Origin of the sequence: Streptomyces sp. NPDC047525 (assembly GCF_040643025.1) — a bacterium.
GTDB classification, from domain to species: Bacteria; Actinomycetota; Actinomycetes; order Streptomycetales; family Streptomycetaceae; genus Streptomyces; species Streptomyces durmitorensis.
Map to the genome: position 1 here is coordinate 115343 of NZ_JBEYTL010000005.1, position 57671 is coordinate 173013.

At 70.6% G+C, this 57671-nt stretch carries 47 protein-coding genes and 2 tRNA genes (2 of these 49 running past the window's edge); 19 read left to right on the top strand and 30 right to left on the bottom strand.

The features are described from left to right. The 4 genes from ABZ833_RS16070 to ABZ833_RS16085 form a co-directional block, all read right to left on the bottom strand. Window positions 1-359, bottom strand: partial view of an ATP-dependent Clp protease proteolytic subunit gene (locus ABZ833_RS16070; protein WP_249589922.1) — the 5' portion only. The gene continues 322 nt to the left of window position 1, outside the view; only the first 359 of its 681 coding nucleotides appear in the window; its start codon is at window positions 357-359; its stop codon lies off the left edge, out of view. A gap of 62 nt (window positions 360-421) precedes the next feature. After that, window positions 422-1027 carry an ATP-dependent Clp protease proteolytic subunit gene (locus tag ABZ833_RS16075; RefSeq protein ID WP_249593023.1) on the bottom strand — a complete coding sequence of 202 codons (606 nt, stop codon included), beginning with the start codon at window positions 1025-1027 and terminating at the stop codon, window positions 422-424. A 418-nt stretch (window positions 1028-1445) separates the two neighbouring features. Further along, window positions 1446-2840: a trigger factor gene (gene tig, locus ABZ833_RS16080; protein ID WP_361046609.1), complete on the bottom strand. Its 1395-nt coding sequence runs from the start codon at window positions 2838-2840 to the stop codon at window positions 1446-1448. A gap of 126 nt (window positions 2841-2966) precedes the next feature. After that, window positions 2967-3043 (bottom strand) — tRNA-Pro (locus ABZ833_RS16085). A gap of 150 nt (window positions 3044-3193) precedes the next feature. On the opposite strand from ABZ833_RS16085, the gene ABZ833_RS16090 reads away from it, so the two are divergent. Beyond that, window positions 3194-3264: transfer RNA gene (locus tag ABZ833_RS16090), tRNA-Gly, on the top strand. A 136-nt stretch (window positions 3265-3400) separates the two neighbouring features. Here ABZ833_RS16090 and ABZ833_RS16095 read toward each other — a convergent pair. Next, a complete protein-coding gene (locus ABZ833_RS16095) occupies window positions 3401-3595 on the bottom strand; it encodes a hypothetical protein (protein WP_160505028.1) in 195 nt (64 codons plus the stop codon). 630 nt (window positions 3596-4225) lie between these two features. On the opposite strand from ABZ833_RS16095, the gene ABZ833_RS16100 reads away from it, so the two are divergent. Continuing rightward, entirely contained in the window at window positions 4226-5488 is a 1263-nt protein-coding gene (locus ABZ833_RS16100) for an acyltransferase family protein (RefSeq protein ID WP_361046613.1), read from the top strand. A 9-nt stretch (window positions 5489-5497) separates the two neighbouring features. Here the strand turns inward: ABZ833_RS16100 and ABZ833_RS16105 are convergent, their stop codons facing one another. From ABZ833_RS16105 to ABZ833_RS16115, 3 genes are all read right to left on the bottom strand, one after another. Further along, window positions 5498-5947: an HD domain-containing protein gene (locus ABZ833_RS16105; RefSeq protein WP_361046616.1), complete on the bottom strand. Its 450-nt coding sequence runs from the start codon at window positions 5945-5947 to the stop codon at window positions 5498-5500. Window positions 5948-5961: 14 nt separating this feature from the next. Then, window positions 5962-8427 (bottom strand): ABC transporter permease, encoded by a 2466-nt coding sequence (locus ABZ833_RS16110; RefSeq protein WP_361047474.1) that lies wholly within the window; start codon window positions 8425-8427, stop codon window positions 5962-5964. Between the two features lie 70 nt (window positions 8428-8497). Continuing rightward, the gene (locus tag ABZ833_RS16115; protein ID WP_361046619.1) at window positions 8498-9355 is read right to left on the bottom strand and encodes an ABC transporter ATP-binding protein; all 858 of its coding nucleotides are present in this window, start codon (window positions 9353-9355) and stop codon (window positions 8498-8500) included. Window positions 9356-9615: 260 nt separating this feature from the next. Between ABZ833_RS16115 and ABZ833_RS16120 the strand changes: the two genes are divergently transcribed. Next, window positions 9616-10797, top strand: coding sequence for a cation:proton antiporter (locus ABZ833_RS16120; RefSeq protein ID WP_361046621.1), 1182 nt, complete (start codon window positions 9616-9618; stop codon window positions 10795-10797). Here ABZ833_RS16120 and ABZ833_RS16125 read toward each other — a convergent pair. Further along, window positions 10783-11943, bottom strand: coding sequence for a PP2C family protein-serine/threonine phosphatase (locus tag ABZ833_RS16125; RefSeq protein WP_361046624.1), 1161 nt, complete (start codon window positions 11941-11943; stop codon window positions 10783-10785). The genes ABZ833_RS16120 and ABZ833_RS16125 overlap by 15 nt on opposite strands. A gap of 129 nt (window positions 11944-12072) precedes the next feature. On the opposite strand from ABZ833_RS16125, the gene ABZ833_RS16130 reads away from it, so the two are divergent. Continuing rightward, window positions 12073-13302 (top strand): GNAT family N-acetyltransferase, encoded by a 1230-nt coding sequence (locus tag ABZ833_RS16130; RefSeq protein ID WP_361046626.1) that lies wholly within the window; start codon window positions 12073-12075, stop codon window positions 13300-13302. Window positions 13303-13350: 48 nt separating this feature from the next. On the opposite strand, the gene ABZ833_RS16135 is transcribed toward ABZ833_RS16130, so the two are convergent. Together ABZ833_RS16135 and ABZ833_RS16140 are read right to left on the bottom strand one after the other, a co-directional pair. Continuing rightward, the gene (locus ABZ833_RS16135; RefSeq protein ID WP_361046629.1) at window positions 13351-14190 is read right to left on the bottom strand and encodes a DNA-formamidopyrimidine glycosylase family protein; all 840 of its coding nucleotides are present in this window, start codon (window positions 14188-14190) and stop codon (window positions 13351-13353) included. A 128-nt stretch (window positions 14191-14318) separates the two neighbouring features. Continuing rightward, on the bottom strand, window positions 14319-14804 hold the full coding sequence (locus ABZ833_RS16140; RefSeq protein WP_361046631.1) for a ribose-5-phosphate isomerase: 486 nt from the start codon (window positions 14802-14804) through the stop codon (window positions 14319-14321). 174 nt (window positions 14805-14978) lie between these two features. On the opposite strand from ABZ833_RS16140, the gene ABZ833_RS16145 reads away from it, so the two are divergent. Next, a complete protein-coding gene (locus ABZ833_RS16145) occupies window positions 14979-16463 on the top strand; it encodes an amino acid permease (protein WP_361046634.1) in 1485 nt (494 codons plus the stop codon). On the opposite strand, the gene ABZ833_RS16150 is transcribed toward ABZ833_RS16145, so the two are convergent. Next, entirely contained in the window at window positions 16460-17509 is a 1050-nt protein-coding gene (locus tag ABZ833_RS16150; protein WP_361046636.1) for a serine/threonine-protein kinase, read from the bottom strand. The two genes, ABZ833_RS16145 and ABZ833_RS16150, sit on opposite strands and share 4 nt — an antisense overlap. A 143-nt stretch (window positions 17510-17652) precedes the next feature. Here ABZ833_RS16150 and ABZ833_RS16155 point away from each other — a divergent pair, with 143 nt between their 5' ends. Then, on the top strand, window positions 17653-19011 hold the full coding sequence (locus tag ABZ833_RS16155) for an FAD-binding oxidoreductase (protein ID WP_361046639.1): 1359 nt from the start codon (window positions 17653-17655) through the stop codon (window positions 19009-19011). Between the two features lie 4 nt (window positions 19012-19015). On the opposite strand, the gene ABZ833_RS16160 is transcribed toward ABZ833_RS16155, so the two are convergent. After that, entirely contained in the window at window positions 19016-19594 is a 579-nt protein-coding gene (locus ABZ833_RS16160; RefSeq protein WP_344519968.1) for a biotin transporter BioY, read from the bottom strand. A 366-nt stretch (window positions 19595-19960) separates the two neighbouring features. Here ABZ833_RS16160 and ABZ833_RS16165 point away from each other — a divergent pair, with 366 nt between their 5' ends. The 4 genes from ABZ833_RS16165 (at window position 19961) to ABZ833_RS16180 (ending at window position 24035) form a co-directional block, all read left to right on the top strand. After that, on the top strand, window positions 19961-21277 hold the full coding sequence (locus ABZ833_RS16165; RefSeq protein ID WP_361047477.1) for an amino acid permease: 1317 nt from the start codon (window positions 19961-19963) through the stop codon (window positions 21275-21277). Window positions 21278-21411: 134 nt separating this feature from the next. Then, the gene (locus ABZ833_RS16170) at window positions 21412-22848 is read left to right on the top strand and encodes an amino acid permease (protein WP_361046645.1); all 1437 of its coding nucleotides are present in this window, start codon (window positions 21412-21414) and stop codon (window positions 22846-22848) included. Between the two features lie 185 nt (window positions 22849-23033). Continuing rightward, window positions 23034-23684 (top strand): superoxide dismutase, encoded by a 651-nt coding sequence (locus tag ABZ833_RS16175; RefSeq protein WP_249589905.1) that lies wholly within the window; start codon window positions 23034-23036, stop codon window positions 23682-23684. A 150-nt stretch (window positions 23685-23834) separates the two neighbouring features. Further along, window positions 23835-24035: a hypothetical protein gene (locus ABZ833_RS16180; RefSeq protein ID WP_361046647.1), complete on the top strand. Its 201-nt coding sequence runs from the start codon at window positions 23835-23837 to the stop codon at window positions 24033-24035. Between the two features lie 9 nt (window positions 24036-24044). On the opposite strand, the gene ABZ833_RS16185 is transcribed toward ABZ833_RS16180, so the two are convergent. Then, on the bottom strand, window positions 24045-24683 hold the full coding sequence (locus ABZ833_RS16185; RefSeq protein ID WP_249589903.1) for a DsbA family protein: 639 nt from the start codon (window positions 24681-24683) through the stop codon (window positions 24045-24047). A gap of 163 nt (window positions 24684-24846) precedes the next feature. Between ABZ833_RS16185 and pepN (ABZ833_RS16190) the strand changes: the two genes are divergently transcribed. Further along, entirely contained in the window at window positions 24847-27423 is a 2577-nt protein-coding gene (gene pepN, locus ABZ833_RS16190; RefSeq protein WP_361046650.1) for an aminopeptidase N, read from the top strand. A gap of 191 nt (window positions 27424-27614) precedes the next feature. Further along, window positions 27615-28670: a hypothetical protein gene (locus tag ABZ833_RS16195; protein ID WP_361046652.1), complete on the top strand. Its 1056-nt coding sequence runs from the start codon at window positions 27615-27617 to the stop codon at window positions 28668-28670. Window positions 28671-28720: 50 nt separating this feature from the next. Here the strand turns inward: ABZ833_RS16195 and ABZ833_RS16200 are convergent, their stop codons facing one another. The 3 genes from ABZ833_RS16200 to ABZ833_RS16210 form a co-directional block, all read right to left on the bottom strand. Next, window positions 28721-29884, bottom strand: coding sequence for a serine hydrolase domain-containing protein (locus ABZ833_RS16200; RefSeq protein ID WP_361046654.1), 1164 nt, complete (start codon window positions 29882-29884; stop codon window positions 28721-28723). 90 nt (window positions 29885-29974) lie between these two features. Then, entirely contained in the window at window positions 29975-31777 is a 1803-nt protein-coding gene (locus ABZ833_RS16205) for a TIGR03767 family metallophosphoesterase (protein WP_361046656.1), read from the bottom strand. 248 nt (window positions 31778-32025) lie between these two features. After that, window positions 32026-32481 carry an NUDIX hydrolase gene (locus ABZ833_RS16210; protein ID WP_361046659.1) on the bottom strand — a complete coding sequence of 152 codons (456 nt, stop codon included), beginning with the start codon at window positions 32479-32481 and terminating at the stop codon, window positions 32026-32028. A 268-nt stretch (window positions 32482-32749) separates the two neighbouring features. Here ABZ833_RS16210 and ABZ833_RS16215 point away from each other — a divergent pair, with 268 nt between their 5' ends. Beyond that, window positions 32750-33907, top strand: coding sequence for a transposase (locus ABZ833_RS16215; protein WP_361046661.1), 1158 nt, complete (start codon window positions 32750-32752; stop codon window positions 33905-33907). A gap of 102 nt (window positions 33908-34009) precedes the next feature. Here ABZ833_RS16215 and ABZ833_RS16220 read toward each other — a convergent pair whose 3' ends face one another. Together ABZ833_RS16220 and ABZ833_RS16225 are read right to left on the bottom strand one after the other, a co-directional pair. Then, a complete protein-coding gene (locus tag ABZ833_RS16220; RefSeq protein WP_361046664.1) occupies window positions 34010-34930 on the bottom strand; it encodes a pyridoxamine 5'-phosphate oxidase family protein in 921 nt (306 codons plus the stop codon). Window positions 34931-34981: 51 nt separating this feature from the next. Beyond that, window positions 34982-35440, bottom strand: coding sequence for a VOC family protein (locus ABZ833_RS16225; RefSeq protein ID WP_361046665.1), 459 nt, complete (start codon window positions 35438-35440; stop codon window positions 34982-34984). Between the two features lie 113 nt (window positions 35441-35553). Here ABZ833_RS16225 and ABZ833_RS16230 point away from each other — a divergent pair, with 113 nt between their 5' ends. Then, complete coding sequence (locus tag ABZ833_RS16230) at window positions 35554-36102, top strand: CGNR zinc finger domain-containing protein (RefSeq protein WP_361046667.1); 549 nt, start codon at window positions 35554-35556, stop codon at window positions 36100-36102. Window positions 36103-36312: 210 nt separating this feature from the next. After that, on the top strand, window positions 36313-39609 hold the full coding sequence (locus ABZ833_RS16235; protein ID WP_361046670.1) for a S8 family serine peptidase: 3297 nt from the start codon (window positions 36313-36315) through the stop codon (window positions 39607-39609). A 45-nt stretch (window positions 39610-39654) separates the two neighbouring features. Here ABZ833_RS16235 and ABZ833_RS16240 read toward each other — a convergent pair whose 3' ends face one another. The 3 genes from ABZ833_RS16240 to ABZ833_RS16250 are packed head-to-tail and all read right to left on the bottom strand — an operon-like array spanning window position 39655 to window position 41947. Next, a complete protein-coding gene (locus ABZ833_RS16240) occupies window positions 39655-40605 on the bottom strand; it encodes a molybdopterin-dependent oxidoreductase (protein WP_361046672.1) in 951 nt (316 codons plus the stop codon). 56 nt (window positions 40606-40661) lie between these two features. After that, a complete protein-coding gene (locus ABZ833_RS16245) occupies window positions 40662-41417 on the bottom strand; it encodes a hypothetical protein (protein ID WP_361046674.1) in 756 nt (251 codons plus the stop codon). A gap of 2 nt (window positions 41418-41419) precedes the next feature. Next, window positions 41420-41947, bottom strand: coding sequence for a sigma-70 family RNA polymerase sigma factor (locus ABZ833_RS16250; protein ID WP_361046676.1), 528 nt, complete (start codon window positions 41945-41947; stop codon window positions 41420-41422). 197 nt (window positions 41948-42144) lie between these two features. On the opposite strand from ABZ833_RS16250, the gene ABZ833_RS16255 reads away from it, so the two are divergent. Continuing rightward, on the top strand, window positions 42145-43161 hold the full coding sequence (locus ABZ833_RS16255; protein WP_361046679.1) for an aspartate-semialdehyde dehydrogenase: 1017 nt from the start codon (window positions 42145-42147) through the stop codon (window positions 43159-43161). Window positions 43162-43206: 45 nt separating this feature from the next. Here the strand turns inward: ABZ833_RS16255 and ABZ833_RS16260 are convergent, their stop codons facing one another. Further along, window positions 43207-44454 carry an MFS transporter gene (locus ABZ833_RS16260; protein ID WP_361046681.1) on the bottom strand — a complete coding sequence of 416 codons (1248 nt, stop codon included), beginning with the start codon at window positions 44452-44454 and terminating at the stop codon, window positions 43207-43209. 93 nt (window positions 44455-44547) lie between these two features. On the opposite strand from ABZ833_RS16260, the gene ABZ833_RS16265 reads away from it, so the two are divergent. Further along, window positions 44548-45414 (top strand): LysR family transcriptional regulator, encoded by an 867-nt coding sequence (locus ABZ833_RS16265; protein ID WP_361046684.1) that lies wholly within the window; start codon window positions 44548-44550, stop codon window positions 45412-45414. A 26-nt stretch (window positions 45415-45440) separates the two neighbouring features. Here the strand turns inward: ABZ833_RS16265 and ABZ833_RS16270 are convergent, their stop codons facing one another. Beyond that, window positions 45441-45941, bottom strand: a complete 501-nt coding sequence (locus ABZ833_RS16270; protein WP_361046686.1) for a DUF1203 domain-containing protein — start codon at window positions 45939-45941, stop codon at window positions 45441-45443. Window positions 45942-46105: 164 nt separating this feature from the next. Then, window positions 46106-47350, bottom strand: a complete 1245-nt coding sequence (locus tag ABZ833_RS16275; protein WP_361047479.1) for a flavin-dependent oxidoreductase — start codon at window positions 47348-47350, stop codon at window positions 46106-46108. A gap of 284 nt (window positions 47351-47634) precedes the next feature. Between ABZ833_RS16275 and pepN (ABZ833_RS16280) the strand changes: the two genes are divergently transcribed. Next, window positions 47635-50202: an aminopeptidase N gene (gene pepN, locus ABZ833_RS16280; protein WP_361046689.1), complete on the top strand. Its 2568-nt coding sequence runs from the start codon at window positions 47635-47637 to the stop codon at window positions 50200-50202. Between the two features lie 658 nt (window positions 50203-50860). Here pepN (ABZ833_RS16280) and ABZ833_RS16285 read toward each other — a convergent pair. The 3 genes from ABZ833_RS16285 to ABZ833_RS16295 form a co-directional block, all read right to left on the bottom strand. Beyond that, complete coding sequence (locus tag ABZ833_RS16285; protein WP_361046691.1) at window positions 50861-51781, bottom strand: LysR substrate-binding domain-containing protein; 921 nt, start codon at window positions 51779-51781, stop codon at window positions 50861-50863. A 51-nt stretch (window positions 51782-51832) separates the two neighbouring features. Then, a complete protein-coding gene (locus tag ABZ833_RS16290; protein ID WP_361047482.1) occupies window positions 51833-52753 on the bottom strand; it encodes a DMT family transporter in 921 nt (306 codons plus the stop codon). A gap of 274 nt (window positions 52754-53027) precedes the next feature. After that, window positions 53028-54485 (bottom strand): FAD-dependent monooxygenase, encoded by a 1458-nt coding sequence (locus ABZ833_RS16295; RefSeq protein WP_361046693.1) that lies wholly within the window; start codon window positions 54483-54485, stop codon window positions 53028-53030. A 106-nt stretch (window positions 54486-54591) separates the two neighbouring features. Between ABZ833_RS16295 and ABZ833_RS16300 the strand changes: the two genes are divergently transcribed. Further along, the gene (locus tag ABZ833_RS16300; RefSeq protein ID WP_361046695.1) at window positions 54592-55218 is read left to right on the top strand and encodes a TetR family transcriptional regulator; all 627 of its coding nucleotides are present in this window, start codon (window positions 54592-54594) and stop codon (window positions 55216-55218) included. A 117-nt stretch (window positions 55219-55335) separates the two neighbouring features. On the opposite strand, the gene ABZ833_RS16305 is transcribed toward ABZ833_RS16300, so the two are convergent. Both ABZ833_RS16305 and malQ read right to left on the bottom strand, forming a co-directional pair. Further along, entirely contained in the window at window positions 55336-55575 is a 240-nt protein-coding gene (locus tag ABZ833_RS16305) for a hypothetical protein (RefSeq protein ID WP_361046697.1), read from the bottom strand. Window positions 55576-55595: 20 nt separating this feature from the next. Next, on the bottom strand, window positions 55596-57671 hold the 3' portion of the coding sequence (gene malQ / locus ABZ833_RS16310; protein WP_361046699.1) for a 4-alpha-glucanotransferase. It continues 168 nt past the right edge of the window; 2076 of the gene's 2244 nt are visible here — the last part of the coding sequence; its start codon lies off the right edge, out of view; the stop codon is at window positions 55596-55598.

The window sequence follows — 57671 nt, forward strand, 5'->3', positions numbered from 1 at the left end:
GCCTGCCCCATGCAGACGGTCGAGACATCCGGCTTCACGAACTGCATCGTGTCGTAGATGGCCGTGAGCGCCGTGAAGGAGCCGCCGGGGCTGTTGATGTAGATCGAGATGTCACGGTCCGGGTCCATCGACTCCAGGCACAGGAGCTGCGCCATGACGTCGTTGGCGGACGCGTCGTCGATCTGCACGCCGAGGAAGATCACGCGCTCCTCGAACAGCTTCGCGTACGGGTCGTACTCGCGCACGCCCTGCGAGGTGCGCTCGACGAAGCGCGGGATGACGTAGCGGGATTCGGCCGTGGGGCCGGTGTACTCGGCCTGAGCGCGCTCGTAGAGGCCGCTGCCGGGGTAGTTCTTCATCTCTGTAGGTCTCCTGAGGAGCGTGGGCTGAGGTCGGCTTCGGAAGGGCTGAGCGGCGAGGCTCAGGCTCCGGTGCCGCCGCCGCCCGGCATGCTGGCCGCGTTGGGCATGATGTCGTCGATGAGGCCGTACTCCTTGGCCTCCAGCGGGTCGAACCAGCGGTCGCGGTCCGAGTCGCGGGTGACCTGCTCGACGGTCTGGCCCGTGTGGAACGCGGTGAGGTCCGCCATCTTCTTCTTCGTGAGGAGAAGGCGCTCGGCGTGGATCTTGATGTCCGACGCGGAGCCCGCGAGTCCGGCAGAAGGCTGGTGGATCAGGATCTCGGCGTTCGGCAGCGCGAAGCGCTTGCCGGGCGTACCGGCGCTGAGCAGGAACTGGCCCATCGAGGCCGCCATGCCCATCGCGATCGTCACCACGTCGTTCTGGATGTACTGCATGGTGTCGTAGATCGCCATGCCGGCCGTGATGGATCCACCAGGGCTGTTGATGTAAAGGAAAATGTCCTTGTCCGGCTCAGCGGCAAGGAGCAGCAGCTGCGCCGTGATCTTGTTGGCGATGTCGTCGTCCACGGCCTGGCCGAGGAAGATGATCCGCTCGCCGAGCAGCCGGTTGTAGACCTGGTCGCCGAGGCCACCACCGATGGAGGGGTCGCCGGCGGCGGAGGGCATCAGATTCGTCACGTATCCACCTGCTCGTCTTACGACGGCGCCGGGCCGTCTCACGTCTTCTTCTGAGGCTTGGGACCCCGCGTGCTCGCCGCTCCGGGGCGGCTTCGGGGACTCCCCTGCCCTCGTATTCATGGACCCTAACGCTCAGCCCCGTCCGGGGAATCCCGCAAAGGTGACTGTTCGCTGTGAGCGCAGGTTCTGGCGGGGGTGCCTTACAGGGCTGCCGGGGTGCCCCGTCAGGGGCGCGGGGAACTGCGCGGCCCGCCCCCGACAGGCCGCACCCGCCGTGGGACCGCCCGTGGCAGCCGCGCCTGCGGCTTGTGGGGGTTGCTCGCGCAGTTCCCCGCGCCCCTAAGGCAGTGGGCCCCAGGGACATGCGTCCCTGGGGCCCACTGTGCGTTCAGTGAAGCGAGGCTGCTCAGGCCTCGGTCTTCTCCTCGGCCTTGTCCTCGGCGGCGGCGTCAGCCGACTCCGTGGCTTCGACGGTCTCGGCCGTCTCGTCCTCGTCGTCCAGGTCCACGACCTCGCCGTTCGTGTCCTTGACCGTCGCGGCCTCCACGACGACCGCGAGGGCCTTGCCGCGGGCGACCTCGCCGACCAGCATCGGGACCTGGCCGCCTTCGACGACCGCCTGGGCGAACTGGTCGGGGGACATGCCGGAGGACTGCGCGCGACGCATGAGGTGCTCGGTGAGCTCCTCCTGGTTCACGTTCAGCTTCTCCTTGTTGACGAGCTCGTCAAGGACGAACTGCGTCTTGATGCCCTTCTCGGCCTGCTCCTTGGTCTCGGCGTCGAACTCTTCCTCGGTCTTGCCCTGGATCTCCAGGTACTTCGCGAGGTCGAGGCCCATCTGGCCGAGCTGGTGGTTCACCAGGTTGTGCTTGCGGGTCTCGATCTCGTCCGCGAGGAGCTTCTCGGGGACGGGGACCTCGACCAGCTCGAGCAGCTTCTCCAGGACACGCTCCTGGGCCTGCGTCGCCTGGTCGTACTGCTTCATGTTCTCGAGGCGCTTGCGGCTGTCCGCCTTGACCTCGTCCAGGGTGTCGAACTCCGACGCGAGCTGCGCGAAGTCGTCGTCCAGGGCGGGCAGTTCACGGGCGGCGACCTGGGTGACCTTGACGGTCACCTCGGACTCCTTGCCCGCGGCGGAGCCGCCCTTGAGCTCGGAGGTGAAGGTGGCCTCGCCACCGGCCTCCAGGCCCTTGACGGCCTCGTCGATGCCCTCGAGGAGCTCGCCGGAGCCGATCGTGTAGGAGACGCCGGACGCGACGCCGTCCTCCAGGACCTCGCCCTCGACCTTGGCCTCCAGGTCGATCGTCACGACGTCGCCGTCCTCGGCGGCACGCTCGACCGGCGAGGTGGACGCGAAGCGCTCACGGAGCTCCTCGACGGCCTTCTCGACGTCCTCATCGCTGACCTCGACCGCGTCCACCTCGACCTCGATGCCGGAGTAGTCCGGGATCTCGATCGCGGGACGGATGTCGACCTCAGCGGTGAAGTTGAGGGTCTCGTTGTCCTTCAGCTCGGTGATGTCCACCTCGGGCTGGCCCAGGACGTTGAGCTCGGCCTCGTTCACGGCCTCGGTGTAGAACTTCGGGAGCGCGTCGTTGACGGCCTCTTCGAGGACGGCGCCGCGGCCGAACCGCTGGTCGATGACTCGGGCCGGGATCTTGCCCTTGCGGAAGCCCTTCACCGTGACCTGCTGGTTGATCTTCTTGTAGGCCGCGTCGAGGCTTTCCTTGAGCTCCTCGAAGGGCACCTCAACAGTGAGCCGAACCCGGGTCGGGTTCAGGGTCTCCACGGCGCTCTTCACGGTTCGGTCTCCTTGGGGCTGACTTCTTGGGATTGAGCCCGGCTCAGAGACACACGGGCACACAGCTTGCATAGTAACGGCAAGCGGGAGCCGACCCACAATGCGATCTTGTGAAGGAGATCTTGCTGGTCGGGGTGGCGGGATTTGAACCCACGGCCTTCCGCTCCCAAAGCGGACGCGCTACCAAGCTGCGCCACACCCCGTCGGTGCGAGACGTAGGGTACATGCCTGCAGGCAGTGCGACGCCCGCTTAATCGCGAGTACGTACGGGGTGTGCGGCGAGGGGCTCCGACCCGCTACGATGCTTGCCGTGCCGCGGTCGCTGACCAGCGATGTCCTGTGGTGCGAAGCATGCGGGTGTAGCTCAATGGTAGAGCCCTAGTCTTCCAAACTAGCTACGCGGGTTCGATTCCCGTCACCCGCTCGGTGGCCTCCGGCCCGGTTCCTCGGAACCGGGCCGGAGGCTTTTCTGCGTTCGGGTCTCCGGGGTCGGACCGCCGGGCGGAGCAGGCCGCGGACGCCGGGGCCGGGCCTCGGGCGGAGCGGACCTCGTACGCCGGTCAGAAGCTGATCGAGTTGATCGTCTCGGCCACTTCATTGAGGAAGCGGTTTATGGAGGGCGCCATTCCGGTTGAGGCGAGGAAGAACCCGAAGAGCACCGCGACGATCGCGGGCCCCGCTTTGATCGATCCCCCGCGGATCAGCACGATGAGGATGATCGCCAACAGCAACACCACTGACAGCGAAATGGCCACACTGATCACACCCTAGGTCGGTCTCTCCCCGGCCCGGGGGGTACGACCCCGCACACCCCCGCCAGGACCATCGTGCCACCAACGCGCCTTCTGTATGCGGCCGGTGACACATCGTCGGCCATCGCCGCACGTGCTCGGCGCGGGTCCGGCGCACGGGGTCGCCCTTGGGGCACATGAACACCGCGCTCCCGCACGGCAATTCGAAGCCCGCGCACGGCCACTAATTCGGCTTGATCGTTTCCATCGCCACACAACTCGTTCGCCAGAAATTCGAATTGTTGCCGGACGCACATCACCGGCACCACAAAGGGCCGATCAATCGGACATTTCACCAGAGTCGCCCGCAGGCGTTATGCGCCGTTTAAGGGGGATGAGTTGTGACGTAAAGGACATTCAACCCCGTGTAATGCAAGGTGACGGGAGGTGAATCTCCATGTCGACTTCTGTGATTCCTGGGTACTCGGACCCCAATAGCCCCGAACCGTCTGTGATTGAGCTGACAGCCGAGTTGAGGGTTTTACGAATACACGCAAGCGACGCTAGGGTGCCTCAGATGTTCCACGCTGCCACCATCCCCGCAAGCGCAGTGCGGTCCCGGATCGTCTCACCGAGCTCTTGGTGGGAGGGCCTGTGACGAACTCGGTTCACCCGCACGGCCGCCACCGGGCGCCGCTCCCCCCGGCACATGTGCCGGCGGACGGAGTACCTGGCCCCCGCGCCCCCCAGTCCACCATGGCCGCGACCGTTCCCCACGCCCCGGCCGGCACCACCGCTCGACCCGGCTCGACGGGCCACTCAGGCTCCACGGGCCACACCGGTTCCTCGGACAGACCCGTCTCCACGGGTCAACCCGCCAAGCAGCGCGACTCCTTCTTCGACAACGCCAAGTACCTGGCGATCGTCCTGGTCGCGATGGCGCACGCCTGGGAGCCGTTGACCGACGGCAGTCGCGCCGCAGAGGCGCTGTACATGACCGTCTACACCTTCCACATGCCGGCGTTCATCCTCATCTCCGGCTATTTCTCACGCAGCTTCGACATGCGGTCCGACCGGCTCAAGCGCCTCGTGACCGGCGTCGCCGTGCCGTACGTCATCTTCGAGGTCGCGTACACCTTCTTCAAGCGCTACGCGGACGACGATCCGACGCAGCCGATCAGTCTGCTCGACCCCTGGTACCTCACCTGGTTCCTGGTCGCGCTCTTCGTCTGGCGTCTGACGACCCCGCTGTGGAAGCTGGTGCGCTGGCCGCTGCCGCTCGCGCTCGCCATCGCCGTGCTCGCCACGATCTCTCCGGACATCGGTGACGATCTCGATCTGCAGCGCGTGCTGCAGTTCCTGCCCTTCTTCGTGCTCGGCCTGATCATGAAGCCCGAGTACTTCCAGCTGGTGCGGCGCCGCGAGGTGCGGCTGCTCTCCATCCCGATCTTCGCGAGCGCACTGCTCCTCGCGTACTGGGCCGGTCCGCGGATGACCTCGGCATGGTTCTACCGCCGGGACAGCGCCCAGGAGTTGGGTGCCCCGTGGTGGGCCGGTGTCGTGATGACGCTGGCGCTGTTCGGCTGCTCGGCGATCCTTACCGCGTGCTTCTTCGCGTGGGTTCCGCGCCGGAAGATGTGGTTCACGGTGCTCGGCGCGGGCACGCTGTACGGCTACCTGCTGCACGGCTTCCTCGCCAAGGGCTCGCGTTTCTGGGGCTGGTTCGACGACTACGCGTGGATGCACACGCCTGCCGGCGAGGTGCTCGTGTCACTGGTGGCCGCGGCTGTGGTGACGCTCCTCTGTACGCCTCCGGTGCAGCGGATGTTCCGCTTCGCCATGGAGCCGAAGATGGAGTGGGCGTTCAAGCGGGATGCCGCGGCGTTGGCTCGGGAGCGGGCCAAGTCCTCGGCTTGACCGCTTGGTTCACAGGCCCAACAGGGCGCGCATGTTGGTGTACTTCGCCGTGAGGCGAGTGCGGGTCGGCCCGTCTAGCTCTGCTAGGCGGGCCGGATTCGCGTTGTGGGCCAGGTCCGCCTCCTTCACCAGCCGGGCGCCGGGGGTTTCGAGGATGCGCCGGGCGTACGCCTCCGGGGGCTCGCCCGGGTGCTTGGTGAGGGCGCGGACGATGTCCTTCGTACGTGGGGTGAGTGCGGCGTCCCGCAGCCACTCCTCGGTGAGGGCGTTGTCCTCCAGGGCGTCGTGGAGCCAGGCCGCGGCGATCTGTTCCGCCGAGCCGTTTCTGGCGCGGACGCCCTCTGCCACGGCTTGCAGGTGCTCTGCGTAGGGGCGGCCCGCTTTGTCCTTCTGGGTGGCGTGGGCCTGGCGGGCGATGGTCTCTACCTCGGCGAGGGACAGGGTGGGGCTGGAGTTCATGCGGGGATTCTTCCTCAGGCGCCGGACGGGCTGGATTCCCTCAGCGCCGCCCTCGCCGGCAAGGCGGTCGCCGTCAGGCCCAGGGACAGTGCCGCGGCCGCGAAGGAGCCGTACAGGAGGGGCGGGATGTACGGGGACTCCCCTGTCAGGCCGTTCATCATGGGGACCAGCGTCGCCAGCGCGATCGCCGAGCCGATCACGATGCCCGCGCCGGCGACCAGGAGCGCCTCCCACCGCACCATCCGCATCACCTGACGCCGGGTGGAGCCGATCAGGCGCAGCGTGCCGAGCTCCCGGCGGCGGTCCAGGACCGTCATCACCAGGGTGTTGGCCGCGGCGATCGCCGCGAATCCTCCGAGCACGGCCGCCATCACCGCGTTCGCCCAGGCGTTGACCTGGCGGTCCGTGGACTGGGCGGTGGCGTAGCCGTCACGGTCCTGGAGCGTGCCCAGGGAGGTGAGGGCCGCCGGGGCCGCTCCCTTCGTCCAGATCTCCGAGGAGAAGGACGACGTCACGTGGTGCTTCAAGTCCGTTGCGGGGAGCGTGACCTGGGAGAGGCCAAGGCCCCTGCCGTACGTCGCCACCACCTTCGGTGACGCCTTCGTGCCGTCGGGCATGCGCAGCGTCATGCGCTCGCCCGTCCTCACGTGCGCGGAGTCCGCGAGCTTCGCGTCGACGGCGATCTCGCCCTTGCCGAGCGAGGCCATCGTGCCCGTCCTGACGTCCAGGTCCTGGACCTTGGCCAGATCACGGGACGAGCCCGTCAGGCCCTGCGTCGACGCCGACTCCAGCCAGCGGTCGCCGCCCGAGCCCACCGGCACCAGGACGGAGGTCTTGAGGAGGCCCACGGCCGAGGTGACTCCCGGGGCCCGCGCCGCCTTCGTCACCCCGTCGGGGGTCACTCCCGCTCCCGAGGCGGAGACGATGTGGTCCGCCGTGATGCCCTCGCGCTGCTGGTCGGCCGCCACCCGGTCCTCGCTGGTGTGCATGAAGACGAGGGTCGACGAGAAGGCCATGGCGAGGACGATGGGGGTGATCGCCGAGGCCAGACGGCGCGCGTTCGTACGGGAGTTGGCCGCCGCGAGCGAGGCCGAAGCGCCCGCGCCGCGCAGCGGAAGCCCGAACAGGGCCGCGCAGCCGCGGGCGACCAGCGGGCCGAGCAGGGCCACGGCGAGCATGAACAGCATGACGATGCCGAGCGCCGCGTTGGCCGCGTCGTCGCCCGTCAGCGAGGAGGCGACCCCGGCGAAGACGCAGCCGCCGACGGCCGCCGCGATGCCCAGCGGCGTACGGATCCAGCCGAAGCGCAGGCGTTCCACCGAGGACTCGCTCAGCGCCTGGCCCGGCCTGATGCGGGAGGGGCGGCGGGCCGCCGCGTAGCCGGCGAGCAGCGCGGTGAGCACCGCGGCGCCGACGGCCGAGACGAGGGGGATGAAGGAGACCGAGAGGTCGAGGCCCTCGGGGATCGCGCCCTTCTCCTTCAGCTGGCCGAACCACCAGCCGGCCAGGGCGATTCCGGGCAGTACGCCGACCGCTCCCGCGAGGGGTGCGACGAGCAGGGCCTCGGTGGCGATGGTGCGGCGGATCTGGCGGGGCGTGGTGCCGATGGCCCGCAGCAGCGCGTACTCACGGGCCCGCTGTCCGACGGAGAGCGCCACCGTGCCCGCCGCGGTGAACATGGCGACCATGGTGGCGATGCCGCCGAAGGAGCCGCCGATGCCGGTGAGCATCTCCTGGGCGTAGGCGACCTCGGAGCCCTCGGCCTCGCTGCGGTCGTCGCCGGTGTGGACGTCGGCCTTGGCGCCGAGCGCTTGTGCCACCTGGGACTTGAGGGCGTCGTCCGTGACGCCGTCCTTGGGCAGGACGGCGATGGCGTCGATACGGCCGGGGTGGCCGGAGAGGCGTACGGCGTCGGAGTCGGCGAGCCAGGCCGTGGGGGCGCCGTCGGCGGCCCGGACGGTTCCGGAGACCCGGAAGTCGCGCGGTCCGTCCGCCGTGGTCAGCGTGGTGCGCTCGCCCACGGAGGCGCCGGGCGCGGCCAGGACGACCTCGCCGGGCTGCGGGGCGCGGCCCGCGGTCAGCTTCTCGCCGGTGAAGGACGTGGAGCCCCAGCCGTGCGCGGTGACGCTCCTGCCGCCGGACTGCACGGGGAAGGTGACGTCCGCGACGGCGGTGCGCGCGCCGGGCACCGAACCCGCCGTCCGCACCAGGGAGTTGTCGATGCGGGCCCGGTCGGGCAACGGCGTGGCCGACTCGGAACGGCTGTCCCCGCTGCCCGTGACGAAGTGGGCCCGCTGGTCGGCGGCGGCCACCACGGGGGCTCCGGCGTAGCGGGTGGGCGGCACCGATGCGCGCACCCCCGTCTCCAGGAGGATGCCGCACGCGGACACGATCATCGCGGCCATCATCAGCGCGACGAACGTACCCACGAAGGCGGAGGGTTTGAAGCGGATGGCGGCGCGGGCGAGGCCGTTGGGCATGAACTGCACGGGAAATTCTCCGGAGTCGGTGGAGGGGCGAGGCGGGGCGAGGCGGGGCGGGCGCGCGGGGCTATGCCGCCGCTGTCGCGTACGCCGGTGCCGTGAGCGTCGTCATACGCCTCGCGATCTGCTCGGCAGAGGCCCGCTCAAGGCGGTCCACGATCGCGCCGTCGGCGAGGAAGAGGACCCGGTCCGCGTAGGCCGCGGCCGCCGGGTCGTGGGTGACCATGACGACCGTGGCCCCCATGCCGTCGACGGCCGAGCGGAGCAGGCCGAGGATCTCGGAGGCCGTGGTGGTGTCCAGGGCGCCGGTCGGCTCATCGGCGAAGATCACGTCCGGGTTCGTGACCAGGGCGCGGGCGATCGCGACGCGCTGCTGCTGGCCGCCGGAGAGCTCGCCGGGGCGGCGCTTGTGCTTGTCGGCGCCGAGGCCGACGCGGCTGAGCATGTCGGCGGCCCTGCGGCGGTCGGGGCGGTGGCCCGCGAGGCGCATCGGCAGGACCACGTTCTGCTCGACGGTCAGCGAGGGCAGCAGGTTGAAGGCCTGGAAGACGAAGCCGAGGCGGGTGCGGCGCAGGGCGGTCAGCTTGTTCTCGCTCATGGAGGTGATCTCCGTGCCGCCCAGGTGCACCGTGCCCTGGCTCGGCCGGTCGAGTCCGGCGGCGCACTGCAGGAAGGTGGACTTGCCGGAGCCCGAGGGACCCATGACCGCGGTGAAGCTGCCGCGCTCGAGGGCGAGGTCGATGCCGCTGAGCGCGTGCACCGCGCCGGAGCCCTTGCCGTACTTGCGGCGTACGCCGTGCAGTTCGACGGCCCAGTCGGCGCCGCGGGGCGCCCCGCCGGGCATCGGGGGCATGGGAGGCATCGCGGCCCCGCTCCGCTCGCCCTGTGCGTCCGCCTCGGATCGCTTCTTGCGCCGCAGCCCCATGGCTCTCTCCGCCTTCCGTAGGTGATGCCTCGAACGTACGGATTCCGGGGTTCTGTGAACCATGAGGTCCCCCGGCGAATCGGGGGTGGGGATAGCCCCCGCAGGGAGCGGATGTACGCCCTACACAGTTGCCGCATAAATCCTTTGGTAAGCTAACTATTGACGCGTTCTTGACGCTCCCTTTGCCATTCGTGGCGGGCGGTGCGTCGCCGACTACCAGGAGGAACGGGCCCATCGGACACGCAGACACCCTGATAGCCATGGGCGGCGCCTTTCTCGCCGCCGCCGTGCTCGCCCGCGTGGGCGGCCGCATCGGACTCCCCACCATTCCGCTCTTCATCCTGGCCGGGATCCTCCTCGGCCCGCACACTCCCGGCGTGGTCCTGCTCTCCGACCCCCACGACCTGGAGATGCTCTCGGCGCTCGGCCTGGTGCTTCTGCTCTTCTACCTGGGCCTCGAGTTCCACATGGACGACCTCAAGACGGGCGGCCGCAAGATGGCCCTCGCCGGAGGGACGTATCTCGCGCTGAACGTCGGCGCGGGCCTGGGCTTCGGATTCGCCCTCGGCTGGGGCACCTCCGAGGCGCTGGTCCTCGCCGGGGTGCTCGGCATCTCCTCGTCGGCGATCGTCACGAAGGTGCTCGTCGACACCGGACGCCTCGGCAATCCCGAGACGAAGCCGATCCTCGGCATCATCGTCGTCGAGGACATCTTCCTGGCGCTCTATCTGGCGGCGCTGCAGCCCGTCCTGTCCGGCGCCGACAGCCTCGCGGCGGCCGTCATGGACGGCGGCAAGGCCTTCGGCTTCCTGCTGCTGCTCGCCCTCGTGGCGCGCTTCGGCACCAAGGTCGTCGGGCGGCTCATGGACACCCGGGACGACGAGCTGCTCGTCATCTCCTTCCTCGGGGCCGCGGTCTTCGTGGCCGGGGTCTCGGAGTGGTTCGGGGTCGCGGACGCGATCGGCGCGTTCATGGTCGGCCTGATGGTGGGCAGCACGGCGTCCGGCGAGCGCGTCCGCAAGCTCGTGCACCCCCTGCGGGACGCGTTCGGGGCGATCTTCTTCTTCGCGTTCGGGCTCTCGATCGACCCCGGCGACCTGCCCGTCGTCCTCTGGCCGGTGCTCGCGGCCGTCGCCGTGACGCTGCTCATGAACGTCCTCGCGGGACTCGGTGCGGCGCGCATCTACGGCTTCGGGGCGGGACCCGCGGCGAACATCTCCACCACTCTGCTGGCGCGCGGCGAGTTCGCCCTGATCCTGGCGACGATGGCGGCCACCGCGGGCCTCGACGAACGCCTGTCCCCCTTCATCGCGGGGTACGTGCTGCTGCTCGCGGTGCTCGGTCCGCTCGCGGCGGGACGGTCCCACTGGCTGGCCCGGATCCTGCCGGGCAAGCGCGATCCCGTGCCGGAGCCGGAGCCCGAGATGTCAGGCGCCCGCTGACGGCTCCCGGCAGATCAGCAGCAGCGCCCGGTCGTCGTTGACGTCCTTCGCGACCGCCTCGATCAGGTGCCACGCGGCGCCGTGGAAGCCGCCCGCCACATAGCGGTCGGCTTCCCCGGTGAGGCGGTCGATGCCCTCACTGATGTCGCGGTCGGAGGTCTCCACGAGGCCGTCGGTGAACAGCATCAGTACGTCGCCGGGGCGCAGGGAGCCCTTCACCGGGTCGAACTGCGCCCCGTCGTACACACCCAGGAGCGGTCCCTCCGCGGCCTTCTCCTCCCAGTGGCCGCTGCCCGCGCTGAGCTGGAGGCCCGGCGGGTGGCCCGCCGTGAAGAGTTCGTAGTCGCCGGTCTCCAGGTCCAGGACCAGGTGGATGGAGGTCGCGAAGCCCTCGTCCCAGTCCTGGCGCAGGAGGTAGCCGTTGGCCGCGGTCAGGAACGCGTGCGGCGGCAGCGAGCCGAGGAGGCCGCCGAAGGCGCCCGAAAGGAGCAGGGCGCGGGAGCCCGCGTCCATGCCCTTGCCCGAGACGTCCGTGAGGACGACCTCCAGGGTGCGGCCGCCGTTCGTGCGGGCCGCGACCACGAAGTCACCCGAGAAGGACTGGCCGCCCGCGGGCCGCAGGGCCATCTCGCGGTGCCAGCCCCGGGGCAGCTTCGGCAGCTTGCTCTGCACGCGGATACGTTCACGCAGGTCGAAGAGCATCGTTCCGCCACCGCGCCACGGCACGCCGACCCGGCTGCGGAACTGCGCGATGACGAGACCGAAGAAGCCGCAGGCCGCGACGACGAGGACCACTCCGGGCGTGACCCGCGAGCTCCCTTCCGTGTACGGGCCGAGCTGGACGGACTCCACGATGAGCGCGGCCGCGGCCGTCGCGTACAGGCCGAGCAGGCTGGAGGGCCGAAGGAGCAGGCCGCCCGCCACGATGGGCAGGACGAGCGCGGAGGGCGCGAACCACACGTTGTTGACGATGGTGCAGAAGGTGATCACCGGGATGGTGACGAGCAGGCCCGCGAGCGCGACCCAGTCCGAGCCGTCGCCTCTGAAGTAGTCCACCCCGGATTTGCGCAGCCCTATGCGAGCCCGGTGGATCCGCTTCTTCATCCGGGCTGTAAACGTCTCGGCTTCCGCTCGCCTGCCTGCCATTGCTCCCGGACCCTATCCACCGGGCCAGCCACTTCGCACGGGAGGTGCCCGTTGTCCCCCATCAGAGGCATGCCGTCGGCGCGCGTAAATCCTGTCGCTCCGTCCGCTTCACCCTGGTAGGCATGGCATATGACGACGGAATTGCGGGAGTTGCGCCAGGAAGACTGGGACGAGTACTACGGAACGCTGGAGCTCGCCTTCGGTGGCGTCGCCGAGGCCAAGGAGGAGAGCGAGCTCTGGAACGCGCTGACCGAGTTCGACCGCTTCTTCGGCTCCTGGGAGGGCGAGACCTGCGTCGGCACGACGGGAGCCTTCAGCTTCCGCCTCTGTGTGCCGGGCGGCTCCCTGGTGGACGCGGCCGGTGTGACGATGGTCAGCGTCGCGGCGACGCACCGGCGGCGGGGCATCCTGACGTCGATGATGCGGCGCCAGCTGGACGACGTACGCGCGAAGGGCGAGTGTCTGGCCGTGCTCACGGCCTCCGAGCCCGCCATCTACGGACGGTTCGGGTACGGCGCGGCCACGCAGCAGCTGAAGGCCGAGATCGACACGACACGCGTGCGCCTGTCGGTCCCGGCCGGCACCGATGACGTACGCCTTCGGTACGCAAAGCCCGCCGACGTCCACGCGGCGTGCGAGGCGCTGTACGCACGGCGGGTGAGCGAGCGCCCGGGGATGCTGGCCAGGCAGCCCGGCTGGGAGCGGCTCGGCCTGCTCGACCCGGAGAGCGAGCGGCACGGCGCGTCACCGCTGCAGTGCGTGGTCGCCGAGCGCGACGGGGAGCTCGTCGGGTACGCGCGCTACAGCGTGAAGCCCGACTGGGACGCGGCGGGCCCCAAGGGCACGGTCAGACTGCGCGACCTGGAGGCCGTCGACCCGGCGGCGAACGCGGCGCTGTGGCAGTTCCTCTTCGGCATCGACCTGACGTCGGGGATCGACGCGCACAGCCGTCCGATGGACGACGCGATCCTCCAGCTCGTCTCGGACGTGCGGCGCTGCAGGGTCCAGGTGAAGGACGCGCTCCACGTACGTCTGGTGGAGGTGAGCGCCGCGCTGGAGGCACGCACCTACCGGGCGCCGGTGAACCTGGTGTTGGAGGTCGAGGACGCCTTCTGCCCCTGGAACGCGGGCCGTTGGCGGCTCAACGGCGACCTGAAGGGCGCGACCTGCGAGCGCACCGACGACGACGCCGATCTGGCCCTGTCCGTACGGGACTTGGGCTCGGCCTACCTCGGCGGTGTCTCCCTGACGTCACTGGCGGCCGCGGGCCGGGTACGGGAACTGCGTCCCGGCGCACTGGCCGAGGCGACCCTGGCCTTCGGCTCTGACGTCGCGCCGTGGCTGCCGCACGGGTTCTAGCCGGGGGCTTCAGGCGGGTCGGGGCAGCGGGGTGTCGGGGCTGCGGTCCTAGGCGCTCTTGCGGCGGGAGCGGGCGGGGCGCTGGCACTTCGGGCACCAGAAGAGGTTGCGGGCGGCGAGATCGGCGGTGCGGATCTCGCCGCCACAGATGTGGCAGGGCATCGTGGCCCTGCGGTACACGTACACCTCGCCCCCGTGGTCGTCCACGCGCGGCGGGCGGCCCATCGCCTCCGGCGTGTGCTCGGGCCTGACGGTGTCGATGCGGTTGAGGCGCACGCCCTCGCGCATCAGGGCGACCAGATCGTCCCAGATCGCCGTCCACTGGGCGGGGCGGATGTCCTTGCCCGGGGTGTACGGGTCGATGTGGTGCCGGAAGAGGACCTCGGCGCGGTAGACGTTGCCGACGCCCGCGATGACCTTCTGGTCCATGAGGAGGGCGGCGATGGTGGTGCGGCTGCGGGCGATGCGGGCGTAGGCGGGAGCAGGGCCGTCCTGCGGGCGCAGGGGATCCGGGCCGAGCCGCTCGTGTATCGCCTGCTTCTCCTCGTCCGTGATGAGGGCGCAGGTCGTGGGGCCCCTCAGGTCCACGTACGCGTCCTTGGTGGCCAGGCGGAGGCGGACGGTGTCCGTGGGCGGGTTCACGGCGGCCGCGGTGCCGAAGTTGACCTTGCCGAAGAGGCCCAGGTGGATGTGGATCCAGCCGGTGTCGGCGAAGCCGAGGAAGAGGTGCTTGCCGTGGGCCTCGGCGGTGTCCATCTCCTGGCCGTCGAGCAGGGCCGCGCTGTCGGAGAACTTGCCCTGGGGGCTGGTGACCCTCAGGGGGCCACAGTCCTGGAACCGCTCCCGGTGGTCGGCTGCCAGCCGGTGAATGGTGTGCCCCTCCGGCACGGGGTCCTCCCAGGGGGTGCGGATTCCAGCATCTTCAATCGCCGGACGGGCTGAATTTCAGCCCGTCCGGCGATTGAGGTCGAACTCGGCGGAGCCGGTGATGGACGGTGCCCTGGAGCTGCGAGGGCTCAGCCCTGCGGGTGGTGCGCCGGGATCTCGGGCAGCTCGCCCGTGGTCTCGTACGCGGAGAGCATGTCGATCCGGCGGGTGTGGCGCTCCTCACCCGAGTACGGCGTCGACAGGAAGATCTCGACGAACTTCGTCGCCTCCTCCTGCGTGTGCATCCGGCCGCCGATCGACACCACGTTCGCGTCGTTGTGCTCGCGTCCGAGCGCGGCCGTCTGCTCGCTCCAGGCGAGGGCCGCACGGACCCCCTTCACCTTGTTCGCGGCGATCTGCTCCCCGTTGCCGGAGCCCCCGATCACGATGCCGAGCGACTGGGGGTCCGCCGCCGTCTTCTCCGCGGCGCGGAGGCAGAAGGGGGGGTAGTCGTCCTGGGCGTCATAGATGTGGGGCCCGCAGTCGACGGGCTCGTGGCCGTGGCTCTTGAGCCACTCGACCAGGTGGTTCTTCAGTTCGTAGCCGGCATGATCCGAGCCGAGGTACACGCGCATGCGACTGAGTGTGGCACGTCGCGGGGCGGGTAGCGGCGACCGGGGCCGGGACCTTGGTCACCCAGGTCTGGGCCATCGGGCCGGAATATCACGATCCGGAGTCAGGACTTCCGTCACGTACACCCCTGAGTTTGAATGCGGGGGCTCGTGACCCGAGAACTTAAGGATTCGTCCATGACCTCGCAACCCTCCCTTGCGAAGGCAGACCGCAGCCCCAACGAACCTGGGGATCCGCAGTCTGGAGACACCGGTGACGGCCTCAAGGCCGGGCTGAAGAACCGACACCTCTCCATGATCGCCATCGGTGGCGTCATCGGAGCGGGACTCTTCGTCGGCTCCAGCTCCGGAATCGCCGCCGCAGGGCCCGCCATCCTCGTCTCGTACGCCCTCGTCGGCACGATGGTCGTCCTCGTGATGCGGATGCTCGGCGAGATGGCCGCCGCACGGCCCACGTCGGGCTCCTTCTCCACCTACGCGGACCAGGCGCTCGGCCGCTGGGCCGGTTTCTCGATCGGCTGGCTCTACTGGTTCTTCTGGGTCGTGGTGCTCGCGGTGGAGGCCACCGCCGGTGCCGTCATCCTCAACGGGTGGATACCGGCCGTCCCGCAGTGGGGCTGGGCGCTCATCGTGATGGTGGTCCTCACCGCGACGAACCTCGTCTCGGTCGGCTCCTACGGTGAGTTCGAGTTCTGGTTCGCCGGCATCAAGGTCGTCGCCATCGGCGGGTTCGTGATCATCGGTCTGCTCGCCGTCTTCGGCGTGCTGCCCGGCTCCGACAACCCCGGCGCCGGATTCGCGCACCTCACCGACGCGGGCGGATTCATGCCCAACGGCGCGGGCGCCATCCTCACCGGCGTACTGATGGTCGTCTTCTCCTTCATGGGCTCCGAGATCGTCACGCTCGCCGCAGGTGAGTCCGAGGACCCGCAGCGCGCCGTCACCAAGGCGACGAACAGCGTCATCTGGCGTATCGGCGTCTTCTACCTGGGCTCGATCTTCGTCGTCGTCACGCTGCTTCCCTGGGACGACAAGTCGATCGTCAAGGACGGTTCGTACGTCGCCGCGCTGAACTCGATCGGCATTCCGCACGCCGGTCAGGTCATGAACGTCATCGTCCTCACCGCCGTCCTCTCCTGTCTCAACTCCGGCCTCTACACCGCTTCCCGCATGGCCTTCTCGCTCGGCCAGCGCGGTGACGCGCCCAAGGCCTTCGCGCGCACCAACGCACGCGGTGTGCCGCAGGCCGCGATCCTCGGGTCCGTCGTCTTCGGCTTCATCGCCGTCTGGTTCAACTACCAGTGGCAGGACACCGTCTTCGACTTCCTCCTGAACTCGTCGGGCGCGGTGGCCCTCTTCGTCTGGCTGATGATCGCGTTCACGCAGCTGCGGATGCGCGGCATCATCCTGCGCGAGCAGCCGGAGAAGCTGGTCGTGAAGATGTGGCTCTTCCCGTACCTGACCTGGGTCACGATCGCGATGATCTCGTTCGTGCTCGTCTACATGCTGACCGACGAGGCCGGGCGCAAGCAGGTGCTGCTCTCGCTGCTCGCCGCCGCGTTCGTGGTCGTGTTCTCCCTCGTACGGGACAAGGTGCGGCCCCGCGTGGACACCGACACCGACGCCGACCTCGACGTCGACTCGGACACCGTCGACGCCTAGCCGGTGCCGTCCGGCGGTGGCGTGGTCGACGTACCCGCCACCGTCGGCGGAGGCGTGCCCGGTCCCGGTGGCTCACTGCCGCCGGGATCGCGTGCGGTGAAGAACATGACGGCCGCCACGGCGGCCGCGACCAGCAGGACCAGAGCGGTCAGGACGCGGGCGCGCCAGTCGGTGTCCCCTTTCTGATCTCCGGGTGGCTCCGGCGGCCTCGGCGGTGCCGCGAGCACCGCCCGCAGGGCCGCCTCCGTCTCGTCGAGACCCGGCCGCCGCTCCGGTTCCTTGGCCAGGAGCGCGGCGAGCACCGGATACAACCCGCTTGATTCCGGCGGCAGTTCAGGCGCCTCGTGCAGGACGGCGACCAGCGTGTTCAGCGCCGAGTCGCGGGCGAACGGCGAGCTGCCGCGCAGCGCGGTGCAGAGCGTCGCCCCCAGGGACCAGAGGTCGGACGGCGGGCCCTGCTCCGCCCCCGAGACCCGCTCGGGCGCCATGTACTCGGGCGAGCCCACCAGTTGGCCCGTCTGCGTGAGGCGGCCCGTGTCCTGGAGCGCGGCGATGCCGAAGTCGGTGAGGACGACCCGTCCTGCGGGCCCTCCGTGGCCGAGCAGGACGTTCTCCGGCTTGATGTCACGGTGCAGGACGCCCGCCCCGTGCACCCGGCGCAGCGCCGCCACCAGGGCGAGGCCGACGCGCGCCGCGTCGCGCTCGTCCAGGGGCCCCTCGTCGCCGACGTACCGGGCAAGCGACCGGGCGTCGACCAGCTCCATGACGATCCAGAGGCGACCGTCCTCCTCGGCGACGTCATAGACGCGTACGACACCGGGGTGGTCGATCCGCGCACTGGCCCGCGCCTCGCGCAGCGCGCGTTCTCTGCGGACGCGGGCGTCCTGAGTCTCGGGGCCCTCGAAGGCGCCGTCGATCCGCATCTCCTTGACCGCGACATCGCGGTCGAGCAGCTCGTCGACCGCGCGCCACACGCGGCCCATGCCGCCCTGGCCGATGACGTCGAGCAGGCGATAGCGGCCCGCGACCACGCGATGCTCCGGCATGGGTACACCCCCAACCTCCTTTCATGACAGCACAGTTCACGCGGTTTCCCGAGGCCCGGAAACGACCGGGAAAACTTGACGGCCGATGTCAGGTTTTCCGGGGAAGCTCTGAGGCGTCAGCCAGCACTTCTTGGAGGATCACCGTGGACTTCACCGATCAGCGACTCGTGTTCCGGCCCGGCGACGACGGCTACGACGAGGAGATCGCCGGATTCCAGACCGGTTTCGCACAGCGGCCCGCGATCGTGTTCGCGGCCGGGAGCGCCGATGACGTCGTCGCCGCCGTGTCGTACGCCGCCGACGCGGGGCTGCCCATCGGCGTACAGGCCACCGGGCACGGGCTGCCGGGGTCGTCGGAGGGCGGCGTACTGATCAGCACCCGGCGGATGGACTCCGTCCGGATCGATGCCGACGCGCGCACGGTCACCGTGGGCGCCGGGGTCCGCTGGGGCCAGGTCGTCGAGGCAGCGGCGGCGCACGGGCTCGCGCCGCTGAACGGCTCGGCGCCGGGCGTGGGAGCCGTCTCGTACACGCTGGGCGGCGGCCTCGGCATCCTGGCGCGGGAGTTCGGGTACGCCGCCGACCACGTCCGGCGGCTCGACGTCGTCACGGCGGACGGCACCCTGCGGCACGTCACGGCCGAGAGCGAGCCCGAGCTCTTCTGGGGGCTGCTCGGCGGTGGCGCGAACCTCGGGGTGGTGACGGCCCTGGAGATCGGCCTGGTGCCGGTGGCGCGGCTGTACGGCGGGGCGATCGAGTTCGACGGGCGCGAGGTCGATCCAGGCCGGGTGCTCCGGGCGTACGAGGCGTGGACGCGGACGGTGCCGGACGAGCTGACCTCGTCGGTGGCCGCGCTCGTCTATCCGGACATGCCGCAGCTGCCGCCCCATCTGCGGGGCCGCTATCTCGTGACGGTCCGGGTCGCCTACACCGGCTCCGAGGCGGCGGGCGAGCGGCTCGTGGCGCCGCTGCGGGAGATCGGGCCCACGGTGTCGGACTCGCTGCGGGAGATGCCGTACACCGACAGCCACACGATCCACAGCGACCCGGACTTCCCGCACTCCTACTACGGGGACGGCGTGGCGGTGCGCGAGCTGGATGTCGCGGCGGCGTGCGAGCTGCTCGCGCTGACCGGTCCTGCCGCCGAGAAGATGCACGTCGTGCAGATCAACCAGCTGGGCGGGGCGCTCGCGAAGTCCGCGGGGCCCGCAGAGAACGCCGTGCCGCACCGGGACGCGGGGTGGCTGGTGCGGGTGCTCTCGCCCTTCGACGGCACAGACGGCACGGACGGCGGCACTGATCTCGACGCGGTGCGGGCCGTGCAGGCGCGGGCGTTCGGGCTTTTCGCGCCGGATACGGCGGGGCGGCTGCTCAACTTCGCCTTCGGCGCGGGGGACCGGCCCGAGGGGCTGTACGACGCGGGGACGCGGAAGAGGCTCGCCGGACTCAAGGCCACGTACGACCCGGCGAACCTCTTCAGGCGGAACTACAACGTCAGTTGACCGCTCAGCGGTCGAGGAACTTCCACGCCGTGGGCAGCGCGCCCATCGCGAGCGCGGCCTTCAGGGCGTCGCCGATCAGGAAGGGCGTCAGCCCGGCGGCGACGGCCTGGGTCAGCGACATGCCGGTCGCGGCGGCGAGGTACGGGACGCCGACCGCGTAGATGATCGCGGAGCCGAGCACCATCGTGCCTGCGGTGCGCAGGACGGAGCGGTCGCCGCCGCGGCGGGCGAGGGCGCCGACCACGGTGGCGGCGAGCAGCATGCCGAGCACGTAGCCGAGGGACGGCGCGGCGACGCCGGAGCCCGCCTCGGCGAACCAGGGCATGCCGGCCATGCCGACGAGGGCGTACACGGCGAGGGAGAGGAAGCCGCGGCGGGCGCCGAGGGCGGTGCCGACGAGGAGGGCGGCGAAGGTCTGTCCCGTCACCGGCACGGGCGAGCCCGGGACGGGCACGGCGATCTGGGCCGCTATGCCGGTCAGGGCGGCGCCGCCGAGGACGAAGGCCGCGTCCTTCGCGCGGGACGCGGGGAGCAGGTCCGCGAGGACCTGGCCGGGACGGGAAGAGACGGCGGCGATGCTCATCGGGACTCCGCGGGTTCTGGGACGGGCAGATGGGACCCCAGGACGCTATCTCAGGCGGGGGCGCCTTTCACCGGCGATGGGTGACAAGGTGCCGGGTGCCCCGGTGGTGGGCTCTGCACAAAGCGCGGGGGGTACCCCTGCGGGGGGCGTGATGCTCGTCACTGAGGTGGGGCGTGATGGGGCCCGTTTTGCGCGGGGGGCTCCTGCCCAGGGAGACTGTAGGTTCCCGCCAAAGCCTTGTGAGCCCGAGAGCAGCCTGAGCACATGCACGACGCACCCCCCGACGAATCGGCGCCCAGCAGGGTGGGCACAACGGGGACGGAACCGGAGCCGCTCGGCGGAGGCCTGAAGCAGCGGCATCTGACCATGCTGGGGCTCGGCGGTGTCATCGGGGCCGGGCTCTTCGTCGGGTCGGGGGCCGGGATCGCCGTGGCCGGGCCCGGCATCGTCGTCTCGTATCTCATCGCCGGTGCGCTCGCGATGTGCGTGATGCGGATGCTCGGCGAGATGTCGGCCGCGATGCCCGCGTCCGGGTCCTTCTCCGTGCACGCCGAGCGCGCCCTCGGCCGCTGGGCGGGGTTCAGCGTCGGGTGGCTCTACTGGTTCCTGCTCGTCGTCGTGCTCGCCGTGGAGGCGACCGGTGCCGCGCAGATCGCCAACAGCTGGGCGCCGGGCGTTCCGCAGTGGGCCTGGGTGCTGATCTTCATGCTGGTGTTCACGGCGGCCAACCTCGCCGCCGTGAAGAACTTCGGCGAGTTCGAGTTCTGGTTCGCCGCCCTGAAGGTCTTCGCGATCGTCGCGTTCCTGGTGCTCGGGCTGCTCGCGATCTTCGGAGTGCTGCCGGACACGGACCCGGTGGGCCTCACCAACCTCACCGGGCACGGCGGGTTCCTGCCCCACGGCTGGGAGGGCGTGACGTCCGGCGTGCTCGCCGTCGTCTTCGCCTTCGGCGGCCTCGAGGTCGTGACGATCGCGGCCGCCGAGTCCGACGACCCGGTGCGCTCGGTCGCCCGCGCCGTGCGCAGCGCCGTCTACCGCATCCTCTTCTTCTACGTCGGCTCGATGCTGGTCATCGTGACGGTCCTGCCGTGGACGGCGGAGAAGGCAGGCGTCAGCCCGTATGTGACGGTCCTCGACTCGATCGGGGTGCCGTCCGCCGGCACGATCATGAACATCGTGGTGTTCGTGGCGCTGCTCTCGGCCCTGAACGCCAACCTCTACGGCTCGTCCCGGATGGTCTTCTCGCTGGCCGAGCGCGGCGAGGCCCCCAAGGCCCTGCTGAAGGTGTCGGGCGGCGGGGTCCCGCGCCGGGCGGTCCTCGCGTCGGTGGCCTTCGGCTTCGTGTCCGTCGTACTCAATCTGAAGTGGCCGGACTCGGTCTTCCTCTACATGCTCAACTCGGTCGGCGCGGTGCTCCTCTTCGTGTGGGCGCTGATCGCGGTCTCGCAGCTGCGCCTGCGCCGCCGCATCGAGCGCGAGGCGCCGGAGCGGCTCGTCCTGCGGATGTGGGCGTTCCCCTACCTGACGTGGGCCGCGCTCGCGGCGATGGCGGCCGTGCTCGGGCTGATGCTGACCGATGACGGGGCACGGCCGCAGCTGCTGTGGTCGGCGGCGGCGACGGGTCTCGTTCTCGCGGTCGCGGGGCTGCGGGAGTGGCGCGCGGCGCACATGAAACGGGAGTGAACATCTCGTGTCCACATCTTCACAACGTGTGAGCGTCGTGTCCGTATAGCGGTCAGGTGTTCCCTGTCAGCGGTACCGGACTTCAGACTGTGGCCGCTCGCTCCCCCGTCTCAGCTACTGAACAGGGCACGCCCATGTCTCGGACGTCCACCCCCCAGGACGCATCACCCGACGAGGCCCCCGAGGCCCCCAAGGTCGATTCACCGCTCGTCCACGGCCTCAAGCAGCGGCATCTCTCGATGATCGCCCTCGGCGGCGTCATCGGCGCCGGCCTCTTCGTGGGCTCCGGAGCGGGCATCGCCGCGGCAGGACCCTCGATCGTCCTCGCCTACGCGATATCCGGCGCGCTCGTCATGCTCGTGATGCGCATGCTCGGCGAGATGTCCGCGGCCAACCCGGCGTCCGGCTCCTTCTCGGTCCACGCCGAGCGTGCGATCGGCCCCTGGGCGGGCTTCACCGCGGGCTGGGGCTTCTGGTTCCTGCTCTGCGTCGCCGTCGGCCTCGAAGGCATCGGCGCCGCGAAGATCATGGTGGGCTGGTTCCCCGACAGCCCCGAGTGGGCCTGGGTCGCCCTGTTCATGCTGGTCTTCTGCGGGGCCAACCTGACGGCCGTGAAGAACTTCGGCGAGTTCGAGTTCTGGTTCGCCGCCCTGAAGGTCGGCGCGATCGCGCTCTTCCTGGGCATCGGCGTCCTGGCGATCCTGGGCATCCTGCCCGGCTCCGACGTCTCCGCCCCCGGCACGGACAACCTCACCGGCGTGGGCGGGTTCATGCCGAACGGCACGGACGGGCTGATCATCGGCCTCCTCGCGTCCGTCTTCGCGTACGGCGGTCTGGAGACCGTCACGATCGCGGCCGCGGAGTCCGAGAACCCGGTCCAGTCCGTCGCCAAGGCCGTGCGCACGGCGATGTGGCGCATCGCCCTCTTCTACGTCGGCTCGATGCTCGTCGTCGTCACGCTGCTCCCGTGGGACAACAAGGAGGTCGTCGCGAAGGGCCCGTACGTCGCCACGCTCGACCACCTGGGCATCCCCGGCGCCGGTCAGATCATGAACGTCATCGTCCTGATCGCCCTGCTCTCCGCGATGAACGCCAACATCTACGGCGCATCGCGCATGTCGTACTCCCTGATCGCGCGCGGCCAGGGCCCCAAGGTGCTGGGCCGCGTCCACAGCGGCGTCCCGCGCCTCGCGGTCCTCGCCTCCTCGGTCTTCGGCTTCGTCTGCGTCCTGCTCAGCTACTGGCGCCCTGACGACGTCTTCCCCTGGCTCCTGAACATGATCGGCGCGATGATCCTGGTCGTCTGGATCTTCATCGCCGCCTCGCAGCTGATCCTGCGCCGCAGGACGGAGCGCGAGGAGCCGCAGAAGCTGGTCGTGAAGATGTGGGCCTACCCGTTCCTGACGTGGGTGGCGCTCGCCGCGATGGCGTACATCTTCTACCTGATGACCGAACAGCCGGACACGCGCAAGCAGCTCCTGGCCACGGGCACGCTGACGCTGGTGCTCGCGGTGATCGGTTTCGTCCGCCAGAAGACGGCGGAGAGGCGTGCGGCGGTCGCCGCCGAGTAGGACACCTTCGTTCGCGCGAGAGGGCCCCGAGTCGATCGACTCGGGGCCCTCTCGCGTTTCCCGGGCCCGCGGACCTAGGACGAAGGGCTGATCAACTCCGGCCCACTCCTGCTGCTAGCCTGCACTTGCATATAGGTTGCAATAAGCGTTGCACTACAGCAGAGCAGCAGTCGGAGGGCTCGGACATGGCCATTTACACGCTTCCTGAACTTCCGTACGACTACGCGGCGCTCGAGCCGGTCATCAATCCCCAGATCGTCGAGCTGCACCACGACAAGCACCACGCGGCGTACGTGAAGGGCGCGAACGACACCCTTGAGCAGCTGGAGGAGGCGCGCGACAAGGAGACGTGGGGCGCCATCAACGGCCTGGAGAAGAACCTGGCCTTCCACCTCTCCGGCCACATCCTGCACAGCATTTACTGGCACAACATGAACAGCCCGAAGGACGGCGGCGGCGGTGAGCCGCTGGCCGCGGACGGCGTCGGTGACCTCGCGGACGCCATCACCGAGTCCTTCGGCTCCTTCGCCAAGTTCAAGGCCCAGCTGACCAAGGCCTCGGCGACCACGCAGGGGTCGGGCTGGGGCGTGCTCGCCTACGAGCCGCTCAGCAACCGCCTCATCGTCGAGCAGGTCTACGACCACCAGGGCAACGTCGGCCAGGGCTCGACGCCGATCCTGGTCTTCGACGCCTGGGAGCACGCCTTCTACCTTCAGTACAAGAACCAGAAGGTGGACTTCATCGAGGCCATGTGGCAGGTCGTCAACTGGCAGGACGTGGCCAAGCGTTACGACGCCGCGAAGCAGCGGGTGAACAGCCTGCTGCTGACTCCGTGATCCGACGCCCTGATCCGACGTCCTGAGACGTCCCGCCTCGTGATCGTCTTCTCAACCTTCGCGCGGGCGGGCGGATAGACGAAAGACCCCCGTGAGGACATGACTCACGGGGGTCTTTCGGTATGCCGGGTTCCGGGCGGATGGTGGGGCATGGCCTACAAAGACTGCCCGAACTGCCGCACAATGCAGGAATTTCGCTTCCTCACCGGGGAGGAGAAGACCGAGGTCCGCCTCCTCACCGGATTTCCCAACGTGGACAACTACATACGCTGCGCCCACCGGGGCTGCGTGCGCTACCAGCAGTCGGGCAACGTCAACGCCGGCGGGGACCTGCCTGAAAAGTTCCGCTAGCCGACTGGCTCAGTCGAAGATCGGCCCCTGCGTCCGGGTCCGCTTGATCTCGTAGAAGCCCGGCGTCGACGCCACAAGGAGCGTGCCGTCCCACAGCTTCGCCGCCGCCTCGCCCTTGGGGGCCGGCGTCACGACGGGGCCGAAGAAGGCGACCTGCTCGCCGTCCGCGCCGGGGACCGCGATGACGGGCGTGCCCACGTCCTGGCCGACCTTGTCGATGCCCTCCTGGTGGGAGGCGCGCAGCTGGGTGTCGTACTCGTCCGAGTCCGCGTAGTCGGCGAGCTCCTCGGGCAGGCCGACGTCCTTGAGCGCGGAGACGACCGCCTCGCGGGTCGGGCCCTCGCCGAGGTTGTGGAAGCGGGTGCCAAGGGCGGTGTAGAGCTTGCCGGTGTATTCGTCGCCGTGCTTCTGCTGGGCGGCGATGACCACGCGGACCGGGCCCCAGGCCTTCGTCGCCAGCATCTCGCGGTACTCCTCGGGCAGCTCGTCGAGCCTGTCCTCGTTCAGCACGGCGAGGCTCATGACGTGCCAGCGGACCTCGACATCGCGGACCTTCTCCACCTCGAGCATCCAGCGCGAGGTCATCCAGGCCCACGGGCACAGCGGGTCGAACCAGAAGTCAACAGGGGTCTTGCCGTTCTCGGACATGTCTCTCCCTAGGGAATGCGTGCGCGCTTGGCCAGGGGAACGTCAGTGATCTACCCGGGCATTCCCGGATACCGCGTGCAGAGGGCACATGCGAGGATCGTAGACATTCGTACAGGTCGTGCGATCCACGACTTCCCCCTGCGAGTACAAGGGAGTACCGCCCGTGCCCGGTGAGAATCTTTCCCGCGACGAGGCCCAGGAGAGGGCCGCGCTGTTGTCCGTCGACGGGTACGAGGTCTTTCTCGACCTGCGCTCCGCGATCGGCGAGAGCGTCCAGGAGCCGCGCACGTTCCGCTCCGTCACCACGATCCGCTTCCGCTCCGCCGAACCCGGCGCCGCGAGCTTCGCCGATCTGATCGCCCCGAGCGTCACGGCACTCTCCCTCAACGGCAAGGACCTGGACCCCTCCGAGGTCTTCGACGGCACCCGGATCACCCTTGAGGACCTGGCCGCGGAGAACGAACTGGTGGTGGACGCCCAGTGCGCCTACAGCCGCACCGGCGAGGGCATGCACCGCTTCGTCGACCCGGAGGACGGCGAGGTCTATCTCTACACGCAGTACGAGCCTGCGGACTCACGGCGCGTCTTCGCCAACTTCGAGCAGCCCGACCTGAAGGCGCCTTTCCGGTTCTCGGTGCAGACCCCCGACGGCTGGACCGCCTGGTCGAACGGCTCCGGTGAACTGGTCGACGGCGTATGGAAGTTCGCCGAGACGAAGCCGATCTCGACGTACATCACGGCTGTCGTCGCGGGCCCGTACCACTACGTGACGGATTCCTACAGCCGCACGTTCGACGACGGCACGACGCTGGACATCCCGCTCGGCGCGATGTGCAGGAAGGGGCTCGCCAAGCACTTCGACGCGGACGACGTCTTCCTGGTCACCAAGCAGGGGCTCGACTTCTTCCACGACCACTTCGACTACCCCTACCCGTTCGGGAAGTACGACCAGGCCTTCGTCCCGGAGTACAACCTGGGCGCGATGGAGAACCCCGGCTGTGTGACCTTCCGCGAGGAGTTCATCTTCCGCGGCAAGGTGACCCAGGCGTCGTACGAGCGCCGGGCCAACGTCATCCTGCACGAGATGGCGCACATGTGGTTCGGCGACCTGGTCACCATGCGCTGGTGGGACGACCTGTGGCTCAAGGAGTCCTTCGCCGACTTCATGGGCTCCTTCTCGATGGTCGAGGCGACGCGCTTCACCAACGGCTGGATCACCTTCGCCAACAACCGCAAGGCGTGGGCCTACCGCGCCGACCAGCTGCCCTCCACGCACCCGGTCACGGCCGACATCCGCGACCTGGAGGACGCCAAGCTCAACTTCGACGGAATCACGTACGCGAAGGGCGCATCGGTACTGAAGCAGCTCGTCGCCTACGTGGGCCGTGACGCGTTCCTCGAGGGCGCCCGGCGCTACTTCAAGCGGCACGCGTACGGGAACACCCGGCTCGGCGACCTCCTCTCGGTCCTGGAGGAGACCTCCGGGCGCGACATGGCGTCCTGGTCGCAGGCCTGGCTGCAGACGGCGGGCGTCAACTCCCTTACTCCGCAGGTCATTCTGAACGCGGAGGGCCGGATCACCGAGCTCTCCGTGGTGCAGGAAGCCGCCGAGTCCCACCCCGAACTGCGGCCGCACCGCGTGGCGGTGGGCCTGTACCGCCGCTCACCCGAGGGCGAGCTGACGCGGTTCGCACGCGCGGAGGTGGACGTCGAGGGTCCGCGCACGGTCGTGTCCGAGCTGGCTGGTGAGGAGGCTCCCGACCTTGTCCTGGTCAACGACGACGACCTGACGTACTGCAAGATCCGCTTCGACGAGACCTCCCTCGACACCCTGCGGGCGCACCTCGGCGACATCACCGACCCGCTGGCCCGCGCGCTGTGCTGGTCCGCGCTGTGGAGCCTCACCCGGGACGGGCTCATGCCCGCGCGGGACTTCATCGGGCTCGTGCTGCGGTTCGCGGGGCGCGAGAGCGACATCGGGGTCCTTCAGATGCTGCACACGTGGGCGGACTCGGCCCTCACGCACTACGCGGCCCCCGAGTGGCGCGAGGAGGGCGGGCGCGCGCTCGCCGAGGGCGCGCTGCGGGAGCTGCGGATCGCGGAGCCCGGCAGCCAGAACCAGCTGACGTGGGCGAGGTTCTTCGCCGCGGTTGCCTCCTCCGAGGCCGATCTGCAGCTGCTGCGGACCCTCCTTGAGGGGACGGCGAAGATCGACGGCCTGGACGTCGACCAGGAGCTGCGCTGGGCCTTCCTCGGCCCGCTGGCCGCGCACGGCGTCGCCGACGAGCAGATGCTCGCCGCCGAGCTGGTCCGGGACGACACGGCCTCGGGCAAGCGGCACCAGGTGCGGTGTCTGGCCGCGCGGCCTTCCGAGGCGGTCAAGGCGCAGGCGTGGGCCTCCGTGGTGGAGTCCGACTCCCTGTCCAACGCGCTGGTGGGGGCGACGATCTCCGGCTTCTCCCAGTCCTCGCAGCGGGAGCTGACCGCTCCTTACGCGGCGAGGTACTTCGCCGCCATCGAGCGGGTGTGGGCCGAGCGGTCCATCCAGATCGGGATGGACGTGGTGAAGGGGCTGTTCCCGCACCTCCAGGACAGCCCGTCCACGGTGGACGCGGCCGACGCGTGGCTCGCCTCGCACGAGTCGGCCGCGCCCGCGCTGCGGCGGCTCGTGCTGGAAGCCAGGGACGACCTCGCGCGGTCGCTGCGGGCGCAGGCCTGCGACGCGGCGGCCGTTTCCTAGGCGAACCGGGGCGGGGTGCCCGCCGATCGCTGCTCGGCAGCTTCGGCGTGGCACCCGCCCCGGAACGTACCGCGCACAAACGGACCTTTTCGGCAGTCGAACGTCTGCACTTTAGTGCGGGGTTGTCCAGTTATGTCGACGGGCGTGTAACAGCGGTTAGGGGGCGGATCGGCAGCGGGAATGGCCCGGTCATGAACCACAACACCCCGCTCTCCCCCCGCCCCCTCCGTCACCTCGCCGATGTCCAGCGACGCGTCATGAGCACCGCCCAGCTCCGCGCCCACGGCGTCTCCCCCGCCGACGTCTCCGCCCACTGCCGCCCGGAAGGGCCCTGGCAGCAGCTGCTCCCGGGGGTCTGCCTGCTGCACCCGGGGCCGCCGACCAGTGAAGAGCGCCTGCACGGCGCCCTGTTGTTCGCGGGGCGGCCGCCGGCCAGGGCCGCGAAGACGGTGCCCGCGCAGCCCGGAGCGGGCGAGCCCCACGCCCCGTACGCCGACGCCCTGATCACCGGACTCGCGGCGCTCGCCCTGCACCGCTTCTCGTCGGCTCCCCCGCTGCTCTCCCTGGACCGCATCGACGTCCTCGTCCCGCGCACCCGGCGGCTGCGCTCCACCGGGTTCGTCCGGCTCGTGCGGACCCCGGCGCTGCCGACCGCCGTACAGATCGGCGGAGTTCCGGTGGCCCCGGTGCCGCGCGCGCTCGCCGACGCCGTGGCGGGGCTCACCGACGCGGGTGCGGTGCGCAGACTGCTCACCGAGGCGGTGCGCGGCGGACACTGTGAACCGGCGGCCATCGTGCGGGAGTTGAACCATGCGCGGCTGCTCACCCGCCCCCATGTCGTGGACGCGGTGGACTCGCTGCTCGCCGAGGGGAGGGCCATCGCCGAGGACCGGCTCTACCGGATGGTCGCCGAGCACGGCCTGCCCGACCCCCTGTGGAACGTCGACCTGCGATTGCCCGGTGGGCCGCACCTGGGGGGCGTCGACGCCTACTGGCCGGATCTGGCCGTCGCGGTCGAGCTGGACACCCGGGCGCCCCGGCAGGGATTCCGGCAGGACGACGACGCGCTGTGGTCCGAATACGCCCGCAAGCGCGAGCACTTGGAGCGGCTCGGCATCACCGTCGTCCATCTGACGCCCAAGAAGCTGCGCGAGTCGCTCGAACAGCAGGCGACCGTCGTACGGACCGCCCTGATGGCTTCGGGCGACCGCGATCCGGCCGCGTATGTGGTGGTGCTGCCGCGATAGCCGCCGCGGGAGAGGGGGCGGGACCCGCGCGTCGGGCCCCGCCTGCCACGTCACTTCCCGCAGAACTCCGCGTCCCGGATCGCGAACAGGTCGCCGTCCAGGCTGTTGAAGTTCGCGGAGAGCGCATGGCTGCCGCGCTCGGTCACCAGGGTCATCGACGTCGAGCCCTGGACGTCGCCACCGTTGCCCCAGACGACGGTGCCGCATGAGGTCTCGCGGCTCACCAGGCCGAGCCCGTACCCGTCATGGGGCTTGTCCGGGTCCTGCACGACGACCTTCTTCATCTCGGCGAGCTGCTTCTTGGGCAGGAGCTTGCCGCGCAGCAGGGCCGTGTAGAAGCGGTTCAGGTCCGCCGTGTCGGAGATCATCCCGCCCGACGAGCCGGCCATGGACGGATTGAGCTCCGTGACGTCGTGGAACGTGGCGTCCGGGGCCTTGGACAGCTTCATGTACGCCCGTGAACTCGGCTCCGGCATCGAGGAGTCCGTCTCCGGCACGCTGGTGGCGTCCAGGCCGAGCGGCTCGATGACGCGGCGCTTGATCTCGTCCGCGTACGACTTCCCCGTCACCTTCTTGATGATCATGCCCGCGAGGAGGTAGTTGGTGTTGGAGTAGTTCCAGCCGTCACCGGGTTCGAAGTCCGGCTCGTGGCGCATGGCGATGGCGACCTGCTGCTCGGGGGTCCAGGTGTCGTAGCGGTGCGCGAGGAACTTCTCGGTGAACATCTTCTCCTGGTAGCCGGGGTCGGACAGGACGTCGTAGATGCCGCTCGTGTGGTTGAGGAGCTGACGCACCGTGACGCGGTCTCCGTCATGTCCGTTGCCCTCGACCACGCCCGGCAGCCACCGGCCCACCGTGTCGTCGAGGCTCAGCTCGCCCTCGGCCACCAGCTGGAGCATCACCGTCGAGACGAAGGTCTTGGTGATGCTGCCGACGCGGTAGCGGTCGTGGGCGCCGCGCGGAGTCTGCCGTTCGAGGTCGCCGATGCCCGCCGCGGAGTTCCAGGTCCCGTGCTTGTCCCTGGCCTGGGCGGTGACGCCGGGGGCGTTCTCGTTGACGGCAGCCTCCATCGCCTTCTGTGTCGCCCGGTGCCGGTCGCCGTGTCCGCCACCGCCGGACCCCCCTGCGAGCGCGGGCGCCGCGAAGGCCCCCGCCGTCACCGTCATGGCCACCGCCGCGGCCACACCCACCAGGCCTCTTCTGCGCACTGACATGTCTCCCCCTCTGCTCATCACGTGCTGTCGGCGGGAGGGACTCGTGGGGCTGGTGCGGAGGTTGACCGCCGCGTGTGGGTTGGGCGGTTTTCAGCCCTTCTTGAGGATCAGTTCCGTGTTCCGGTCGCCCGGCTCGCCGCCCAGCGCGGGCTTGGCGCCGGGGGCGTTGAAGGACAGTTCGCGGTAGAGCGCGGCGAGGCCGGTCTGGGAGAGGTCCGCGTAGTCCGTGCGGTGTGGCGCCGACGACTCGATGAGGGTGGTGAACAGGGAGATCGTGCCGTCGTGGTTGTCGCTCAGCTCCACCACGCGGGCCAGCTGCGGGAAGTCGATGTGCGAGGCCGTGGAGACCTCCCAGAACGAACCGCGCGGGGTCTGGTGCGCGGTGATGGCGTTCTTGTGGCTGTGCCCGTTGACCCAGGCGAGGACGGAGGAGTGGCGGCCCAGCAGGGAGACGATCTCGTCGCCCCCGTGCCTGCCCTCGCTCGGGCGCTCCGGGTCCTGGCGCAGATTGCGCATGGTCCTGCTGGTGTGGTGGCTGAAGACGACGACGTACGAACCGCCGCCGTCCTTCGCCTCATTGGCCTTCAACTCCCGCTCCAGCCAGTCCATCTGGGCCGCGCCGAGCGAGCCCTCGTAGTGGCCGCCGGGGTCCGTCGAGTCCAGGCTGATGCCCAGTACGTCGTCGCTGATGCGGAAGGAGTAGTACTGGGTGCCGGATTCGAGGTTCTCCTGCGTGTAGCCGTGGCCCGCGGGCCCGTGCCCCTTGTACGCCGGGTCGAGGTGGGCCTTGACGTACTCGGCGGGGGTGAAGGGTGCGCGGCTCTCGTCCGGGGTGACCGAGCGCATCCGCCGCGCCTCGCTCTTCAGGAGCTCCTTGAACTGTGCGCCCTTGGGGTCGCGGCCCTTCTTGACGGCCTTCCACAGGGCGGCGCCGCGCGACTCGTCCAGGGACATCAACTTCCTCCCGCCGACGGCGAATTCGGAGAAGTACGAGTCACCGGGTCCCCAGCAGCCGCCGGGCAGCGCGTCGTGGTTGCCGACGGTCGAGTACCAGGGGAGGCCGAGCCCGGGGCTGTTGACCTCGCGGAGCGCGGCCTCCAGGAAGCCGTCGATCTGCGGGAAGCCGAGGGCCTTGTCGGAGTCGCGGCGGTCGTCGTCCGGGTGCCAGTACAGCTTGAGGCCGCTGTTCTGGACGCCTTCGTAGCGGCGCGGGTCACCGGTGTTGGGGTTGATGCGCCCGCCGCTCATGGTCTTGAGGAACCAGTCGAGCTCGGAGCGTGAGTTGTTGTCCGTGTTGTCGCCCGTCGTCACCACGCAGTGCAGCGGCGACCCGGTGGCGGGCGCGCCGCGCAGCGCGTTGACCCGCTCGACGAGCGCGACCGCGCCGGCCACCGAGAGGGCCTCCTGCGGGCGCCAGGCGCTCGCGGTCTGGGCGCGCAGATACTCGTACCGCAGCGGATGCTGCACGTCGACCAGGTGCAGGTCGGTGAACTGGACGAACGCGGCGAGCGGGGTGCGCCGCCCCTCGCGGCCGCTCTTGGCGGCGGCGAGGTCACCGCGGACCACCCGGTCCCAGGCGGGCCCGTCCCCCAGACGCCGGTAGCCGGACGTGCCGCGCGGGGCGGCGACGGTGCCCAGCGTGGTGCCGCCCCGGTAGGGCATCAGGGGCGCGGCGGGCGCCTGCCGGGAGAGCGCGACGGGGGCGGGGCCGCTGGCGGCGGCGTGGCTGGTGGCGGGCCGCAGGGCGTAGCCGATGCCCGCGGAGAGGGAGACGGCTCCGGTGGTCGCGAGGAAGGCCCGGCGGTCCACGGAGGAAGCGGCACGGGATGCGGCACGAGAGGCCGCGTGGGTGGCGGTCTGGGCGGCGGTGGCGACAGAGCGTGTGCGCGACATGGCGCGGTCTCCCCGATTGCAAACGCGTCGGCAGTGGTCGCGGGCAGCGCCGCAGTGGGCGAATTTCCCGCTCGTACTGGATCGTTGACATCCGGGATGACCTGCACGTTAACGAGACCGCAACGGGCAACGCCGATCACCGTACGTGGATCATCAGGCACCCTGTGCAGTCATGAACCCCTCTCCGGACGGAGAGGAGGCGGTCACTCCACGTTCATCTTCCGGGGAAGGGAAGGCCCTGCGCGGGCTCAGGAGGGGACCGCCAGGTGTCCGTCGTCGGGGCGGGCCCGCCACAGGTCGAGCCCGATGTCGACGAGCCCGACCCGGTCGAGTCCGGCGACGGCGTCCAGCGCGTGCCAGGCCGCGAGATCGGTCGAACCGTCCCGCTCGTGACGCAGCTCGCCGCCGGTGATGCGCGCCTCGTAGACGATGCGCAGGCCGTGGAAGTCGGCGACGGCGCCGAGCTTGCGCGGATAGCGGCGCCGCAGGGAGTCGACACCGAGCAGCACGACGGGCTCGACGACATACCCCGTCTCCTCGTCGGCCTCGCGGATCACCGTGTCGTACGGGTCCTCGCCGTGGTCCATCCCGCCGCCGGGCAGCGTCCAGCGCTTGCTGCCGTCGCCCGCCACCCAGCGGGCGAGCAGCAGCTGCCCGTCCTGTACGCATACGGCGTAGGCCGCCACCCGAAGCTCCCGGTTCACGTTCAAACGTTAGAGCCGGATGCCGATCAGTGAGGCCTCGAACCGACATACGATCACCGAATTGGAACGCGCATGTTCAAGGAAACGACAGTGTCGGCCTCTTGCGATCTTCCTCAGCGGGACGCCCACGTCACGGCCGTACGGTGGTCGACATGCAGCTTCGTTATCTACCCGATGCCCGGTCGGCGTCAGTTGGCGCAGGAGCAGCTCCTGCAGTGATCGCTGCTACACCACGGGGTGGTGGGGACTCCCCCTACGGCCGAGTGTCATGAAACTGGTGGTGCGGGTGAAGCTGCTGCCGACGCCCGAGCAGGCGGCGGCACTCGAGGCGACCCTGCGCGCCTGCAACCGTGCCGCCACCTATGCGGCACGGGTCGCGTTCGAGCAGAACGTCTACTCCCGTAACGACCTGCAGAAGCTCGTCTACGCGGAGGTGAAGTCGACGTTCGGCCTGTCCGCCCAGCCTGCCGTGCGGGCCATCAAGAAGACCGTCGACGCGTACGCCACACTGCGCACGAACCTGAGGTCGGGGAACCTGGGCAAGGTCGGCTCGAAGCGCTGGGCGAAGGCGACCGGCTCACCGCTCGCCTTCCGGGCCCAGGCCGCCCAACCGTTCGACGACCGGTGTCTGTCCTGGCAGCACGGCGCCCGCACGGTTTCGATCTGGACCCTGAACGGCAGGCTGAAGGGCCTGCACTACACCGGCCAGGTGGACCAGCTCAAAACCCTGGCGGAGTTCCGTCGCGGCGAGTCCGACCTGATCTACACCAAGGGCAAGTGGTATCTCCTGGCCACCTGCGACATCCCCGACCCCGAGGTGTTCGAACCGGTCGACTTCCTCGGCGTGGACCGGGGCATCGTCAACCTCGCCACCACCTCCGACGGCACCAACTACCAAGGCCGCCGCCTGGTCCGCTACCGCCGCTGGCACGCAGCCAAGCGCAGCGAACTGCAGGCCAAACAGACCCGCTCGTCCGTGCGACGGCTCGCCCGGCGCGCCAAGAAGGAGTCCCGTCATGCCACCCATGTGAACCACCGCATCGCCAAGGAGATCGTGGCGGTCGCCCAACGCACCGGTCGCGGGATCGCCGTCGAGGAACTCGGTGGCATTCGCGATCGGGTACGGCTTCGCCGCGACCAGCGCGCCACGCTCTCCTCCTGGCCTTTCCACCAACTCGGAGCGCACCTCGCCTACAAGGCCCGCCGGGCCGGGGTGCCGTTCTTAGAGGTGGACCCGGCCCACACCTCGCAGTGCTGCCCGCGCTGCGGGAACACCGAGCGCGCCAACCGCAGCACTCGGGACCACTTCCGCTGTCGTCGGTGCGGCCTCGCGGGGCCCGCCGATCACGTCGCCGGGGTCAACGTGCGCAACCGCGCACGCTCGGCGTGGGTGCTCGTCAACGCACCCGTTCCTGTTCCGGGCTGACCAGCCCGGAACAGGAAGATGCGACCCGTGACCGTCCCGTCGTAGGGGGTAGTCGGGAGCGCGACGAGGCGTGAATGACCAGAGCCGCACAAGCTCGGTCGTTCACGGCCGAGAAGTTGACAGAGTGACGCTAGTCCTCCTGGGATTGGCAGGCGAGTACTCCGGTGCGGACCATCGCCAAGGGCTCGCGGCGTGCGTCTGGATCGCCTCGGTGAGGGTGAAGTGGAGGGTCCGGGAGCCGTTGTCGTCGTGGGTGGTGCGGGCCGTACCGGTGAGTTGGAGGGTCGTTCCGGTCGTCCAGTCGAGGAAGAGCAGGCCGGCGCGGGGGTCCGTGGCGAGGTTGCCGAGGGTCAGGAACATCGCGTTGCCGGGGTAGTCCCGCCAGGTGAGTTCGGTGGGTGACGCGACCCGGACGAAGCCGGGATTGCCGCCCCGGTGGCTGGCGTCGGCGCCGTGCGCGTGGACGGAGGCGAGGAAGAAGGTGTCGGCGGCGGCGATGAGCGTGCGCTGTTCGGCGGTGAGTTCCGGCGTGCGGGTGGGGGTGGAGGGGCCGCCTGGATTGCGGTCGGGGTCGAGTTGGCGCTTCTGGATGTACTTGGGGCAGTTCGAGAAGACCTGGTCGGCTTCGATCGCCAGACCCCGGGGGGTCGGCCGCGCCCGTCCGTTCAGGCGCATGCGGCGGCGGGTGCGGGGGTCCAGGGCGATGGTGCCCACGGGGGCGCCCTCCTGGGCGAGGGCCCGCGCGAGGGGGTCGGCTCGGCGCAGGCCGCCCGCGACCGATATCTGATGCGGCCCCGTGGCCCGCACGAACCCCGGTTCACCGGTGAGCAGCGAGGCCCAGACGGCGCCCGCCGGGTCCGCGCCGCCGATCACCAGCATGGGCTGGATCTCCAGGAAGGCGGCGGCGACGGGGCGGATGCCGTCGCCGATGGACCGGCCCACGTGATCGGCCGTCTCCCGCACGCCGACGAGGTCCTGAACGGCGCGGGAACCGTGGTGGTACGGGGTGTGCGGGGTGGTCATGTCACTCCCTGCCGAGTCAATGGGTGAATGGGTGAGCGGGCCAGGGCGCGGTCAGAAGAAGCCGCAGCTCGGCGCCGCCGCCACCGGAGCAGCGTCCGAGGCTGCCACGCCGGACCCCGCATAGATCTCCAGGCGCGTTCCGTCCGGGTCGTGGAAGAAGATCCCGCCGGACGCCGCGCCCTCGCCGTGCGGGACGACTCCCTCGTAGGCGAACTCCACTCCGTACGCGCGCAGAGCGCTCTCGTACGCCCGCACCTCCTCGATGGTGTCCACCTCGAGCGCCAGGTGGTGCAGGCCCGCGTTCGAAGCCGCGTATGCCGCGTCCGCCTGCTGCCAGAGCGTGAGCGCGGGGCTCCCGTCCTCGCCCAGGAAGGCGAACCTGCGGCCCTCTTCCTTGCCCTCGCTGATCACGCCGTAGCCGATGACGTCGCGGTAGAAGGCGAGCGAGCGCTCGATGTCGGTGACGTTCAGGCCGATGTGGCCGGTGCGCAGTGTGCCGGTCGCGGTCATGACTCTCCCCTTGCCCGAAGTGAACTAACCTGTGAATGTGACTTTAGGGGTTAGAAGGGGAGGGCGTCAACCAGTCACGTACTCTTTGCTGGTTAGTCCTGAAGGGAGCCCCCATGTCCGCCGCACCCCGCGATCCGCGCCCGCTCGTCGGCGAGCCGCTCTCCCTCGACCTGCTCAACACCCGGTGGATGGCGGACGGCGCGCGCCAGGATCTGCTGACCGATGTCGACGGGCTCGCCGTCTGGCTCGCCGCCCACGGGCTCGATGACCGGTTCGGTGCGGACGAGGCGACGCTGGAACACGTGCTGCGGGCGCGCGACGCGCTCGCGTCCGCCGTGGACAGCCCCGACGACCCCGTCGGCATCGCCCGCGTCGACAAGATCCTCGGGCACGGGCGCATCCGGGCGACCCTGACCGCGCAAGGACCGGGCGAGGAGCCCGAGTTCAAGGACGCGACCTGGGGTGCGGCATGGCTGGCGGCCCGCGACTACCTGACGCTCCTCGCCACCGCCCCGGACCGGATCCGCCCCTGCGCGCACGAGGCGTGCATCCTGCACTTCTTCGACACCTCGCGGAACGGGACCCGACGCTGGTGCTCCATGGCCGGGTGCGGCAACCGGGCCAAGGCATCGCGGCACTACGCGCGGGTGCGCGAGGCGTAGAGGCATAGAGGCGCAGAGGCGCAAGGGCTCCCACCCTCCCCCTCAGGCTTCCGAATCATCCGCTATGTCACCGATGGCGCATGGCGGGATTACGCCACCCTCTGATCCTCTCCGGACAACTCTCCCCAAACAGCAGTCACTTACGTAAGGCTGAGCGGTCATCCGGTTCCGGATTCCGGACCTTTTCGACCTTTACGTACAGGGATGCTGATGCACAGATCCAGTGCTAGACGCACGACCCGTCTCGCGATAGCCGTCGGCCTGACCGCCGCGCTCTCCGCCGCCGGGCCCATACCCATGGCCTTCGCGGCCGACGGGGACCCCGGGGGCCCTGGAGGCCAGAGCACCCCCAAGTCCGCGGAGAAGAAGCTCGGTTCGGCCGACGCCGATCTCCTCGCGGACGCGAAGGCGGACGGCGAGAAGACCGTCACGATGATGGTCGCCACCGCTCCCGGCGCCACCGAGCAGGTCGCCGGCCAGCTCGACGCCGTCAAGGGCGGTTCGGTCGGGCAGACGTACGACAAGCTCGGCTACGTGCGCGCCACCGTGCCCACCGCGAAGGCCGGGGCCGCCATCGAGGCCGCGGGGAAGCTGTCGTCCGTGCACGGCATCGACCTGCGGCACGAGATCGAGCTGGACGACCCGACGCCCGCCGCCGACCGCGCCAAGGGCGCGAAGACGGCGGCCGAGGGGACGTACGCCGGGCCCGGCAAGAACACTCCGGCGAAGAACCCGTACAACCCGTCCTTCGAGACGGGCGCCGTCGACTTCGTGAAGAAGCACCCGAAGGCGGACGGCCGCGGCACCACCATCGGCATCCTCGACTCCGGCGTCGACCTGGGTCACCCCGCGCTCCGGAAGACCACCACGGGCGAGCGGAAGATCACCGACTGGGTGACCGCCACCGACCCGATCGTGGACGCGGACAGCACCTGGCGGCGGATGACCAACCCCGTCACAGGCCCCGTCTTCACCTGGGACAGCGAGACGTGGAAGGCCCCGGCGGGCTCCTTCCAGGTCAACCGCTTCCGCGAGTCGGCCACCACCGGCGGCGACGCCAAGGGCGACATCAACCGCGACGGCGACACCACCGACAGCTGGGGCGTGCTCTACGACCCGGCCGCGGGCACCGTCCGTGTCGACCTGAACGACAACAACGACTTCACCGACGACGAGACGATGAAGCCGTACAAGGACGACCACCAGGTCTCCTACTTCGGCAAGGACGACCCGGCGACCGACGTCGTCGAGCGCGTCCCCTTCGTCGTCGAGATCCGCAAGGACGTGCCGACCGACCCCTACGGCGGCGACTGGGTCGGCAAGAAGGCCGACTTCGTCAACATCGGCGTCATCGAGTCCGAGCACGGCACGCACGTCGCGGGCATCACCGCGGCCAACGGCCTGTTCGGCGGCAAGATGAACGGAGCGGCGCCCGGCGCCAAGCTCGTCTCCTCGCGCGCCTGCACCTGGACCGGCGGCTGCACGAACGTCGCGCTCACCGAGGGCATGATCGACCTCGTGACGAAGCGCGGCGTCGACATCGTGAACATGTCGATCGGCGGCCTCCCGGCGCTGAACGACGGCAACAACGCGCGCGCCGAGCTCTACAAGCGCCTCATCGACGAGTACGGCGTCCAGCTGGTGATCTCCGCGGGCAACTCGGGCCCCGGCGCGAACACCATCGGCGACCCCGGCCTCGCCGACAAGGTCATCTCCGTCGGCGCCTCCATCTCCAAGGAGACCTGGGCCGCCAACTACGGCTCCGCCGTGAAGAAGTCGTACGCGATGATGCCGTTCTCCTCGCGCGGCCCGCGCGAGGACGGCGGCTTCGCGCCGATCATCTCCGCGCCCGGCTCGGCCATCAACACGACGCAGACCTGGCTGCCGGGCTCCCCGGTCGCCGAGGCGGGCTACCAACTCCCCGCCGGTTACTCGATGTTGCAGGGTACGTCGATGGCGTCCCCGCAGGCCGCGGGCGCATCGGCGCTGCTGCTCTCCGCCGCGAAGCGTGAGGGCGTCAACCTGACCCCGGCGAAGCTGCGCACCGCGCTGACCTCGACGGCGGACCGCATCCGCGGCGAGCAGGCGTACGCGCAGGGCACCGGCCAGATCAACGTGGTCGACGCCTGGAACGCCATCGAGGACGACGCGAAGGCGCACACGTACACGGTGAAGGCCCCGGTCGACACCGCCCTGGAGCAGGAGCTGAAGAAGCCCGGCACCGGCATCTACGACCGTGAGGGCGGCCTGAAGACCGGCCAGAAGCGGACGTACGACGTCACGGTCACCCGCACCTCGGGCCCGGACCGCTCCATCCGCCACGAGCTGGACCTGGTCAACAACGACGAGGGCACCTTCAAGCTGCTCGGCGACGGCGACGTGACGCTGCCGCTGAACAAGCCGGTCACGGTCAAGGTGCAGGCGAAGGCCAAGTCGGCCGGTCTGCACAGCGCGATCCTGACCGTCGACGACGAGCGCAGCGAGGGCATCGACCAGCAGATCATGTCGACGGTCGTCGTCTCGACGCCGCTCGCGAAGCCCGCGTACACGTTCTCGGGGTCCGGCGCGGTGCAGCGCAACAGCACCAAGTCGTACTTCGTGACGGTCCCCAAGGGCGCCAAGTCCCTGGAGGTGGCGCTCGGCGGCCTGAAGGACAAGAGCCAGACGCGGTTCATCGCGGTGCACCCGTACGGCGTCCCGGTCGACTCGACGTCGTCGCTGACCTGCTACGCGAACTACGACAACCCGGCCAACACCTGCCGCCCCGACCTGCGTTCGTACCCCGAGCCGCAGGCGGGCGTGTGGGAGATCGAGGTCGAGTCGCGCAGGACGTCGCCGCTCCTCGACAACCCCTACAAGCTGGACGTCTCCGCTCTGGGTGTCGCCTTCGACCCCGCCGTGCAGACGGTGCCGGAGGCGAAGGTCGGTACTCCGGCGCCCGTCTCCTGGAAGGTCACCAACAACTTCGCCGCGGTGGACGGCAAGTTGAAGGGCGGCCCGCTCGGCTCGGCGAAGGCCGCGAAGCCCTCGATCAAGCAGGGTGAGACGCAGACGACGACCGTGGTCGTGCCCGAGGGCGCGGAGCGGCTCGACGTCGCCATCGGTTCGACGGCGGACACCGCCGCTGACCTCGACCTGTCGGTCTCGAAGGACGGGGCGGTCGTGGGTTCGTCGGCGGACGGCGACTCGGAGGAGTCGGTCAGCCTCAAGAAGCCCGCGGCGGGTACGTACGAGATCGAGGTGGCGGGCTACTCGATCCCGTCCGGCACCACGGCGTACGACTACCGGGACGTCTTCTTCTCGGGCGCGCTCGGCTCGGTGAAGGTGGACGAGTCGGCGCCGGTGAAGCTGGCGAACGGGGCTTCCGCGGAGGTCTCCGCCCAGGTCGCGGCGGACGCGCCCGCGGCCGAGGGGCGTCAGCTGTTCGGCGAGGTGTCTCTGCTGAACGGCCGGGGCACGGTCGCCGGGACCGGCAGTGTCCTGATCGAGAAGGTGTCTGCTCCGTAGGCAGTCACGCGGGCCGGGCTGGATCCCTCCAGCCCGGCCCGTACTTCACCCTCCGGCCACCTCGACCCCCACCTCGTGCACCGCATTACGCGCCCCCGCGAGCGGCTGTACGCGCCCCGCGAGATCCCTCGCCCGGCAGCGGATCCGATGCTCACCCGGCGTCAACTCCCGTTCCAGGGAGAAGCGTTGCCACGTCGGGCCGGAGCCAGGCGGGTCCACCTCAGCAGCCTCCCAGGCGCCCTCGTCGACCGAGACCTCGACGCCCACGATCTCCGTCGTGCTCCATGCTCGGCCACTCAACTCCACGACCCCAGCGCGGAGTTGCTCACCGTCCCCCGGCGCGAACAACTTGCTGCTCACGTCGACCTCCCGCACCGGACGCGGCTCCGAGTCCCCCGGCAGGACGCGGTTGTACAACCGCGTGGTGAACATCCCCTCCGCCCTGCGGTCCGCCAGGACGATCCGGGTCAGCCACTTCACCGAGTTCGTGCCGAACATCCGCGGCACCACCGCCCGTAGCGGAAACCCGTGCTCGGCACTGAGCGGCTCCCCGTTCATCCGGTGCGCGAGGAAGACATCGCCGCGGGCCACCGACAGGGGCAGGTCCTTGACGTACGTGAGCCCGTCCTGGCCCTGGAACGACCCCGTGTCCGCACCCTCGAACCAGACGTGCCGCGCCGCGGCCAACGGCACCGCCCGGTCCAGGAGCGCGGCGAGCGGCACCCCCGCCCACTCCACCTGCGCCACCGCCCGCGTCGGCACGTCCGGCGCGAACGGGCTCCCGAAGCACTCGTGGAAGGCGGGCAGCCGCTCCGTCCCGAGCGCGAGGACGGCGTCCATGTCCAGGCGCAGGGGGCGCTCGACCAGGCCCTCCACCGTCAGGGTCCAGTCCGCGACGTCGATGTCGGGCACGCCCAGGTGCTTCCTGACGAAGACGTCGTCGGTCGGCGTGAAGTCGGGTCGTCCGGTTCCGGGCGCGGGCACTTGGGTCGTCATGTAGTAAGCGTAGAGCTATTTCAGTCCTTACATGTAGAACCCGCGCCGAACGCCGTCTAACACGTGAGCCCCTTCGCCCTGGGCAGCGCCCGCTCGATCCACGCCCTGTCCTTGGCCACGGCCTTGCCCGTGGACCAGACGGTCGGCGACGCGTCTCCACGGTCGATGCCGATCAGCGTCCGGTCGCCGGGGCGCAGCGGCGGGTCCACGTCCACGTCCATCACGAACGTGATCTGCTTCTTGCCGCTGACGGGCTTGTAGTAGCGGGAGACGTCCAGGACGATCCGCTCCTGCTCCGCTCCGGGGATCGGCTCGACCCGGTTGACCGTGCCCTCCACGATGAGCCGCGCGCACGCCACGTACCCCTCGGGCGAGAGATCCTCGGCGGCTCCGCCACCGTTCTCCTTCTCATCCCCCGGAGCCGCCCCCTTCGCCGCGTCGGAGTCGGAGCTCTCGGTGATCCCGCCCCCGCTCTCCACCGCGAGCCAGGCGAGCCCGCCCACCAGCGAGACGGCCGCGGTGGCCGCGGCGACCCCGAGCGCCAGCGTCAGGCGCCGCCGTACACCGGCGGGACGTACACCGGCGGGACGTACACCGGCGACCGGCTTCGGCACAGCCACCGGCTCCGGCTCCGGCTCCGGCTCCGGGGCCGCCAGAGCCCGGCCCACCGCCCCGATGTGCTCTCGAAGCAGTGCGACATCCGCCACAGCCGCGGCGTGCTCCGCCACGAGCTCCGGGTCCCGCGCGGAGTCCTCGGGCAGCGGCTCGCCCGCGAGAGCGAGCGTCAGCGCGTCGTACTCGTCCCTGGCCACCGTCACACCACCTCGCCCTCGTGCAGCCGCGTCCGCAGCACCCGTACCGCCGTATGCAGCCTGCTCTTGACCGTGCCCTCCGGAATGCCCAGCTCGTCGGCTATCGCCCGTACCGGCAGATCGGCGTAGAAGCGCAGGACGACGACCTGCCGCTGCGTGTCGGGCAGCGCGTCCAGGCCCTGGGTCACGGCCATCGACAGCGCCCGTGACTCCGCCCCGTCCTCGTCCGTCGCCTCCCGCCACAGCACGGCGAGCCGCTCCCCGAGCCGCTCCTGCCTGCGGCGCGCCCGGTGCCAGTCCATGGCGAGGTTGGAGGCGACGACCGCCGCCCACGCGGACACGTCACGCGGCGCCTCGCGCCCGTCCGCCGCCCGTTCCAGGAGCTTGAGCCTGACCTGCTGGACGCCGTCGGGCAGATCGGCGTGCGGCACCCCGCCGAGCGCGAGCACCGCCCGCACCCGGTCCTCCTGGGCCGCGTCGAGCGGATCCGCCCTCTCCCGCCGATCCCGTCGCGTTCTTCCGCGCAGCAAGACACCCCTCCCGTCCCCGCGTTTCCCCTAGGACGCCGGGAGCGCCCGAAACGTTCGGTCCAGGTCCAGGTGCGGTCCACGGGAATGTGACATCCCGAACTTCGGACAATGGATTGGACAAGGCGCCCGTGGACAGACGCATCATGGAACCGGCGCAGGCCAAAGCCTGTGCCCATGCACATACGGAGGATGTCCCTGTGAAGGTCGGAATCGTCGGAGCCACCGGTCAGGTCGGCACGGTCATGCGCAAGATCCTCGTCGAGCGGGACTTCCCGGTGGACGAGCTGCGTCTGTTCGCCTCGGCCCGCTCGGCCGGCTCGGTCCTCGACGGTGTGACGGTCGAGGACGCCTCGACGGCCGACTACAGCGGCCTCGACATCGTCCTGTTCTCGGCGGGCGGCGCCACCTCGAAGGCGCTGGCCGAGAAGGTCGCGTCGCAGGGGCCCGTCGTGATCGACAACTCCTCGGCCTGGCGGATGGACCCCGAGGTCCCCCTCGTCGTCTCCGAGGTCAACCCGCACGCGATCGCGGACCGTCCCAAGGGCATCATCGCCAACCCGAACTGCACGACGATGGCCGCCATGCCGGTCCTGAAGCCGCTGCACAAGGAGGCCGGGCTCACCGCGCTCGTCGTGGCGACGTACCAGGCCGTCTCCGGCTCGGGTCTCGCCGGTGTCGACGAGCTCTTCGAGCAGGTCAAGAAGGTCGGCGACGACGGCCCCAAGCTCACGCACGACGGCTCGGCCACGGAGTTCCCCGCGCCGAACAAGTACGTCGCGCCGATCGCGTACAACGTCCTGCCGATGGCGGGCTCCATCGTCGACGACGGTCTGAACGAGACCGACGAGGAGCAGAAGCTCCGCAACGAATCCCGCAAGATCCTGGAGATCCCGGCCCTCAAGGTCTCCGGCACCTGCGTCCGCGTGCCGGTCTTCACCGGTCACTCGCTCCAGGTCAACGCCCGTTTCGAGCGTCCGCTGAGCGCCGAGCGCGCCACCGAGATCCTTGGCTCCGCCGAGGGCGTCGTCCTCACGGACGTCCCGACCCCGCTGGTCGCGGCGGGCAAGGACGACGCCTTCGTGGGCCGCATCCGCACCGACGAGACGGCGGAGAACGGCCTGGCCTTCTTCATCTCCGACGACAACCTCCGCAAGGGTGCCGCGCTCAACGCGGTGCAGATCGCGGAACTGGTGGCGGCCGAGCTCAAGGGCTAGGTCCCACCTCGTCATACGTACGCCGATGGGGGCGGACACCGATCGTCATTCGGTGGCCGCCCCCTTCGCGTGCCCGGCGTCCGCCCCCTTCGCGCACCCCACGACGAGCAGCGCGAGCGCCGCGAGGCCGCCCCCGAGCCACAGCACGTCCGTCGTCCCGAAGCCGTCCGCGACCAGGCCGCCGGTCAGCGCGCCCAGGGCGATCGCCGCGTTGAACACCCCGGCGAAGAGCGCCGCCGCCGCCTCACGGGCGCGGGGCGCCGCGGCGAGTACCCACTGCTGGGTGGAGACCGAGACCCCGCCGTAGGCCAGACCCCACGCGACCAGGAGCGCCACCGACGCGAGGAGCGAGCCGCCCGCGGGGCCAAGGAGCAGGACCACGGCGGCAAGGCCCGCGCTGATGGCGAGCAGCGCCCGGCGCGGGTCGCGGGCCGCGAGCGCGCCGCCCACGAAGTTGCCGACGATGCCCGCGATCCCGTACACGAGAAGCAGCCCGCTGATCAGCCCGGCGCCCAGGTCGGGCGCCCGCTCCAGTACGGGGCGTACGTAGGTGTACGCGGCGAAGTGCCCGGTCACCAGGAGCAGCACCACCAGGAGCCCGGCCCGCAGCCGCGCACCCCGCAGCAGCCCGGGGAACGTGCCGAGCCGCAGCGCCGCCGAGGACGGCAGTGGCGGAAGCGTCACCGCGAGCAGCCCGGCCACGGCGAGCGCGAACGCCCCCATCACCGCGAACGCCCAGCGCCAGCCCGCGAGTTCGCCGAGGAACGTACCGGCGGGGACGCCGAGCACGGACGCCACCGCGATCCCGCTGAAGATCACCGTGGTGGCCCGCCCCGCGGACTCCTCGCGCACGAGCCGTACGCCGAGCCCGGCCGCGATCGCCCACACGCCCCCGATGCAGACCCCCACGAGAACCCGCGCGGCGAGCAGCACGCCGAAGGCGGGCGCGAGGGCGGAGAGGAGGTTGGCGGCGGCGAGCAGGACCATCAGCGCGCACAGCACCGTCCGCCGGTCGGCGCGCCGCACGGCGACGGGAAGGAGCAGGGCGGCGAGCGCCGCGACCACGCCGGGCAGCGTGACGGTCAGGCCCGCGGTCCCGTCGGACACACCGAGCCCGGAGGAGAGGGAGGTGAGGAGGCCGACCGGCAGCATTTCCGTGGTGACGACGGAGAAGGTGGTGGCGGCGACGGTGAGGACGGACAGGGGCAGGGGCAGGGAGCGCTGCGGCTCGGCGGCTTCGGGGAGTTCGGGGAGTTCGGGGAGTTCGGGGGATGTGTCCGGGGTGGCTTTCATGGGTCAAGCCTTCGTCGGACGCCTGCCGGGAACAACGGCGAAGATCTCATCCTTGAATGAGCGGGGCTAATGGATGAGAAGGGGGTGTGCCGGTTGAGTGGGCTCGAGATTCGCGAGCTGGAGTGCTTCATGGCACTCGCCGACGAGCTGCACTTCGGCCGCGCGGGCGAGCGGCTCTACGTCTCGCAGAGCCGCGTCAGCCAACTCCTGCGGAACCTGGAGCGGCGGATCGGCACACGGCTCGTGGAGCGGTCGAGCCGACGGGTGCGGCTGACTCCGGCGGGCGAGCGCTTCTTGGCCGAACTGCGCCCTGCGTACGAGGTGTTGAGCGCCACGGTGGACACGGCGCGGGAGTCCGCGCGGGGGGTCACGGGGCGGCTGCGGATCGGCTTCCAGGGGACGGCGGACGCGCGTCTGATGGGGGCGATCACCGGCTTCCAGGAGCGGCATCCGGGCTGCGTGACGGAGATCGTGGAGGTGCCGTTCGCGGATCCCTTCGGGGCGGTGCGGCACGGGGACGTGGACACGGCGATCGTGCTCCTTCCCGTCGAGGAGCCCGACCTGGTGCTCGGCCCGCTCTTCTCCCGCCAGCAGCAGACGGTCGCGGTGTCGGTACGCCATCCCTTCGCGGGCCGTGCGTCGCTGCGCGCGGACGAGCTGACGGGGACGCCGCTGATCTCCGCGACGGCGCCGGCACCGGCCTACTGGCGCGCGGCGCAGGCACCCTCTCCCGCCCCCGCGCCGGAGGTGCGCACCCTCCAGGAGGGGCTGACGCTGGTCGCGGCCGGGCGCGGGGCGATGCTGCTGTGCCGCCCCACGGCGGAGTACCACGGGCGGAGTGACGTCACGTTCGTGCCGGTGGAGGGGGTGCCGGATTCGGTGCTCGGGATGGTGTGGCGCCGGGACGGGGAGACGGAGCGGGTGCGGGCGTTCGCGCGGGCGGTGGGGGCAGTTTCGTAGGAGTGGTTTTTTGTAGATGCGGCTCCTCAGTCGCGGCGTACCTCGAAGTGGAAGCAGCCGTACTCCACGGCCCTGACGTGCACGAGGGCGACCTGCGAGTCCGCGAAGGCCTCGGCGAAGGCGGCGTCGAAGCCTTCCGTCGCGGGGTCCGGGATCTCCATGAGGCGGCCGCCGACGATGTGGCCTTCGGCGTTGTAGCGGCGGAGGGTGCGGAGGGCTCCGGGGCGGGCGAAGGGGTACGCGCCGTCGCCGCTGGGCGCCGGGCCCTCGCAGTCCTGTGCGTGGATGAAGACGGGGCCCTGCTCGTCGTAGGCGCCGGGGGTGGCGCCGGTCTCCTCGGCCCAGCGGCGGAGGGGGGCGTACGAGACGAGGGCCACGTGTTCGCCGGGGGCGATGGGGCGGAGGCAGCAGCGGAGGGGGTCGCCGCCTTCCCTGTCCACGTAGGGGTTGCAGGGGCGGCCTGCGTCGTCGGTCTCGCGGAGTTGCTTGAGGGCGAGGGGGGTTATGGGGCGAGGGGTGTAGGTCATGGGTTGAGGGTCGCGCGTGCGGGTGGGTGGGGCTGGCGGATTTCAGACGTTGCTTTCCCCAACCCCGCCCCTTCCCAAAAACCCGCTGGCGCGGGGGCCTTGGCTGCCGTCATCACCGGCTCCGCCGAGTTCGTCCTCAAACGCCGGACAGGCTGGAACGACCGCTACCAACACCCCCGCATACGCCGATACCCCTCCCCCAGCCCCGCCAACTCCTCCCCCGTCAACACGTCCTCCACCCGCACGAACCCCTCCGGCGCCCTCTCCGCCACGGCACACAGCACCGCGTCCACCGGCATAGCCCGGTTGGCCAGGGCCACGGCGTTGGCGGGGCCCCACCGCTGTGCCTCGTAGGCCCGCAGCCCGCTCATCCGGTCCACCCCGGCGAGGGCCACGCACTGCGCGAGCACCCGCGCGTCAAGTACCGCTTCCGAGCCCCCGCTCGACCCCACGGGGTACATCGGATGGGCCGCGTCGCCCAGGAGCGTCACGGGGCCGCGGCCCCACCACGGCAGGGGGTCCCTGTCCACCATCGGGTACTCCAGGATCCGGCTCGTCGCCCCGGTCGCGGCAAGGAGCGCGGGCACGTCCAAGTCCCCGATCCGCCAACCCGAGAAGTGCGGAAGGACATCGGAGAGGCGGCCCGCGCGGTTCCAGTCCACCGGGCCCGGCGCCCCGTGGTGATGCCTCGGAAAGCGCACCTCCGCCACCCAGTTGAGCAGCGCACGCCCCCGCGTCTCCGCCTCCCGCGAGATCGGGTAGACGACGAGCTTCGCGGTCGCGTTGCTGCCCGCGAACGCCATCGTCCGGCCGCCGAGCACCGGATCCCACTCGGTGACGCCCCGCCACATCCGGATGCCGTTCCACAGCGGCGGGCCCTCCCCGGGGTGCAGCCGGGCCCGCACCGCCGAGTACAGCCCGTCGGCCCCGATCAGGGCCCGCACCGGCACCGCGAACTCCCGCCCGCGCCGCACGTCCCGCAGGGTCACCCGCAGCGCCCCGGACCCTTCAGGCTCCGCGTACCGCACGAAGGCCGTACCGGTCTGGACAGCGTTGTCACCGAGGCGGTCGCGCACCGCGTCCAGGAGGATCAGCTGCAGGGCGCCTCGGTGCAGGGAGTACTGCGGCCAGTGGTGGCCGCGCGCGAGGCCGAGCGGCTCGCCCCAGATGTGGTTGCCGTGCCGGTCGAAGTGGACGGTCTCGGCGGTCGGCACGGCCGTGGCGGCAAGTTCGGCGCCGAGGCCTAGCTCCGTCAACACCTGGACGGCGTGCGGGAGAAGGTTGATGCCGACCCCGACGGGCCGCAGCTCGTCCACCGCGTCGACGACCCGTACCCCGATGCCCGCCGCGTGCAGGCTGAGCGCGGTGGTGAGCCCGCCGATCCCGGCTCCCACGACGAGTACGTCGATCATGGGGCGCACCTCGCGCCACGCGAGCGCGGTGACCGTCGTGATCGCGGCAGTCGTCGTGATCCTGGTAATCGCGGCAGGCGCGGTAATCGCAGTGACCGTCGGAGTCCCATGAACGCTCCCCCCGGGGCGTGAGTCGACGCGCGGATGCTAGCGGCACGGCAGCCTGCGAACAATGCCGCACGGCGGCCGCCGGACAATGGCCGGGCACTCCCGCCGACCCACGTGGAAGGATGGCCGGAAACGCCACAAGTCGTACCTGACGTTCCTGAGGAGATGACCGCGTGCCCGGCACCAATCTGACCCGCGAAGAGGCGCAGCAGCGGGCGAAGCTGCTCACCGTTGACTCGTACGAGATCGATCTCGACCTCTCCGGCGCGCAAGAGGGCGGCACCTACCGGTCGGTGACCACGGTGCGCTTCGACTCCGCCGAGGCGGGCGCCGAGACCTTCATCGACCTGGTCGCCCCCGCGGTCCACGAGGCCGTCCTCAACGGACACTCGCTGGACGTGGCCGCCGTCTTCCGTGACTCGCGCATCGCGCTGAAGCACCTGGAGGCGGGGCCGAACGAGCTGAAGGTGGTCGCCGACTGCGACTACACCAACACGGGTGAGGGTCTGCACCGGTTCGTCGACCCGGTCGACCAACAGGCCTACCTCTACACGCAGTTCGAGGTCCCGGACGCGCGCCGCGTCTTCGCCTCCTTCGAGCAGCCCGATCTCAAGGCGACGTTCCGGTTCACCGTGAAGGCGCCGTCCGGCTGGACGGTCGTCTCGAATTCGCCGACGCCCGAGCCCAGCGGTGATGTCTGGGTCTTCGAGCCCACGCCGCGCATGTCGACGTACATCACGGCGCTCATCGTCGGTCCGTATCACTCGGTCCACAGCTCGTACGAGGGTCCTGGCGGCCAGTCGGTTCCGCTCGGCATCTACTGCCGTCCCTCGCTCGCCGAGTTCCTCGACTCGGACGCGATCTTCGAGGTCACCCGGCAGGGCTTCGACTGGTTCCAGGAGAAGTTCGACTACGCGTACCCCTTCGCGAAGTACGACCAGCTCTTCGTGCCGGAGTTCAACGCGGGCGCGATGGAGAACGCGGGCGCGGTGACCATCCGCGACCAGTACGTGTTCCGTTCGAAGGTGACGGACGCGGCGTACGAGACGCGCGCGGAAACCATCCTCCACGAGCTGGCCCACATGTGGTTCGGCGACCTGGTGACGATGGAGTGGTGGAACGACCTCTGGCTGAACGAGTCGTTCGCCACGTACACGTCCATCGCCTGCCAGGCGTACGCGGAGAACTCGCGCTGGCCGCACTCCTGGACGACGTTCGCCAACTCCATGAAGACATGGGCGTACCGCCAGGACCAGCTTCCCTCCACCCACCCGATCATGGCGGACATCCGGGACCTCGACGACGTCCTGGTCAACTTCGACGGCATCACGTACGCCAAGGGCGCGAGCGTGCTCAAGCAGCTCGTCGCGTACGTCGGCATGGACGAGTTCTTCCGGGGCGTGCAGGCGTACTTCAAGGCGCACGCGTTCGGCAACACGCGCCTGTCCGATCTGCTCGGCGCCCTTGAGGAGACCAGCGGGCGCGACCTGAAGACGTGGTCGAAGAAGTGGCTGGAGACGGCGGGCATCAACGTCCTGCGTCCGGTGGTGGACGTCGACACGTCCGGCAGGATCACGTCGTTCGCGGTCAAGCAGGAGGCACCGGCGCTCCCGGCGGGCGCGAAGGGCGAGCCGACGCTGCGCCCGCACCGGATCGCGATCGGCCTGTACGACCTCGACGACGAGAGCGGCAAGCTGCTGCGCACGGACCGCGTGGAGCTGGACGTGGACGGCGAACTCACGTCGGTGGACGAGCTGGTGGGCCGCAGGCGCCCTGCGGTGATCCTCCTGAACGACGACGACCTGTCGTACGCGAAGGTCCGCATGGACACGGATTCACTCGCGTACGTGACGGAGCACATCGGTGACTTCGAGGCGTCGCTGCCGCGGGCGCTGTCGTGGGCTTCGGCGTGGGACATGACGCGTGACGCGGAACTGCCCACGCGGGAGTACCTGTCGCTGGTCCTCTCCGGCATCGCCAAGGAGTCGGACATCGGGGTCGTGCAGTCGCTGCACCGCCAGGTGAAGATGGCCCTTGAGCTGTACGCGGCGCCTGCCGGGCGCGAGGAGGCGCTCGCCCGCTGGACCGAGGCGACGCTCTCGCACCTGCGCTCGGCGGAGCCGGGCAGTGACCACCAGCTGGCGTGGGCACGGGCGTTCGCGGCGACGGCGCGTACGGAAGAGCAGCTGACGCTCCTGGAGGAGCTCGTTTCGGGCAAGCAGTCCGTCGAGGGCCTCGCGGTGGACACGGAGCTGCGCTGGGCCTTCGTGCACCGGCTCGCGGCGACGGGGCGGCTCGACGAGGCCGGGATCACGGCGGAGCTCGACCGTGACAAGACGGCCGCGGGCGAGCGGCATGCCGCTGCGGCGCGGGCGGCGCGGCCCACGCCGGAGGCGAAGGCGGAGGCGTGGGCCTCGGTCGTCGAGTCCGACAAGCTGCCGAACGCGATCCAGGAGTCCGTGATCGGCGGCTTCGTCCAGACGGACCAGCGCGAACTCCTCGCCCCGTACTCGGAGAAGTTCTTCGCCGCGGTCAAGGGTGCGTGGGACTCGCGCTCGCACGAGATGGCGCAGCAGATCGCGGTGGGCCTGTATCCGTCGCTCCAGGTCTCCCAGGCCACGCTGGACGCGACGGACGCGTGGCTGGCCTCGGCGTCCCCGTCGGCGGCCCTGCGCCGCCTGATCACGGAGTCCCGGGCGGGCGTGGAAAGGGCGCTGCGGGCCCAGTCGGCGGACGCCTAGCCCCGCCCCCGAGGCCGGCGGCCCCTTTCCCTCTCCCCCGCCGGCCTCGGCCACCATCCCTCCCGGATACCCCCGCCTACCGGCCGTCTGCCCCTTCCCCGCGCTCCGCGCGGATGCTCCCACCCACCCGCCCGATTGCCCCGCGGCCACAGGGTGATCGGGACTACGGCCTGAGCGCCGCCCTCCGACTTCCCACCTTCCCGCGCTGCGCGCGGATCTTTCCCACCCACCCACCCGACTGCCCCGTAGCTGCGGGGTGATCGGGTGGGCGGGCGGGAGAATCCGCGCGGAGCGCGGGAAGGACGAATACGAGCGGCAGACGAAAGCCCCGGCACCCATCCACTGCGGGGCACCGGGCGGGTGGGCGGGAGAGATCCGCGCGGAGCGCGGGAAGTCCGGTGGCGGCCCGCAGACGCAGAACCCGGCCACCCATCCACCGCGGGGTATCGGGTGGGCGGGTGGGCGGGTGGGCGAGATCCGCGCGAAGCGCGGGAAGTCGGGATGGCGGCCCGCAGACGCAGAACCGGGCCACGCTGACACTGCGGGGTAACGGGTGGGCGGGTGGGAGAGATCCGCGCGCAGCGCGGGAAGCCCGGTGGCGGCCCGCAGACGCAGAACCCGGTCGGCACGGCAGCCGCGACGCACCCCCGGTGCAGAGCTACTCCGCCTCCGCCCCCCGCAGGGGAACCGCGGAGCGGAGCGCCGACAAGACCCTGCTGACCCCCGCTCCCCCCGCCGCCCCACGGCGAACCGCCGCCACCACATGGCGGCGGGGCCGGTCCGCGGACAGGGACCGCATCACCACGCCGTCACGGCGAACCGCCGCCATCCGCGGGACCAGGGCGACCCCCATCCCCGCCTCCACCATCGCCAGGATCGCCGTCCAGCCGGAGGCGGAATGCGCCTGCTCGGGCGTGAACCCGGCCCCCTCGCACGCCGCCCGCGTGATCTCCGACCAGGGACCGCTGCCCCCGAAGATCCACGGCTCCGCCGCCAGGTCCGCGAGCCTCAGACCCTCCGCATCCGCCAGCGCGTGGTCCACCGGAAGTGCCACGTCCAGCGGGTCCGCGAGCAGCGACTCCCGGGTGAAGCGCGTGTCCGCGTCCGCCGCGGCCGGCGCCGTCACCGCCAAGGAGAGGGCCACGTCCACCTCCCCCGCGGCCAGCAACTCGTACGCCTCCGCCGCCTCCACCTCACGGACCCGCACCGAGATCCCCGGCGCCGCGGCCCTCAGCTCCCGCACCGCGGGAACGACCAGCGCGGGCACCGCGGTCGAGAACGCCCCGACCCGCACCTCCCCCGCCTCGCCCTGCGCATACGCGGCCAACTCCGCGTCGGCCAGCTCCAGTTGGGCGAAGACTGCCTCCGCGTGACGCAGCACGAGGTGCGCCGCGTCCGTCAGGCGGACCCGCCGCCCGTGCGCCTCTAGCAGCGGCACCCCCAGCTGCTTCGCGAGGTTGGACAGCTGCTGCGACACCGCCGACGGCGTCATCTGCAGCGTCCGCGCCGTCGCCGTGACCGTGCCCCGCTCACTCAACGTACGCAGGATCTGCAGTTTCTTGATGTCCCACTCGCTCATGGAGTCAACGTACCGACTGGTCAGGAGAGGTGATCCCACGGGACGCGCCCCCTACTCCGAGCGCGGCTTCGCTCGCGCCGCGCCCAGCACGACCCCGCCCAGGATCAGCGCCATGCACATCACCTGCAGCCACCCCATCGCCTCGCCGAGCACCGCGAAGGAGAGCAGGGCGACGCACACCGGCTGGAGGTAGTAGATGACCCCGGCACGCGCGGCGCCGATGATCGAGATCGCCTTGTTCCAGGCGAAGAAGGCGATCGCGGAGGAGACGACACCGACGTACAGGAGCGGGGAGACCGTGCCGACGGTCGGTTCGAAGCCGCCCTGGAGCACATAGCTGGCCACGAACACCGGAAGCAGCATCAGCGCGCCGAGCGTGAACGTCGCGAACAGGAACGGCAGTCCGCCGATCTCCGCGGGCTTGCGCTTGAGCAGCGCGCTGTACGAGCCGAAGGAGACGGCCCCCGCGATCACCCACAGGTCACCCACCGCGAAGTCCATGGAGAGCGATCCCCCGGAGACCAGGACCAGAACGCCCGCGCAGGCGATCAGCATGCCGGCCACGCGGCGCGCGCCGAGCCTCGCGCCGCCGAGACGCTCGTACACCGCCATCAGGACCGGCGACGCCGCCATGATCATGCCCATGTTGCCCGCGGTGGTGGTGACGCCCGCCTGGTTGACCAGGGTGTTGTAGATGGTCACGCCGAGGAGCGAGGCGGCGAGCAGGAAGCCGATGTGCTTACGGAGCAGGGCCCGCTGCCGCCACGTCTGGCGCGCCGCGAACGGCGCCACCGCCACGATCGCGATGATCCAGCGCCAGAACGCGTGCTGAATGGGCGGCACGCTGTCGGCCAGGGCGCGGGAGGTGACGAAGCTGCCCGACCAGACGACCGTGGCGAGCGCCGCGAGGGCGAGGCCGAGGCCGATGGGGCCTGCGGCCCGCTGCGCCTTGCTCGCCGCCGTCGGGGGCAAGGCTTTCGACGCGTTCGGCTCGGCGTGCAGGGGGGTCGTCCGGTCCAGGACAGTCACTGATATCCCTTGTCTCTCTCCCGGTCGGCCCGGGAAAACACGAACCCCGCCTGGGTGGGCACCACCCGGCGGGGATCTCTTGGCTGATCTCTTGGTTGGCTGCGGGACTACCGTCGCACCCCCACACCCATCAGGTCCATCGAATCTTTTCGAGGATTCTTTGAAGTTGAACTGAACGATCCTGACTGAACGGTTCCGGACCGAAACGGTTACGGCTCTACGCCGCGCCCCACTCCCCCAGCGCCGCCCGCACCGCCCCCGCGTCCGCCTCCTCCGCCGCCCACGCCACGTACCCGTCGGGGCGGACGAGGACGGTCGTGCGCCGGCCGCTGACCCAGTGCGTCACGACGGAGCGCCCTACCCCGCCGTACTCCGCTCCCTCCGGAGCGATCAGCACGAACTCACCCTCGCGCAGAGCCTCGTACAGCCGCCCCTCCTTGAGCGCGACGTCCGGAGCGCGGTGCCCGGCCGTGCGGTGGGCGCCCTTCGGGGCCGGGTAGGTGTAGCCGATGCCGGTGATCTGGCCGATCGCCTTGTTCCGGACCGGGGACACGGCGTTGATGAAGGACGCGAGCACGGCGCGGGCCGCGATCGACCACGGGCGCTTGGCCATCGCGAGGCGCACGATCCCGCCGCTGCTGCGCAGGACCGCCTTGCCGATGGGGTGCCGCTCCGACTGGTAGCTGTCGAGGAGGCCCTCCGGCGCACGGCCCTCGACCGCCGCCGCCAGCTTCCAGCTCAGGTTCACGGCGTCCTGGAGGCCGGTGTTCATGCCCTGCGCGCCCGCCGGGGTGTGGACGTGCGCGGCGTCCCCGGCGAGGAAGACCCGGCCGACCCGGTACTCGGGCGCCTGGCGCTCGTCGCTGTGGAAGCGGGACATCCAGCGGGCGTCGTGCATGCCGTAGTCGCGGCCGAGCGCGAGGCGGGTGATCTCCTTGACCTCTTCGAGGTCGAGGGGCTCGCTGTCGGGGACGTTGTGGGCGCGGTTCCAGCCGATGACGCGGTAATAGCCGTCGGCGAAGGGCGCGATGAAGGCGAAGGCGTCACCGGCGGCGTTCACCGTGAGGACCGACTCGGGCTTCTCGGCGAGCTTCACGTCGGCGAGGACGAGGGAGCGGATCGCGGACTTCCCGGGGAAGGGCAGGCCGATGGCCTTGCGGACCGGACTGTGCAGTCCGTCGGCGCCGACGACGTACGCGGCCCTTCGCGTGCTCGACTCCCCACCGGGGCCCCGGACTTCGAGCGTCACGCCGTCCGCGTCCTGGGTGAGCCCGGTGACCTCGTTCTCGTACCGGAAGTCGACACCGGCCTCGATCGCCCGCCGCTCCAGGACCCGCTCCACCTCGTACTGCGGCAGGACCAGGAGGTAGTTGTAGCGCGAGGGCAGCTTGTCGAGGCCCACTTCGAGGCGGGCGAAGAGGCGCAGGCGGTCGAGCGTCCTGCCCTTGGCCTCCAGCTCGTCGGCGAGGCCGCGCGCGTCGAGCTGCTCGAGGGTGCGGGCGTGCAGCACCAGGGCGCGCGAGAGGTTGCTGATCTCGTGAGGCCGCTTCTCGAGCAGGGTGACGGGGACGCCCGCGGCGGCCAGGTCCCCGGCGAGCAGCAGCCCGGTGGGGCCGGAGCCGACGACGATCACGGCAGGGTTCGCGGTGCCGGTCGTGTCCTGGGTTCCGTTCATGGCGGCCTCCTCGTGGCTTGTGCCAACAACTGTTGGTCAACGCTTGTTGGCTAACGTAGGACCGGCATCCTGGACTGTCAACACATGTTGGCCTACGCTTGTTGGCATGACTGAAAGTGCACCCGATTCAGCGACCCGGACGGCCGTCGAAGCGCCCGCAGCACCGCCCCGCCGCTCCGATGCGACCCGCGGCGCGATCCTGGCCGCCGCCCGTGAGCGGTTCGCCGCCGACGGCTATGAACGGGCCACCATCCGTGCCATCGCCAAGGACGCGCGGATCGATCCGTCGATGGTGATGCGCTACTACGGCAACAAGGAGGGCCTGTTCGCCGCGGCCTGCTCCATCGATCTGCGGCTGCCCGATCTCGGCGCGGTGCCGCGCGAGGACGTCGGACGGGCCCTGGTGAGGCACTTCCTGGACGTCTGGGAGACCGACGAGGTGCTTACCGCGATGCTCCGCGTCGGCATCACGAACGAGGCGGGCGCCGAGCGCATGCAGGGCATCTTCAAGGACCAGCTGCTGCCGGTCGCGCGCCACGTCTGCCCCGACCCCGCCGATGCCCCCGCGCGGGCCGGGCTCTGCGCCTCACAGATCCTCGGCATGGCGCTGACCCGCTATGTGCTGCGGTTTCCGCCGGTGGTCGCGCTGTCCGGCGAGGAGGTCGTGGACTGGGCCGGGCCGACGGTCCAGCGCTACCTCACTGCCGAGGGCCCTGAGGCGTACGCGGCCTGACGCGCACGCCTGTGTGACACACGCGTAGGGGCTCTTCGTTGACGTGTGCACGCGCGTGCACACGTCGACGAAGAGCCCCTACGGAGAACTACGGAGAACTCTGGAAGCGAAGTGGCGTCAGCCCTGCTTCTCCTGCTTGTGGGACTTGTCACCGACCATGACCAGGCCCGCGATCACCAGGAACAGCACGATGGGCGCCACGACATAGAGGCCGAGCGTGTCGATCACACTCAGACCGGGACCCGGGTCGTCACCGTCGTCGCGCGTGAGCGCGAGCGCGGGGGACGACATGAGCAGCATCATCAGCGTCGTACCGGAAGCCAGGGCGCCGGCGCGCAGGGCGTTCTTCTTGTCCACGGTGCCAACGTAGCGAACTGCTAAACGGGCCGCGCGCCCGGGGGTGCCGTACGGGGCTCCACGCGGGTGCGGAACACGTCCATGAACGCGTGCACGCGGGGTGAGGCGGCGAGTTCCTCCAGGGTGACGGGGCGGCCGTCGGCGTCGGCGACCGGCAGCCGCCAGTTGGGGTACTGGTCCCAGGTGCCGGGGAGGTTCTGCGGGCGGCGGTCGCCGACCGCGTCCGGCAGCCATACGCCGATCATGCGGGCCGGGGTGGCGAGCAGGAAGCGGTGGACGGCGCGGATCTCCTCCTGCTCGTTGCCACCGCCGCCGGGCAGCATCCCGAGGCGGGAGAGCAGCGCGAGCCACTCCGCCACATCGGCCGCCGCCTCGGCCTGCTCGACGGCCGCGGTGCGGGCCAACAGGCCGAGTCGGTCCCGGAGTTGGACGTGCTCACCGGTGATGCGGGCCGCGGTGGACGGCAGGTCGTGGGTGGTGGCGGTGGCCAGGCAGTCCGCGCGCCACCGCTCGGGCGGCAGCGGCCGTCCCGTGCCGGTCCAGTCCCGCTCGAACCAGAGCACGGAGGTGCCGAGCACGCCGTGCCGCTGGAGGGTCTCGCGGACGCCCGGCTCCACGGTGCCGAGGTCCTCGCCGATGACGAGGGCGCCCGCGCGGTGCGCCTCCAGGGCGAGGACGGCGAGCATCGCTTCGGCGTCGTACCGGACATACGTTCCCTCGGTGGGCGCGCGGCCCTCGGGGACCCACCAGAGCCGGAAGAGCCCCATCACGTGGTCGATGCGGATCGCGCCCGCGTTGCGGAGCAGTGCGCGCAGGAGGGCGCGGTAGGGGGCGTACCCGGACTCGGCGAGGCGGTCGGGGCGCCAGGGCGGAAGGCCCCAGTCCTGGCCGCGCGCGTTGAACGCGTCCGGCGGGGCGCCCACCGACATGCCCGCGGCGAAGTGCCGCTGCTGCGCCCAGGCGTCGGCTCCCGCCGGGTGCACGCCGACCGCTAGGTCGTGCACGAGGCCGATGCCCATGCCGGCGTCGCGCGCGGAGCGCTGCGCGGCGGCGAGCTGGGCGTCGGTGAGCCAGGCGAGACGGCAGTGGAAGTCCACGCGGTCCATCAACTCGCGGCGGGCGCGGGCGGTCCGGGGCGACGCGGGGTCGCGCAGGGGCGCGGGCCAGGTGTGCCAGTCGGGGCCGTACCGCTCGGCGAGCGCGTACCAAGTGGCGTGGTCCTCAAGGGCTTCGCCGTGCTCGGCGAGGAAGTCGTTGTAGGCGGCGCGCCGTCCGGGTCCGAGCGGGACCTCGCGGATCAGCTCCAGGGCCTTGAGCTTGAGCGCCCAGACCGCGTCGCGGTCGATCAACTGGCCCTGCTGGAGGACGGATTCGCGCAGCGCGGCGGCTCGGCGCGTGAGATGCGCGGCCAGATCGCGGGCCTCGCCCTCCAGGTGGGCGTACTCGGGAATGTCCTCGACCCGCAGGTGGACGGGGTCGGGGAAGCGGCGCGAGGACGGGCGGTACGGAGAGGGGTCGGACGCCCCGTCCTGGGGCTTCGGGACCGCCGCGTGCAAAGGGTTGACCTGCACGAATCCCGCGCCGATGGTCCGCCCTGACCAGGCGGCGAGCTCGGCGAGGTCCCCGAGGTCGCCCATGCCCCAGGAGCGGCGGGAGAGGAGGGAGTAGAGCTGGACGAGAATTCCGTACGTCTTCTCGCGCGGGGGCGGTAAGCGGGGCGGGGCGACTATGAGGTGGGCGGTGGCTGTTTGGGCGTCCGGGGTCGTGGCTCGGAGCCGGTGTACGCCCAGTGGCAGGTGCGGCGCCTCTCGTGGCTCTGCCTGTGCGCCGCTTCGCGGTGATGTCTCCCGCTCACCCACCCGATTGCCCCGCGGCACGATCTCCGGGAACTCGACCCGCTCCCCCCGCTCCGTCTCCACCCACACCCGCGTCCCCGGCGGCAGCCCGGCCCAGGGCGGGGGTGCCTCAGGGGCTCCCTGCCCGGCTCCCTGCCACACCACGACCGTCGGCGGCAGCAGGCGGGCGGCCAGCTCGGCCTCGCGGGACGTGAGGCCACGCCGCACCGCATCGGGGGTGCTCGCGTCCACGTCAAGGGC

What these genes read in the sequence shown, in the direction of transcription:
- ABZ833_RS16205 (WP_361046656.1), bottom strand. Translation starts at nt 31,777, where the DNA reads ATGTCGCGCACACGCTCTGTCGCCACCGCCGCCCAGACCGCCACCCAC.
- ABZ833_RS16180 (WP_361046647.1), top strand. Translation starts at nt 23,835, where the DNA reads ATGGCCTACAAAGACTGCCCGAACTGCCGCACAATGCAGGAATTTCGC.
- ABZ833_RS16220 (WP_361046664.1), bottom strand. Translation starts at nt 34,930, where the DNA reads ATGACCACCCCGCACACCCCGTACCACCACGGTTCCCGCGCCGTTCAG.
- ABZ833_RS16195 (WP_361046652.1), top strand. Translation starts at nt 27,615, where the DNA reads ATGAACCACAACACCCCGCTCTCCCCCCGCCCCCTCCGTCACCTCGCC.
- ABZ833_RS16130 (WP_361046626.1), top strand. Translation starts at nt 12,073, where the DNA reads ATGACGACGGAATTGCGGGAGTTGCGCCAGGAAGACTGGGACGAGTAC.
- ABZ833_RS16185 (WP_249589903.1), bottom strand. Translation starts at nt 24,683, where the DNA reads ATGTCCGAGAACGGCAAGACCCCTGTTGACTTCTGGTTCGACCCGCTG.
- ABZ833_RS16230 (WP_361046667.1), top strand. Translation starts at nt 35,554, where the DNA reads ATGTCCGCCGCACCCCGCGATCCGCGCCCGCTCGTCGGCGAGCCGCTC.
- ABZ833_RS16175 (WP_249589905.1), top strand. Translation starts at nt 23,034, where the DNA reads ATGGCCATTTACACGCTTCCTGAACTTCCGTACGACTACGCGGCGCTC.
- ABZ833_RS16125 (WP_361046624.1), bottom strand. Translation starts at nt 11,943, where the DNA reads ATGGCAGGCAGGCGAGCGGAAGCCGAGACGTTTACAGCCCGGATGAAG.
- ABZ833_RS16110 (WP_361047474.1), bottom strand. Translation starts at nt 8,427, where the DNA reads ATGCCCAACGGCCTCGCCCGCGCCGCCATCCGCTTCAAACCCTCCGCC.
- ABZ833_RS16170 (WP_361046645.1), top strand. Translation starts at nt 21,412, where the DNA reads ATGTCTCGGACGTCCACCCCCCAGGACGCATCACCCGACGAGGCCCCC.
- ABZ833_RS16105 (WP_361046616.1), bottom strand. Translation starts at nt 5,947, where the DNA reads ATGAACTCCAGCCCCACCCTGTCCCTCGCCGAGGTAGAGACCATCGCC.
- ABZ833_RS16235 (WP_361046670.1), top strand. Translation starts at nt 36,313, where the DNA reads ATGCACAGATCCAGTGCTAGACGCACGACCCGTCTCGCGATAGCCGTC.
- ABZ833_RS16200 (WP_361046654.1), bottom strand. Translation starts at nt 29,884, where the DNA reads ATGTCAGTGCGCAGAAGAGGCCTGGTGGGTGTGGCCGCGGCGGTGGCC.
- ABZ833_RS16140 (WP_361046631.1), bottom strand. Translation starts at nt 14,804, where the DNA reads ATGCGCGTGTACCTCGGCTCGGATCATGCCGGCTACGAACTGAAGAAC.
- ABZ833_RS16240 (WP_361046672.1), bottom strand. Translation starts at nt 40,605, where the DNA reads ATGACGACCCAAGTGCCCGCGCCCGGAACCGGACGACCCGACTTCACG.
- ABZ833_RS16115 (WP_361046619.1), bottom strand. Translation starts at nt 9,355, where the DNA reads ATGGGGCTGCGGCGCAAGAAGCGATCCGAGGCGGACGCACAGGGCGAG.
- ABZ833_RS16150 (WP_361046636.1), bottom strand. Translation starts at nt 17,509, where the DNA reads ATGCCGGAGCATCGCGTGGTCGCGGGCCGCTATCGCCTGCTCGACGTC.
- ABZ833_RS16120 (WP_361046621.1), top strand. Translation starts at nt 9,616, where the DNA reads ATGGGCGGCGCCTTTCTCGCCGCCGCCGTGCTCGCCCGCGTGGGCGGC.
- ABZ833_RS16295 (WP_361046693.1), bottom strand. Translation starts at nt 54,485, where the DNA reads ATGAACGGAACCCAGGACACGACCGGCACCGCGAACCCTGCCGTGATC.
- ABZ833_RS16215 (WP_361046661.1), top strand. Translation starts at nt 32,750, where the DNA reads ATGAAACTGGTGGTGCGGGTGAAGCTGCTGCCGACGCCCGAGCAGGCG.
- ABZ833_RS16145 (WP_361046634.1), top strand. Translation starts at nt 14,979, where the DNA reads ATGACCTCGCAACCCTCCCTTGCGAAGGCAGACCGCAGCCCCAACGAA.
- ABZ833_RS16165 (WP_361047477.1), top strand. Translation starts at nt 19,961, where the DNA reads ATGCTGGGGCTCGGCGGTGTCATCGGGGCCGGGCTCTTCGTCGGGTCG.
- ABZ833_RS16270 (WP_361046686.1), bottom strand. Translation starts at nt 45,941, where the DNA reads ATGACCTACACCCCTCGCCCCATAACCCCCCTCGCCCTCAAGCAACTC.
- ABZ833_RS16285 (WP_361046691.1), bottom strand. Translation starts at nt 51,781, where the DNA reads ATGAGCGAGTGGGACATCAAGAAACTGCAGATCCTGCGTACGTTGAGT.
- ABZ833_RS16160 (WP_344519968.1), bottom strand. Translation starts at nt 19,594, where the DNA reads ATGAGCATCGCCGCCGTCTCTTCCCGTCCCGGCCAGGTCCTCGCGGAC.
- ABZ833_RS16225 (WP_361046665.1), bottom strand. Translation starts at nt 35,440, where the DNA reads ATGACCGCGACCGGCACACTGCGCACCGGCCACATCGGCCTGAACGTC.
- ABZ833_RS16300 (WP_361046695.1), top strand. Translation starts at nt 54,592, where the DNA reads ATGACTGAAAGTGCACCCGATTCAGCGACCCGGACGGCCGTCGAAGCG.
- ABZ833_RS16260 (WP_361046681.1), bottom strand. Translation starts at nt 44,454, where the DNA reads ATGAAAGCCACCCCGGACACATCCCCCGAACTCCCCGAACTCCCCGAA.
- ABZ833_RS16075 (WP_249593023.1), bottom strand. Translation starts at nt 1,027, where the DNA reads ATGCCCTCCGCCGCCGGCGACCCCTCCATCGGTGGTGGCCTCGGCGAC.